A 57,671-nucleotide genomic window follows, 5' to 3' on the forward strand; every position below is an offset into this window, starting at 1 on the left:
AAATCCGGTTTCGGCGGCGGCTTTGCCGCCGCCGAAGCCTTTTACTCTATGAAAAAGCTTGTCCTGTTAATTTCCGTTTTTTTTCTCTGCTATATAAAAGCACAGATAGATCCTGTGAAATATCCTACATTTACCAGTATTGATGAAGCGCTGAACAGTGAAAAAACTGTTTATAGTATGAGTTTCAGGGAAAAGGGACTTTTTAACCTGCCTCCTCACATCTCAAAGCTGCAATCCTTATTTTTCCTTAATATCATGGGAAATAAGCTTGAAAAAATGGATAAGGAGATCTTTGCATTAACGAAGCTGGAGATCTTAAATGTGAATGAAAACAGCATCAAATATATTCCTGATGAAATTGGAAACCTGAAAAAGCTGAATTCATTCTCGATGAATCTCAACGGCCTGACAAGCATTAACCCCAATGTTGCAAAGCTTCAGAATTTAAAAGCAGTACATTTTGATGCCAATAACCTCAATGTTTTTCCCGAAGCACTGATGGAAATACCTGCCCTGGAAGAAATTAACCTTCAGGGAAACCAGATCAGCATCATTGCGGACCGTTTATACAGAATTAAGAATTTAAAATTTCTGAACTTATCTGAGAACCAGATCAATGACCTTGGAAATCTTTCCTTCCCTAAATATTTAAAATATCTGGAATTGCAGCAGAATGCTATTGTAAAGCTTCCGGAAAACCTGTTTAAAGCCCAAAACCTTGAATTTCTGAATGCAAGCAGTAACCATATCACAGAGCTATCTCCTAAAATAAAAGGACTGAAAAATATAGTCAGTATGAATCTGGCTAATAATAACCTGAAAGATATTCCTGTTGAAATAGGACAGCTGAAAAAGCTGAAAACCCTTATTCTCACAGGAAACCCTATAGAAAAAAATAAGATTGAACGATTGAAAAACCTGATGCCGGAAACCCAGATTTATTTCTAAATCTATCCGCCGACTCTTTTGGTTTTATATCCCATTTCTTTAAGGATATTCATTATTTTATCACGATTATCGCCCTGAATAATGATCGTTCCGTCTTTCTCTGAACCGCCTATTCCCAAGGTGGTTTTTATTTTCTTTGAGATTTTCTTTAAATCTTCCTCACTTCCTTCCCAGCCTTCAACAATCGTTACAGGCTTACCGTTTCTTCCTTTTTTCTCAAATTTGCACACCAAAGGTTCCTGTTGCTTAAATTCTTCCTTAGGCATTTCGAAATCCTGCTCCTCATGTTCAGGAAAAAGGTTCTTTAACTGATCTCTTAAATCCATGAAGCAAAATTAAAAAGATTTGGCAATTAATGAATGAAAATAATAAACCAAATTTCAATTTTTGAAAGTTGATTGAAATTAAATAGAAAATGTATGAAAATTTTCTTTCAACATAAGCTTTATATTTTTGACCACCTGATAGAATATCTAAAATTAATATGGCAAACCACACATTTGCATTCCTTCTTTTAGCATTTAGAATTACCAAAGCTCAGACAGATTATTACATACAGTTTTTTAAACTAAAGATACGGAACGCTGGAAATCTCTAAACAAAATCCTTTACAGAAGTATATCAGAGAATATGCAAAGAACAATAACATGAAATTTGAAGATTTTTTAGATAAACCTTTAACGGTTATAAATTACTATCTAAACAAGATATTTTTTCTTCCACTTTGTAAGACTATTACGGCTCATTTTAAAATGTAAGGCAATTTGAGTATTATTAAGATTATATTTCTTTTGATAGTCAAGAATTTCTATTATTGTTTTCTCACAGTAAGAACGATGCCTTTGGTTAAAGGTCATAGATTCCCTGTCCTGCTCACCAAATATTATTTTATTTAATGCAATAATATCCAGAGTAGAAAGCTTTTTTTTATTTAATATTCTTTGGCATATAGATATTTTTTGAGGATACTTTTGATCTAAGATATCAATATAAATCTTTTTATAATTAGGAGTATTAATCATGCTTCTATAATTTTTTTCATTTTTGATATTTGGCTATCCATTTGTAAAGGGTAGTTTTAGGAATTCCATATTCCTGTATTATTTGTGTCTTGGATTTTTGTCGTGTCTCTAAAAGATCCAGCATGAACTCAACAATTTCCTTCGTATAAATATTTTTCCTAAAAGAGGGCAATTGTGTTTTATTACATTTATATTTCATCGATGCCTGTGGAGAATATAGAATAAGATGTTGAGAATATACCCGGAAAAAATCGTATTCAAGTAACTTACTTAATTTTAAAAGTACATCTGCTTCTACAGATTTTTTTTCATATATTTTTTCGACTTCTTCTTCACTGCATTGAAGAAACTTACTTATCCTGGTTACAGAAATGTCACATTCTGAAACTCTTTGTTTGATTAGTTGTCCGAGATAAATTTCTTTGAGATCTGGTATCATCTTGTGTTTTCAATAAAAGCTTTATTTAAAATTTGATTGGCGGAAATAATAATGATTTAAGGATCACTTATTTTTATCAAAAATTTTCACAATGTTACATCTTTGTGGTTAGTAGCGCAAATAAATGGACTATACCTATGTATTACATTTGCCATTTTTTTATTGTATTCCTATTAATAGTATTGATTATTATGTGCTTGATTTCTTTTTACCAGAAAATGCAGATTTTCTTGAGATGAGTACATATCATAAAAAATAGTAAATGTAATACCTGCGTAATACCTATGTAATAGTTTAAAAGGTGCAATATTCATCTGTGAATTTTTAACATTGTCAAAAATAAAGTTGCTATTACTTATTAATTCTAGAAAAAAACACCAATACCTATATAAAATGCATATATGTTGTGAGTAAAGTAAATTATTTTTCAATTTATTATTAAATTTATAAACGTAATATTATTATATAAATAATTTGTTTGTTTTTCTTGATTAGGAATTTGCAATTGAATAAAACCTTTAAAGCATGATGAAATTACTTATTTTCTTTTTTCCTTTGTTTTTGCTTGCTCAGCAAAAGATTAGTACAAAAGCTATTGATAACAGACTGGAAAAGTCTAATGCTCTTCTTTTTGAAGGACAAACAGATGATATGATCAAATTAAATCTTTCAATACTGGAAGACTCAAAGCATATCAACTATCCAAAAGGAAAAGTATATGCGTGCTATAATTTAGCTCTTGCTTTTTCTATGCAATACAGATATAATAAAAGTAATTACTATTTGAAATTAATGGAATCAGAGTTTAAAAATTTAGACGACGAGGATGAAGAGATTTCTATGAATTTATTATACAGCATGAATTATAAAGGAATTAAAATGTATGATGAAGCATTGAAAAAGCTCAGAAAGAATCTAGTACTGGCAAATAATATAAAAATAGATTCTACCAGATATTCCTCAAATGCAATGACCCTGGTTGAAATGGCTAAAAATCATATTGAGAAAAAGAGTTATGATTCTACTACTTATTATTGCAAGAGAGTTATTGAAGAAGTGAAAAAACCTAAAAACCTGAATTCAGGTTTGAATACAAGTTTAAAAGTCGCCTTGTTAATTCTAGCTGAAGCAAAGCTTAAAGAAAATAAAATTGATTCTGCAGAATTTTATATAAAATCAGCTCAATCTGTACCGATTGTTCTGGGTAATAATGAATTTAGAACATTTAAACTTTTAGGGGAAATTAATGGGGCGAAAAAAGAGTATGATTCAGCCATTGCGAATTATAAAAAAGCAATAGAGCTCGCTGCAAAAGTAAAGAATATGAAAAAGCTTTTGGAATTATATGGTTTAATATCCGAGATATACGAGAAAACAGGTGAAGCAGATAATGAAAAAAAATATACGCTTAAATATAATATTCTTAGCGATAGTTTAAAGACAATTGAGAATGAGAATCTGAAAGATACCGTCGACCTTCTGGTAGAAGAAAAACAAAAGCCAATAGAAGATAGAAATAACTTTTTACTTTATATTATATGTATAGTAGGTACAGGTTCCATTATTATGATCTTCCTGGTAAATAATAGAATACACAAAAAGAATAAAATTCTCAATGTAAAAGAAGAGGAAACCAAAATATTGACTCAAAAGTTAAATGTTGCTTTTGAAGAAGTGATTCAATTGGCTAAAAATAATGACCCGGAGTTTATGACCAGATTTCAGGAGGTTTACCCTGATTTTTTTCCAAAATTGCTACACATTGAACCTCAATTGCAAAACAGCGAATTAAAATTCTGTGCTTTATTATTTCTCAACTTTTCTTCCAAAGACATTGCTGCCTATACATTCGTACAACCTCAGTCTATACAGATCAGAAAGAATAGACTGAGAAAAAGGCTGAATATTTCTTCAGGAGAAGATCTGTATATCTGGATGAAAAACATCAATAGTAACTGATTGTATTCAATAGAATTATATATAACTTTTTTGCCGTAGTTTTTATAAAATTAAGCCTATGAATGGTGAAGATTTTCATTTTTTCTATAGGTGCTAAAGAAAAGAGTAAAATAAATCAAAATAATACGATTCATACATTGTTGCTATTTTGCATTGATTATCAGTGGTTTATTTTGGTGTTATATCCGTGTAATATCCGTTTTTTTTGAATAATCAGATGAATAATTCAAATTTGTATCAAGATTTTTAAGCGATACACAAATGAGAAAAATACAGTTGGAAAATTAATTAAGTAGTAACGCTATTTTTGGTTGTAATAATAAGAATTATCAGATAACCGCCGCATGCAAAAGATTACTTTTTAATATGAATCCAATGAAAAAACACAAAACAAAAAAATAATAAACAGATTGCTTTTAAACTTGGCAATCAGATACACCAAAAACTTATAGACACATTGAAATGGTTGGAAAAACTTTTCAATAAATAAAAAAATGTTTGGAAAGACATTTTATAGGATCCTTTGTTTCAAATTTTAATTAAGAATAGTCCCCATTAGATATTAACAATCCGAAACGGAGTCATGATTCTATTCTGAATAAAGATCGATTGTAAAGAAATTGCAAAACATTTTAAAATAAATATTAACAACAAAAAGAAAAACACAATGAAAAAAAGCACAACGAAAACAAAACTTTTATTGTTATTTGCCATGGTCGCATCTTCTGTAAGTTTATTCTCACAGGTAGGGATAAATACCACAACACCTGATCCCTCTTCAATTTTAGATATAGTCTCCACTAATAAGGGATTATTAATCCCTAGAGTATCATTAACGGGAAATACTGATGTTACCACTATTCCTAATCCCGCTAATGGATTGTTAGTCTATAATCTGGTAGATGCAGGAGGAGCTAATCCCGTTAAAAAAGACAATTTTTATAAGTTCAACACCACTGCCAATAAATGGCAATTAATGCTTGATGAAGGTAATCTGCCTTCGACAGTAATGGCGCCTGCAGTATTTAGGTTAGATAATAATATGACCAATTTTTTAAATGGAGTAAATGCAGGAAGTACTGTAATCATCCCAATGTCTATGGTTACTAATAAAATTCCAGGACTGACCTATAATACTACTAATTATACTATTACTTTTCCTGCCGGGATTTACAAATTGGAATTTGTTTATGAAGGCGATCATAATGCTGCTGGATGCTCTATCAGTTCCTATATGGTTGACTTCCCAGAAGGAACAGGTACTAATAGGATACATAGTACAGCTTCTCATAATATAGGAGGTGCTAGTAATCATGGTGGTGTAATAGCTTATACAGCAGATATTCCGGCTGGAAAAACATGGCAAATAACATTAGGTAGAGGGGCGTCCGGAAACTGTAGTGGCCCAAATGGTACATTATCTGCTAAACGTACAGAATTATTAATTTTTAAAATGAATTAATTCGGGTTAATAATATATTGTTTTACTCCTCAACCTAGCAATTCAACACGTAGTTTAGATTCTAAGTTCACAAATGATATTCCCTCAAAATCTGGTTAGGGGTAAAACTTATTAGATAATTTTTGAAAAATTCTGAACATTCCGGATATAAATGTTTTTATGGATCTTGTAAAACTGCCGTATTTTTGCGGCAGTTTTATTACTATAGTAAAAATAGATCTTTAATACCCACTAAATCTCAAGAAAAGATTAAAACTTTTTTGCAGCTCTTTTACTTAATTAATTTACATACGTATGAATGTTTTCAAATTAAGCCTTTCAAATTCTTCCATTCATCGGAAATTAGGTAAATTTGTGTAACAAAAAGTTATAAGAAATGTCAAAAAAAGCAATATTAGCAATCCTTGACGGATGGGGACTGGGAACAAATCCAGAGGTGTCTGCCTTAGACAAAGCAAACACTCCATTTATAGACAGCTGTTACCAAAAATTTCCACATACAACACTTGAAGCCAGTGGATTGGCTGTAGGACTTCCTGCAGGACAGATGGGGAATTCTGAAGTAGGACACATGAATTTAGGAGCAGGAAGAGTCGTGTACCAAAATCTTGTAAAATTGAATATGGCTGTTGAAAATGGAACACTGGGACAGCAGCAGGTCATTCAGGATGCTTTCGAATATGCTAAAAGAGAAAATAAAAAGCTTCATTTTATCGGATTGGTTTCCAATGGTGGGGTACATTCCCATATCAACCACTTGAAAGGTTTACTGACCGCCGCACATGAATTTGGGCTGCACGAAAATGTTTTTGTACATGCCTTTACAGACGGAAGAGACTGTGATCCGCATTCAGGGCTTGGGTTTATAGAAGAGCTTCAAAATCATATGGAGGTTACCGTAGGTAAGCTGGCAACAGTAATCGGAAGATATTATTCAATGGACCGTGATAAAAGATGGGAACGTGTAAAACTCGCATACGATGCAATGGTAGAAGGAGTAGGGCTGCAGACAACAGATGCTTTGGCTGCTATTAAATCTTCCTATGATAATAATGTAACCGACGAGTTTCTGAAACCTATTATCCTTATCAACAGCACAGAAACAGGAAATGTAGTTCCTGTAGCTAAAATCATAGACGGTGATGTAGTGATCTGTTTTAATTTCCGTACAGACAGAGGACGTGAGATCACAGAAGTTCTTTGCCAGAAAGACTTTCCGGAATATTTTATGCGTAAGCTGAACCTTCATTATATTACTTTAACAAACTATGATAAGACCTTCCAGAATGTACAGGTTGTATTTGATGAAGAAGTACTGAAGGAAACAATGGGAGAAATCCTCGAAAGAAACGGCAAAACGCAGATCAGAATTGCTGAAACAGAAAAATACCCTCACGTTACGTTTTTCTTCTCAGGAGGCAGAGAAGAAGAATTCAATGGTGAAAGAAGACTGCTTTGTCCAAGTCCGAAAGATGTTCCGACTTATGACCTTAAACCGGAAATGTCTGCTTATGACATCACCAATGCCATTTTGCCCGAATTAGAAAACGGAACAGCGGATTTTGTCTGTCTGAATTTTGCCAATACAGATATGGTAGGCCATACCGGAGTTTTTGAAGCCGCAGTAAAAGCAGCCGAAACAGTAGATAAGTGTATTGAAAAAGTGGCAACTACAGCGTATGAGCATGGCTATGCCGTATTTATCCTGGCTGACCACGGAAACTCAGATGTAATGATCAACCCGGACGGAACACCAAATACACAGCACTCCACGAATCTTGTACCGTTTATAGTAATGGATAAAGAGCATACCTGGAATTTGAAGCCGGGAAAATTGGGAGATGTAGCTCCGACCATCTTAAAAGTAATGGGAGTAGAGATTCCGGAAGTAATGACAGGAGATATCTTAGTGAGTTAAAAATTCAATAATATTGTCAGAAAAATGCCGTTATGGTATAGATGGCGGCATTTTTGTATGATTTATGTCAGTCATCGTATGAGTTGCATAGGTTATTATGCTGCAAATAATAAATAAATCATATCTTTGTAAATTAAAATCCATATAGTAAGATGTATCAAAAGCTTGTCAGAAAAGAAGTAATGGGAATATTGGAAAAGGAAGTAGGTTCTTTTCTGGATAAATTTTTAACGCCAATTGAAAAAATCTGGCAGCCTTCCGATTATCTTCCTGATCCGTCAAGTTCTGACTTTAAATATGATCTGGAAGAAATCCAGACTTTTGCCCGTGAAATGCCTTATGATTTGTTTGTAACTTTGATCGGTGACTGTATCACAGAAGAAGCTTTACCATCTTATGAATCATGGTTAATGGGAGTAGACGGAATAGATCAGGAGCAGAAAGAAGTGGGCTGGGCCAACTGGATAAGAGCATGGACTGGTGAAGAAAACAGACATGGAGATCTTTTGGGCAAATACCTTTATTTGTGCGGAAGAGTGAATATGAGAGAACTTGAAGTTACCACTCAATATTTAATTAATGACGGTTTCGATTTGGGAACAAGCATGGACCCGTACAGAAACTTTGTTTATACAAGTTTTCAGGAAACTGCTACCAATATATCGCACAGAAGAGTGGGGACATTGGCAAAACAGTCCGGAAATGGAAAATTAGCAAAAATGTGTGGTGTAATTGCTGCAGACGAAGCCAGACACGCAAAAGCTTACAAGCATTTCGTTGCTAAAATTTTAGAAATAGACCCATCAGAAATGATCCTCGCATTTGAAGATATGATGCGTAAAAAAATCGTAATGCCTGCTCACATGATGAGACAGTCCGGACAAAAAGCCGGAGAGCTTTGGGGACATTTCTCAGATGCAGCACAAAGATGCATGGTATATACAGGTCAGGATTACATCAATATCATGAAAGACTTATTGGATGAATGGAAGATAGAGCATGTGAAAGGACTTACCGAACAAGCTGAAAAAGCTCAGGAATACCTGATGAAACTGCCTGCGAGACTTCAGAAAATCACAGACAGAATTTCAACTCCGGATTTACAGTTTCAGTTTAAGTGGGTAAAAGGCTAACTTTACAAACATTAAATTATAAAACTTAAGAGTGCCAACGTTTTCGGCACTCTTTTTATTTCTTATCTTTGCAAAGCTAAAAAAAAGACAAAATGTTAAATAATAAGAAAATTGCTGTTGATTTCGACGGAACTATTGTTGATGATGCATACCCGGCAATTGGTAAAGCAAAAATCTTTGCTTTCGAAACATTAAAAAGACTTCAGGCAGAAGGATACAGATTAATTCTCTGGACATACAGACACGGAAAGACTTTGGATGAAGCTGTAGAATTTTGCAGAAATAACGGTGTAGAATTTTATGCTGTCAATTCCAGTTTTGAAGGAGAGGTTTTTGATTCTGAAAATCAGTCCAGAAAACTGGATGCAGACTGGTTCATTGATGACAGAAATTTAGGAGGATTTCCGGGTTGGGGTGAAATCTACAATATTATCCAGGAAAGAATAGAATTCCGTGTAGAAGGAAAAGAAGTTCTGGCCTATTCAAAACTTAAAAAAGAAAAGAAAAAAGGACTTTTCTGGTAGAGTGTTTAGAAGTTAGAAGCTAGAGATTAGAAATTAGTTTTCATGCTGCTTCTTTTTTTTAAATTTATCAGAAAACCATAGATGTTCAGGAGGCTATTATATTATTATCGTTAAAATATACATTAAGCTGTAGTATAATATCTGACATCTAATATCTAACATCTAAAAGAATGATTCAATTAAAAACAATAGAGGAACTCCGCCTGATGAAGGAGAGCGCGCACCTGGTTTCAAAAACACTGGGAATGCTTGCAAAGGAAATAAAACCGGGAATCAATACTTTACACCTTGATAAGCTCGCCCATGATTTCATTAAAGATCATGGCGCAGAACCTGCTTTTTTAGGATATGGTGGTTTTCCTAATTCTTTATGTATCTCTCCAAACGATCAGGTTGTTCACGGTTTTCCCAATAGTGATATTATTAAAGAAGGAGATGTTCTTTCTGTAGACTGTGGAGTTATTCTCAACGGTTTTGTAGGAGATCATGCCTATACATTTGAGATCGGGGAAGTGAAGCCTGAAGTTAAAAAACTATTGCAGGTAACCAAAGAGTCCCTTTACAAAGGGATCGAGCAATGTGTAAGAGGAAAAAGAATAGGGGATATATCCCATGCGATCCAGGCACATTGTGAAAAAGAAGGATATGGGGTGGTGAAAGAACTTGTAGGCCATGGCCTTGGAAGGAAAATGCACGAAGATCCTCAGGTTCCGAATTATGGAAGACAGGGAAGCGGAAAAGTCATCAAAGACGGTCTTGCTATTGCTATCGAGCCGATGGTAAATCTGGGTACGGAAAAGGTAAAATTCCATAATGACGGCTGGACGGTTACTACTTTGGATAACCTGCCTTCTGCCCATTTTGAGCATGATGTAGCGGTGATCAACGGGAAACCGGTGCTGCTCTCCACATTCAAGTATGTTTATGAGGCTTTAGGTATCGTAAGTGATGAAGAAAAGCCATTCCAATTGGATTTTTAATTATCTTTACATAACACTATTTAAAAATATAAAATGAAAATAGCTATCCAAAATGTAGGAATAATTTTAGATGCAACGGTAGAAATTAATGGGATATCTTTAATTGCAGGCCCTAATGATTCGGGAAAAAGTACTATAGGTAAAGTTTTTTATTCATTGATAAGAGGTCTTAATCCTGACGAAGACATTTTTATTTCTGAAAAGAATGATACAATAAGAAGCTATTATCAAAATATATTAAAAATACTTAAAGATAATAAATCCATTGATCTACCACTTTTTCAAACAAATAGAATTAATGCAGACTGGGTTGATACAGTACGTAATACATTTGATTATTTTGAGGGGTTACAATATAAGCAGTTAAAAAGATATGCTGAAGCTATTGAATATGAAATGGCATTGGAGTTTAACGGAATTATAAATAAACAAAGGGAGATATTTAATTATCTACAGGCTGAATTTAATGATGAAATTGGTTCTGTATTTGAAGAGGATAGAATTACAAGAATTTATATTGAAGATCTAGAAGGCTCTGCAACGCTAACTTACAATTTATTTACTGATTTAAATAATAATATCAATACCTTTTTTGATAATGCATTTTTTATTGAGAGTCCATCAATTATTGATAAAACTTTACAGGATTCTATAAGCTATGAAATTCGATTTTCCAGAGATAGAAGAAGTCATTTAAAATTTGCGTTAGCAAATGAATCAAGTTTTATCAGAGATGATGAAAAATGTAAGGGTGAGCAAGATAAAATAATAAATATAATTTCTAAAATAATAAATGGTAAATTTATTGTGGATGATTTCCAAGGTGTTATATATGAAAAAAACGGAATTGATATTAATATTGAAAATGTAGCTCAAGGTATAAAAGGTTTTGGGCTTATTGAACTGCTATTAAAAAATAATCAATTAAATTCAAGGACATTGTTAATTATTGATGAACCTGAGATTCATTTACACCCAAATTGGCAAGTTTTATATGCAGAGATTTTAGTTATTCTGAGTAAAAAATTAGAAATTCCAATACTTCTTACTTCGCATAGTCCATATTTTATTGAAGCATTAAAAGCATATTCGGAAAAATATGATTTTGTTTCTAAGACAAATTTCTATTTTTCTGAAAAATCAAAAGATGGTTTAAACTCAACTATTATAGATGTTTCAAAAAATATTAGTCCAATATTAAGTTCAATTTCAGAAGCTCATTTTAAAATATCGGATATAGAATGAGTAGAATAAAAAATATTAAAACAGTAGTTGAGAATAATATTGATAAGAAAAGCTATAAAGAATTATGTTATGAGGAGAATACAAAATCTTCGATGATAAATTCTCTGAAAGAAAGCTATAATTATGATAAAGTTTGTTCTGATATAAAAACAAGTGATACATTAATAATCAATGACGAAAAAATTGTTTTCGTAGAGTTCAAAGATGTAAACTTGAGTAAGAAAAATGATGATAGAAAATTTTTGAGAGAACTAAGGCTAAAGGTTATTGAAAGTTATGTTACTTTTTATAATTTTCTTAACGAAAATTCTCTCAGTATATCCAAAGATGAACTATCGGAACTTTCCTTAAATTATGAGTTTGTCTTTAATAAAGAAGCATTTGCTGATAAGCCAACTTTACTTAACGCATTCTCTGCTAAGCAACTAAAATGGACTAATCATTATAAAAGGTTTTATAACAAAATATCTTTTATTGATCATGAAACCTTTATTAATAAATACAAAATTGATTAAACTTTTACTCAATAAAATACCTCGCCCAATGCTTATTAAAATGAGTATCTGGGCGAGGCCTCTTATTTATCAGTTTTTTAAAGGAGAAGAATTCTATGATCCTATCGATGGAAGATCTTACCGGAAATTCCTTCCTTACGGCTATGGAAAACAAAGGGAAAATGCACTTTCTCCGGGAACGTTGAGCCTGGAAAGACACCGCCAGATGTGGCTTTACCTTCAGAACGAGACCGATTTTTTTATTAAAAACGCCAAAGTTCTGCATATTGCTCCCGAACAGGAATTCCTCAGAAAATTCAAAATGATGAAAAATCTGAATTATATTTCTGCAGACCTTTTTTCTCCTATTGTAGATGTGAAAGCAGATATTCTGGATCTACCTTTTCCTGATGAAAGTTTTGATATCGTTTTCTGCAACCATGTCCTGGAACATATTGAGGACGATGCAAAGGCGATCAGTGAATTATACAGAGTAATGAAGCCCGGAGGCTGGGGAATTTTTCAGGTACCCATGAGAAATTCTATGGAAAAAACCTATGAAGATTTTTCAATAAAAGATCCGAAAGAACGCCAGAAACATTTCGGGCAGTATGACCATGTGCGTTGGTACGGAATGGATTATTTCGACCGCCTGCGGAAGGCCGGCTTTAAAACAGAACCCAATTTCTATTCCCGGAATTTTTCAGAAGAAGAAATTAAAAAATACGGGTTGAGACAAAATGAGATCTTACCTGTAGTGTTCAAAAAATAAAATAATAAACCCGTCCTCATGTAGAAGACGGGTTTATTTAATATAGATAGAAATTGTTTTTAATTTTAGTGCGAAACCGATTTCAGTCCCACTACAGAACCGATTAAGGTTACAATAAAAAATATTCTCCAGAAGCTTACAGGATCCTTAAAAAAGAAAATCCCCATAAGCGCTGTTCCTACGGCTCCTATCCCTGTCCATACCGCATACGCTGTCCCAATTGGAAGCGTTTGTGTAGCTTTGATCAACAGTACCATGCTGATTGTCATGGTCACCAGAAAGCCAGCATACCAATAGTACATCTCAGATCCGGAAGTTTCTTTGGCTTTTCCCAGACAGGAGGCAAAGGCAACCTCAAACAGTCCGGCGATGATTAAAATAATCCAATTCATTTTTTTAAATTTTCTCTCCTGCAAATTTCAGGATTTGGAAAGAAACAAAACTTTACATTTGTTAAAAAATGACTTTATAGAATTAGAAAGTTTGAAGCTCGAAGCTCGAAGAGGGAAGTTTCTGATACACAATGCATAGCTAGGGTGAAAGCTTTATTAAATTTTTAAAAATAACATTTCAAATTAAGATAATTGTTGAAAATGAGTGTCCAATAGTAACTCCCAGCTTCCTCCTTCCATCTTCCAGTCTTTTTATTTTATCTCCGCCCGGATCCTGCTCAGGCTTACTTGTGTTATTCCAAGATAGGAGGCAATATGGCCAAGCTGAACTCTTTTTAAGAGATCAGGTTTGTTAACTATCAGGTCTTTATAACGCTCCAAAGAAGTTTTAAACTGTCTTGAAATAATCAGTTCTTCCGTTCTCACAAGTTCCTTTTCTGCAAACTTTCTTCCCCAGTTGGCTATGTGAATGTCTTCATTAAAAAGCTTTTTCAGGCTTTCCGTTTTCAGAATGTACAGATCACAGTCTTCCAGAAGCTCAATGCTTTCATAGCCGGGCATGTCTTCCACGTAACTTTTCATGGAAACGATGGTTTCGCCTTCACTTCCGAACCAGAATGTAATATCATTCTCAGCAGTAGAAGCATAAGCGCGCACAATCCCTTTCCTTATAAAATAGATATGCGGGATAATCTTATCCGCTTCCATAAGGCAGAAATATTTGGGATGTGATACTTCCTGAATCTGCTCTTTCAAAGCATTTTTAGAAGTTTCCGGCAAAACATAAATACGGTCGAGAATCTGGTCTATATCCATGAAGTTCTTAATTATTTTTTGAAGCTGGTTTCTCCTGTTAATGAGGACTCAGCAAAATCTTTTTATTTGTTTTGATGTTCAACCGCTGTCGGGTCTTCAGGATCTGCTTCAGCTATAGATGAATTTTCCCATAAATATATTACTTTTTCAAAGGCTGTACGTACTTTTCACGGAAACAAAACCCAATTAAATTTTGTTTTCACTAACTTTGCAGCCCGGTTCAATCTTGAGCCTAAAAAATATTATATGCACAAAGCAGGATTCGTAAATATAGTCGGAAAGCCCAATGCGGGAAAATCTACCTTATTAAACCAGTTAATGGGGGAGAAATTGGCTATCGTAACACAAAAGGCACAGACAACACGCCACAGGATTTTTGGAATTTATAATGAAGAGGATTTACAGATCGTATTTTCAGACACCCCCGGAGTTTTAGACGCCAAATATGGTCTTCAGGAAAAAATGATGGACTTTGTAAAGGATTCTTTACAGGATGCCGATGTATTTTTGTTCATTGTAGATGTTACAGATAAGTCCGAACCTTCAGAATTTCTAATTGATAAACTTAATAAGATTCCGGTTCCGGTACTGCTTCTCCTGAATAAAGTAGACCAGACTACCCAGGAAGGCCTTGAAAAACTGGTAGAGGAATGGCACAACAGGATTCCTAAGGCTGAGATTCTTCCTATCTCTGCCCTTAATGCCTTTAATACAGATATCATTCTTCCGAAATTAAGATCTTTGTTGCCGGAAAACCCTCCGTATTATGACAAAGAGCAGTACACTGATAAGCCTGAAAGATTTTTCGTCAACGAGGCGATCCGTGAAAAAATCCTTTTAAACTATGAGAAAGAAATTCCTTATTCTGTAGAAGTAGTAACCGAGCAGTTTAAAGAAAAGGAAGGGATTATTTTCATCGATTCTATTATTTACGTAGAAAGAGATACCCAGAAAGGAATTATCATCGGACATAAGGGAGAAGCTATTAAAAAAGTAGGAACTGAAGCCAGACTGGATCTGGAAAAATTCTTTTCAAAGAAAATTCATTTGAATCTTTTTGTAAAAGTGAAAAAAGACTGGCGTAAAAACGACAGGGATTTGAAAAATTTCGGGTACAGATAAACTAAAAATGCCCGCAATTCCGTTCTATTAAAAGTTTTTTATTAACTTTAATCTAAATTTTTAGTAAATGAACTATTTTAACTCAAATTCCAGCTCAGTACCTAAAGATATTATTTTATTGGCAGTGAGAGTATTTGTAGGTTTTGCCATGCTTTCTCACGGATTCCCGAAACTTCAGATGCTGCTTGAAGGCGGTAAAATTGAATTTTTCGATTTTATAGGATTAGGCCCTACACTAACCCTTGTTCTTACGGTTATTGCTGAATTTGTTTGTTCAATACTTCTTATATTAGGTCTTTTTACAAGGATTTCTTTAGGATTCCTGATCTTTACAATGGCTATTGCAGCTTTTGTAGTTCACAGTGCAGATCCTTTTGAGAAAAAGGAAATGAGTCTGATCTATTTGTCCGTTTATCTGCTTCTCATGGCATTTGGTGCAGGAAAAGTATCGGTAGATCATATGATAGAAAAAAGAAAAAGAGCTTCGGATTGGTAATCCGGTTCAGATAAAAATAGAAAGAGCATTAGAAATAGTGCTCTTTTTTATTTTTTGTAATTTCAGTTTATTGATGGAATGTTATAGAATTGTTTAGCTATTTCTCATAATATGTTTCCCATAATGCCATTTTAGTTTATATCTTAAAAATCACTAAATTCGTGGAAAAACGAATTTATATGAAGATAAAACTGACCATTTGCCTTCTGGCATTTCTTAATTTCTATAATGCACAGGAAAATATTACTTATCAAAAACCATCTGCTGAAATTCTAAAACTTGCAGATTATGAAAGACCGCCAAGCGTTCTGATGAACAGCAAAAAAGATTGGGTGGTTTTCACTTATCGTCCTACCTATAAAACACTTGAAGACCTTAACCAGCAGGAAATGAAACTTGCAGGTTTAAGAATCAACCCGGTTACTAATATTTCAAGCAGCGTTACATATTCCGATAATTTAAAAATCAGAAAGATTAATGATAAAAGTGAGGTTCAGGTGAAAAACCTGCCTGCCAATGCTAAAATCACTTATATTTCATTCTCGCCGGACGAAAAAACACTCGTATTTACCAATACAACCAGTAAAGGAGTTGAGCTTTGGGCTGTAGATCTGGAAACTGCCACTGCTAAGAAAATTAGCGGGGATAACCTGAATGCTAACTTAGGAACTCCGTACACATGGTACAATGATTCCAAGAATCTTCTGATCAGGACGCTTCCCCAGAACAGACCTGCCCTGATAGATGCCAGCAAAGATCTCCCAACAGGACCCATCGTTTCTACGGCTGATGGTAAGGTTTCCCAAAACAGAACGTATCAGGATCTTCTGAAAAATCCTCAGGATGAAAAGAACTTTGAGGTTCTTACCGCTTCCGAAATTTATAATGTAGACCTGAACGGAAACCTTAAAAAAGTAAAAGACCAGGACATGTACTCCGGTTTAAGCTTTTCTCCGGACGGAAATTATTTAATGGCTACGGTGATCAAAAAACCATTCTCATATATTGTTCCGTTAAACAGATTTCCGATGACAACCACGGTATACGATATGAAAGGGAATGCGGTAAAAATAGTAAACGATGTTCCCTTGAACGAAATAATGCCAAAAGGATTTTCATCCGTAAGAACAGGGAAAAGAAACATGGGATGGCGAAGTGACGAACCGGCCACTCTAATATTTGCGGAAGCATTGGATGGAGGTGATCAGTCTAAATCTGCAGAGTACAGGGATGAGATCTTTACATGGCAGGCACCGTTTACGGCTGCCCCAAAATCATTCTTTAAAACAAAACAGAGATATGAAGACGTAAGCTGGACCAATGATCATTATGCCATAGTTTCTGAAGGCTGGTATGATACAAGAAACACCAAGTCTTTCCTCGTGGATCTTAATAATGGTGAATCAAAAGTGATTGATGACAGGAATTATCAGGATGTTTACAGTGATCCCGGGAATTTTAATACTACGAAAAATCAATACGGAAGATATGTTATTGATATGAAAGGAGGGAAAACCTACCTTATAGGAGACGGATTTACTAAAGACGGACAGCACCCTTTCATTGATGAAATGGATGTAAAGTCACTTAAAAAGAAAAGACTGTATACATCTAACGTCAAGAATGGCAAGGAAGAGATCATAGATATCCTTAATCCTTCAAAAGGTGAAATTCTGACAACCCAGCAGTCCCCAAGCATGTATCCGAACTATTTTAAAAAGAATATTAAATCCAATAAATCAGAAGCAATAACTCAGTTTGCGAATCCTTTTGAAAGCATTAAAGATGTTTATAAAGAGGTAATTACGTACAAAAGAAATGATGGCGTTACCTTAACAGGAACTCTGTATCTGCCTGCCAATTACGACAGAAAAGCAAAAAAAGAAAAGCTTCCCTTACTGATCTGGGCATATCCCACAGAATATAAGGATAAAAACACAGCAGGGCAGAATACCCAGAACCCTAACGACTTTACGTTCCCGTACTACGGATCTTTCGTATACTGGACCACAAAAGGATATGCTGTGCTGGACGATGCTGCATTCCCGATCATCGGAGAAGGAAAAACAGAACCTAATGACACTTTCATTCCGCAGTTAGTAGCGAATGCAGAAGCTGCAATTAATGCTGTTGATCAGCTGGGGTACATCGACAAAAAGAAAGTGGCTGTAGGTGGACATTCTTACGGTGCTTTCATGACAGCCAATCTTTTAACGCATTCTAAGCTTTTTGCATGTGGTATTGCAAGAAGTGGTGCTTATAACAGAACGCTGACTCCGTTTGGATTCCAGAGCGAGCAGAGAAATTACTGGGATGTTCCGGAAATTTATAACACGATGTCGCCGTTCATGAATGCAGACAAAATGAAAACACCAATGCTTTTGGTTCATGGTGATGCTGATAACAATCCCGGAACTTTTACTTTGCAGACCGAAAGATATTTCCAGGCTCTGAAAAATCTGGGGGCTCCTGTGAAAATGGTTCTTCTTCCGAAAGAAGCACATGGTTATGTGGCTAAAGAGAATATTCTGCACCTTTTATGGGAACAGGATCAGTTCCTTGAGAAATGTCTGAAGAAATAAAATATTAAACACAAAGCCCGTTCATTTTTTGAACGGGCTTTTTTATTCTTTTTTCCACTTACTCTGCTTAAAAAGCTTTAAAATAATTCATGCCCAGATATCATGATAAGATCCTTTTCCAAAGGCGATAGGATATTCACGCAGAGTGAAGAACCTTCTAAAGTAATGCTGATCAGAGAGGGAATTACCAAATGTTTTTTCGTTGAAGATAATGGCAAAGAATATATTGTTGAGTTTCTGGGAAAAGGTGAGATCATTGGGGAAATAGAACTGATACGGAACATTTCCTGCCTTTGCAGCATTGAAGCAGTAACCGACGTAACCGTTTATGCTGTCGCTATATCGTATTTCAAATCTTTAATTAAAACTGATCTCTCGCTGAATAATCTGCTGCTGGACGTATTTGCTGAACGCATTGTCAATACTTCAAAAAGAGCCTCTTATCAGCAGTTGTATGCGGCCGAACATACCTTGCCCCAGCTTCTTGAACTGCAGGCGCAACAAGGGATAAAGATTTCAAAAGAAGATATGGGTGCCTACCTGGGAATTACAGTAAGAAGTCTGAGCCGGACTTTGAAGCATTTAGGGAAGTAAACAAGTTAAGGATAGTGGATGGGAGAGGGAAGTTAAGATAACCTTGTCAAGGTTCAAAACCTTGACAAGGCTATCCGGAAGACGAATAGTAACCATCTTTCATCTCTCACATTAATTACAATTATTGACTGAATTTTGCGGATAAAAACTTTATCCTTCCGTATTTTTGCACAAAATAAAATCCAACCTATAAAATGGAAGAGTTACAATTCAGAAATGCTGATCTGAAAGATTTAGAAAAAATAGTTGAGATCTATAATTCTACCATCCCTTCAAGAATGGTGACTGCCGATACAGAAAATGTCTCCGTAGAAAGCAGGAGACAATGGTTTGAGGAACATAATCCTGAAACAAGGCCGCTTTGGATCATTGAAAATAATGATCATGAAACGGTGGGCTGGGTCAGTTTTTCTTCATTTTATGGAAGACCCGCATACAATGGAACCGTTGAAATGAGTATTTACCTTGATGAATCCTGCAGAGGAAAAGGGTATGGAAAAAAAGTAATGGAATACTGTATTGATAAGGCACCCTGTTTGGGAATAAAAACACTGCTTGGATTTATCTTTTCTCATAATGAAGCCAGCCTAAGACTTTTCAAAAATTTTGGATTTGAAGAATGGGGATTGTTTCCTGATGTCGCGGTTCTGGACGGAATTGAAAGGAGTCTTACGATTTTAGGGAAAAGGGTGAGTTGAATCTCTTTAAGTACATATATTCTTATCTGCAAGGAAAGTGTAGCCATTATCCATCCATATCTTTTCTTAACTCAGCGTATGAATGGATAAAGTTGGGTCAGGGTAATGGCTACATGAGATGTAATCTTTTGAATTATATTCCTCTGGTTAAGATTTACATTTTGTAAAATATTATCTATATCAGTCCTAGAAATATTTAATTTCTACTCTGTCCATGGTCTCACCTTTTCCATTGGGTGGCACAGCAAATCCACCAGGTTCATATCGTTCTGTTCCGCTTTTATAATACCAATTATTTAATCCACTGATCATTTGTTTTATGTAATAAATAAATTCCTCTGTCTCTTTTTGGTATGGACTGAAATCCGGCAGATGGTTGGATAATGTTACAAATTCGTTTACAAGCTCATCATGAATCCTCATTCCTTCTTTGCAGGCTTCATCAAAAGAAATTTTATTATGATGCTGTAATAATTTGATGATATTGAAAATCTCTGATTCTATTGCGAGCTCTTTGCCAATAGTTGCAAAATCGTTCTGGAGAGCAACAATGATTGACTGTAGCATAATAATACGCTGTATAACGGTGTGGTTATAAATGTAATCAGGTAAAGCAAAACCAGTTGAAGGGCAAATCAAATCAACAAATGGAATCATTCCTATGGAATTTGCGCGGATTAAATGAAAGAGAGGAATAGGAGGGATGTCTTTACTGATTTTATATGGTGATTCTTCCATAATTCCATCAGTAACGAAACGGTATTTATAATTCTTAGCAATCCGCTTAAGCCAGAAGTCTGGCATCCCGAGTGCAATCCATTCCTTTCTGTTTGTTTGCATTTGACGGAACATTCCTATTTCTCCCGGTTTTGGGTCATCTCCCATCATTATCTCAAAAATACGGTCCCTGAAAGCTGCAATTTCTTTTATGGGCAAAAGTTCAACATAATCATCAGTTACCGTCATATAAATGGCAAAACGCGTTGCATGGAGGATTCTGTCCTTTTCGGTAGCTGCAGGTACCATAAAGGGCCCTACATCAACTAACCGCATTTTTCTGTACCTGGTCATTGCCTCTTTTGATAAGAATTGATAATCCTGGTCATACCAAATGGTTTCTTCTTCATAGAAGGTTCCAGCGAAGGGGCTTGAGAGGGTTTCCCAAGGGTATACGGGCTTGGGCACATTAAATTGTTTCATAATACATGGTTTTAGTTTAAAATGATAAAAAAAATGGTATTTATACTTAATAGGTGATTATATTCTAAGTTGTTATACTCCACAAATTCTTTCAGGTGTTCATTGCAGGCACCAATCTTCAGAACAGGCTTCTTTCAGAGATATTGGATGTTGATGCTGGATTACCTTAAGATAATGCATACGGTCTGATTACTGATTGTACTTCATTGAAAAAAGTAACCAGGTTGGGGATTTTTAATGTTGAGAAAGGCTATTTAAACTGTTTGTAAAGCAGCTCAGGTGTGTTGAAATTTTCATTGTTCATATTGTGAAGTTTTTTGGTTTAGTTTTAAATACTAAAATAAGAATTTATTATTCGTAATTAAATTTTATTTTAAATTATTTAAAATCAATAATATATAATTTAGGATATGATGTAATTTTAGGTTAACCGATATAGATAATTTTTTCGATGTTCCCTTATTCTTGGATAAAAAAAGCTGCGCGAAGTCGAAGACTTCGCGCAGCTTTTTTTATCCAATTTTCTTATGTATTTAAGAATTCTGCTTGATTCTTTTCGCAGACATATTTAAAAACCGCTTCACCAGGAAAACTGCAGAAACTGTAAGTCCCAGACCCAGAGCAATCCACATTCCGAAAGCGCCCATTTTTAAAGTGACACATAAAAAGTATCCTAAAGGAATGGTAATTACCCAATAGGCGATAAAAGTATAGATTGATGGGATCTTTACATCCTGAAGTCCTCTGAGCATCCCCAAAGCTGTTACCTGGATTCCGTCCGAAAGCTGAAATAAAGCAGCAATGATCATTAATTTAGAAGCAAGGGTAATCACTTCAACTTCCTCTTTTTTAGTAAAGAAAGTAGGTAATATATTTCTTCCCAGAATAAAGACCAATCCGCAGATGCACATAAATATAAAGGCTATTTTAAGATTGTTGATCCCGACTTTTCTTAATTCAACAAAATTCTGCTCACCCAATTTTCTTCCGATCATGACCGTTGAAGCCACACTGAATCCTACGCAAAGGTTGAAGGTAAATGAAGCCATACTTAGGGCGATCTGGTGAGAGGCAATATCATGAGCTGAAATCAATCCGCAGATAAATGCAGCACCTGCAAAAGCTGTCACTTCAAAAAACATCTGTAATGCAGTAGGCAGTCCCAGTTTCACCATTCTGTCAAACATATTTCTGGAGAAAACCTGAATTTTTAAAGAAAAATCTTTAATATATCTTCTTGTTTTTTTCTCTTTAACCAGTACGACATACAGGAAAACCACCATAAATATTCTCGAGATCAGTGTTGCCAACGCTGATCCTTTTACACCCATTTCAGGAAAGATCCAGAGTCCTTTAATAAAAACATAGTTCAGGACAATATTAATAACATTCGCAATAATCGTTGCCTTTGTAACACCGATGGTATATGAAAGACCTTCAGAAACTTCACGAAGCGTCTGAAAAGCCATGAACGGGATCATGCTGATGGCCATAATACCGAGGAAGTCTACCGTATTCGGAATGATCTTCTCCGGCTGCCCGGAATGATAAAGTAGTGGCATGCCTAAAAGCAAAACAGCCATTAAAATAATTCCTACTGACATATTGATCACAAATCCGTGGCTGAATACAGAATTAATAGTTCCGTGATCCTGCTTGGAATGTGCCTCAGAAACCAGAGGAGGTATGGCAAATGAAAATCCCAGTGCCAGTACAAACACCGAGAAAAATACGGCATTTCCCAATGAAACGGAAGCCAGTGCATCCGCCCCTAAAAGTTTTCCGACAATAATATTGTCGAAGAGATTCACCGAGACCTGCCCAACCTGCGTAAGCATGACAGGAAGAGCCAGAGTCAGGCATTCTTTCGTATAGTTTTTGTTTAAAAAGTTCATAGTATTTTATGATTCGTATAGAGTTTATTACTTAAAAATAGTCCAAAAAAAAATTTGCAGTAAGGCTACTGCAAATTGTTATCATATATTTAATGTTCAATTAAATTATTTCCTTACAAAACTTGCAACATCCTCTTCGGAAACAGTATTTCCGCCAAGAATAATTAATCTTTCCACAACGTTTCTCAGTTCTCTGATATTTCCTGTCCATGAAAGAACTTTAAGCGCGTCAATCGCCTTATCATCAAATTTTTTCACGGCAGTACCATGCTCATCGGCAATTAATCCGGAAAAATGATCTACCAATAATTTGATATCCTCTTTTCTTTCATCCAATGGCGGAACATAGATTTCAATCACAGAAAGCCTGTGGTAAAGATCCTCCCTGAATTTTCCTTCCTCAATTTCCTTCTGCATGTTCTTATTGGTTGCTGCAATTACCCTTACATCAACTTTTATTTCCTTATCGCTTCCTACAGGAGAAACTTTGCTTTCCTGCAATGCTCTCAAAACCTTGGCCTGAGCAATAAGGCTCATATCGCCGATCTCATCCAAAAAGATAGTACCTCCGTTGGCCTGCTCAAATTTTCCCTGCTTGTCTTTAATAGCCCCCGTAAAAGAACCTTTTACGTGTCCGAAAAGTTCAGATTCAATAAGCTCAGAAGGGATAGCAGCACAGTTTACTTCGATCATCGGACCTCTCGCACGTTCGCTTTGGTTGTGGATCGCATGGGCTACCAGTTCTTTTCCTGCACCGTTAGGCCCTGTAATTAAAACACGGGCATCAGAAGCAGCTACCTTTTCGATCATATCCTGAATTTTCTTCAAAGCAGGAGAATCACCGATCATCTGGTATTTTTTGTTAACCTTTTTCTTTAAGGTCTTATTTTCAGTTTGGAGATTTTTATTTTCCTTTTTCAGACTTTCTTTGGCCAAAGCATTTTTTACACTTGTAATCAGCCTGTTGATATCGATAGGTTTGGAAATAAAGTCGTATGCTCCTTCTTTTAAGCAGGAAACAGCAGAATCAATGTCTGCGTGGCCTGAGATCATAATGAATGTGCTTTCAGGCTTTAAGATAAGGCTTTGCTTCAAAAGTTCTGTTCCTGAAAGTTTAGGCATCTTGATATCAGAGATCACCAATGCGAAATCTTCTTTTTCTATCTGTTTGTAGCCTTCAAGGCCATCTTCAGCGATAACAAATTCGTAATCGGTAAGTTCATCAGAAAGGATACTGTGTAATACTCCCGAGATTGCTTTTTCGTCTTCTACAATAAGGATTTTTTGCATAGTTGCAAATTTAGATTTTTTGATTCAATTATTAGCAAAAACTATACCTAAATATACTATTTTGAGTAATCTCTTCTCCCGAAAATGGCCGATCCAACCCTTACGGAATTGGCGCCACATTCAATGGCAGCCGGGAAATCATCACTCATTCCCATAGATAAAGTTACAAGTGATTTCAACTGATTCAATTCATCAAAAAGCCCTTTTAAAATCAGGAATTCTCTTTTCACCTGTTCTATATCCTCTGTAAATGTGGCCATTCCCATAAGGCCGGTTATTTCGACATTGGGGAATTTTCCGTCAATATACTCTTGGAATAGTGTTTTTGCTTCTGCAATCTCAAGTCCGAATTTGGTTTCCTCTGCAGCAATCTTTACCTGAAGGAGCACTTTGATGGTTCTGCTATTCTTTCCGGCTTCTTTACTGATTTCTGCAAGAAGCTTTTCAGAATCCACACTTTGGATGGTATCGATAAAAGGGGCAATATATTTTACCTTATTCGTCTGCAGGTGCCCGATCAGGTGCCATTGGATATCTTTGGGAAGGAGAGGGTATTTCTCCATAAGTTCCTGAACCTTATTCTCCCCAAAGACTTTTTGTCCCAGATCATAGACTTCCTGAATGGCTTCGGCCGGATGCATTTTCGAAACTGCGACAAGCTGAACTCCCGAAGGAAGCTGATTTTTTATTGCTGTATAATTTTCTTTAATATCCATACATGCAAATTTCTGAATTTAAAAACAAAAAACTAATGAATTACGTAAAATAGTTGTTGGCTGCTTGCTGGTTGTCAGTTTTATCTCTAATGTAGTTTATTCTATACATCATTAAATTGTTACACTGATACATTATTACATTAATTCAGAATATCATTGATCTTCGGATACTGAGAAATTTTTCTGAATACAAACTTGTTGCTTTTCTGAAGCTTCTCAATAAACATATCCAGTTCGTTGATGGAATCTGCATCTCTGAGATATTGGTCATGCGTAAGAAAAACCAAATGTCTGGATGTCTTTTCGAGGTCATTAAGGAAGATGCTGTCTACCTTTTTAATCATGGCTTCATGGCTTCCCTTTAAAGTCATTTTTTCAGAAGGTCGCCATTCAAGATCCCAGCCGATTACTTTATAACCTGCTTTTTTAAGGCCGTTTGCGGCATCGGTGGAGCTTTTAATGTCAGTAACGTTAATATTATTCAGCCTCCAGATATTTCTTCCCGGAGTTCTTGCGATCTTATCATAAAGCTTAAGGCTGTCTTTCGCAATATCAAAGTCATGGACAACAGCCTCAGGATTCTTGTAAAAATCGGTGTATTTGTTATGGGCATGGCTAAAGCTGTGATTGGCCAGCTCAATCAGCGGATTGCTTCTTAAAAGCTCCATATCATCTTTTTGTCTTTTGCTTCCATAAGCATGTTTTCCTACCAGAAAGGCAGTAGCACACACATTCCTTTTGTTCAGTATTTTAAGGAGGTTTTCCGTTCCCTGGTTAGGGCCATCGTCAAAAGTAAGATAAATGATTCTTTTATCGGATTCTACGTTCTCATCATCTATTTTGGGGACCGTTCTTACGGTGGGATGTTCCAGTGAGACTGTTTTTTCAAAGTCTTTCACATTAGTTTTGCTGTTACAGCTGTTGAATACAATTGAGGCTGCACTCACCAATGCAGTCATCCCCAGAAAAGCCCTGTTTTTTGACTTTTCCCCAAAAATTTTTTTCATAAAGATAATGGAGGTTAGATCGTTAAAAAATGTTAAAATAATTATTCAAATGTTAACAAATTATATGCCACTACCTGTTAAATTATGGTATTTTAATTTTATTTTAAGAACTCTATTTTAAACGGTATTTTATTAAAATGAAAGTCTTTCACGATTCTGTTTTCTTATTCTTTTAATTTAACATTTATAAATGCTAAATCTATAGACTTTCTCTATTTGTGTTGAATTTTCTCTTTCTTCCTATGCTGGGGAATTATTTGGCTACGCCACTCAATAAACAGACGTTGTATCCATACGCTTCAGCGAATCATATTAATTGATTTTCCTTTTGCGAAAGAAAAGATAACAGCATTAATAATGCTTGCGGACATCACATTAAACTAAGAATATTGACAAACAATCTTATTGCGAACTCCTGGTAATGTAATAAAGTATTACTCTAAAATTTTCTTGAGATACAGTGCATTGTTAATTGCAGCAGTACCCCAGGTATTATTGAAAAATATAAATACTTTTCTTTCTGAATGATTGATTTTTTCAGCCAGGCCATCAAGAAAATCTGTACTGTATTCAGATTTATAGAGCACAGGTTTGCCATGAAGTCTGTAATACAGAACTTCAGGATGATTGATGATGACATCTTCCGGAAGGTTACCGGGAAAGCTGACTCCTGAAAAAATGATGTTGTTTTCTTTTAGCATCGTGAAAACTTCATCGGCCCACCAGGATTCGTGACGGAATTCTATAACATTCACATAATTAAAATCAAGACTGGCGAGGATCAGATCAATATTTTCCTGTGATTTTTTAAAAGAAGGCGGAAACTGATACAGAAACCCGGAAAGTTTTTCTTGTAAATGAGTTTCAATATGAGTACAGAATTCTGAAATGTCTTCTTTAGAATCTTTCAGACGCTTTTCATGGGAGATGGCTTTTGGAATTTTGATGAAAAATTTAAACTCTTCGGGAGTTTCATCATGCCATTTTAAAAGTGTTTTAGCCGTTGGTTTTCGGTAAAAGGTAGAATTGATTTCCACCGTATTGAAAGCCTGGGAATATAAGGTAAGAAAGTCTTTACTTTGGGCATTTTCAGGGTATAACGACCCTTTCCAGTCGTTGTTATAAAATCCCGAACATCCAATGTAAAGACTTTCTTTTTTCATAAGTTTTATTTTATATCAGCATCCAGATCTACAGAGTTCAGCCGCAATGAGTTCAGAATAACAGAGAGTGAACTTACACTCATTGCCGCCGCGGCGATCATAGGTGACAATAATATACCAAAGAAAGGATACAATAATCCTGCCGCTACCGGAATACCCAGCACATTATAGATAAAGGCAAAAAACAAATTTTCTTTAATATTCTTAAGAAGTTTTTCGCTCAGTAACTTAGCTTTTGCAACGCCTAAAATATCGCCTTTCAGTAATGTGATTTCTGCACTTTCCATAGCTACATCGGTTCCGGTCCCCATGGCAATCCCTACATCAGACTGGGCAAGAGCAGGGGAGTCGTTGATTCCGTCACCTGTCATCGCTACAATTTTACCCTGTTGTTGCAGTTTTTTTACCTCATTCAGTTTGTCTTCCGGAAGGCAGCCTGCTTTATAATGTTTGATTCCTAATTCGTCAGCAACTGCTTTAGCCGTATGTTCATTATCTCCGGTCATCATGATCACGTCAATTCCCTCATTCATCAAGCGCTGAACAGCTTTTTTAGAAGTTTCTTTAATTTTATCTGTGAAGCTGATGAAGCCCAATACTGTTTTATCCTGTGCAATATAAGAGATGGTATGTGCCTTTGACTGTACTTCTACAGCTTTTTGCTTTAATTCCTGGGGAATAGACAGGTTGCCGGAGGTCAGAAGATTTTCATTTCCTAAATAAACCGTTTTTCCATTGATCATTCCCTGAACTCCTTTTCCCGAGATATTTTCAAACCGGTCTACTTTTTCAGCGGTCAGGTTTTCTTCTTTTGCTCTTTTGATCACTGCATTGGATAATGGATGTTCTGAGTTTTGGTTAAGGGAAAGCGCCAGTTTTAAAATTTCGTTTCTGTCTCCGTTCCCTGAAGTTTCAATATGTTCCACAGACGGTTTCCCTTCTGTTAAAGTTCCTGTTTTGTCGGTAATCAGAACATTGACTTTATGCATCTGTTCCAGTGCCTCTGCGTTTTTGATGAGTATTCCGCTTTTAGCTCCTTTCCCGATTCCTACCATCAGGGACATTGGGGTTGCTAAACCAAGTGCACACGGACAGGCTACAATGAGAACTGCAACCGCATTTACGAAAGCAAATAAACTTCTTTTGCCTTCCGGTCCGAAAAACTGCCACAAAACAAAGGTAAGAACAGCGATAAGAATGACAACCGGGACAAAAACTTTGGAAACCTTATCAGTCAGTTTCTGTATCGGGGCTCTGCTCCGGCTGGCTTCATTCACCATTTTAATGATCTGCGAAAGAAGAGTTTCATCCCCAACTTTTTCAGCTTTCATGATAAATACCTTATTTCCGTTGATGGTTCCTGAAGAAACTTTATCATCGATATTTTTTTCAACCGGTACAGGTTCCCCGGTGATCATACTTTCATCAACTAAAGAACTTCCTTCTGTGATCTTTCCGTCGACAGGAATTTTTTCACCCGGCTTTACTTTTAAAAGGTCCCCGATTTTTACATGGGAAAGTAATACTCTTTTTTCTTCTCCGTTGACAATAAGATTGGCTTCGTCAGGGGAAAGATTCATCAGTTCTTTAATGGCATTTCCTGTTTTTTTATGAGCGGCGGCTTCCATCAGCTGTCCTAAAATCACTAAGGTCAGGATCACACAGACCGCCTCGAAATACAGCGGAATTTCGTGATTGTGACCTCTGATTTCATGAGGAATAATATCAGGAAAGACCAATGCAGCAATACTGAAGATAAATGCCGCGGCAACACCTAAAGCAATCAGGCTGAACATATTTAAATTCCATGTCTTAAACGAAACCCAGCCTCTTTTCAGCAGAAACCATCCGGAATAAAACATTACCGGAAGGGTTAAGGCCAGCTCAATAAATCCCTGGATCTTATGGGAAAAAGGAAAATTGATGAACATTCCACCCATCGAAAGAATAAAAACAGGAATGGTGAAGGCAAGGGAAATCATAAATTTCCTTTTCAGAATATTGTAGGTTTCATCTTCTTCATCCTCACCACTGTCGGGTATTCTTACCAGGTCCATTCCGCAGATCGGGCAGTCTCCGGGCTCATCACGAATGATTTCCGGGTGCATAGGGCAGGTATATTTTGCCGTTTTCTTTTCGGGATACTTTACCAGATCCATTCCGCACACGGGACATCCTACATTGGAATCATAAGTTTTATCTCCTTCGCAATACATTGGACAGTAATATTTCCCGGCCATATCATCTGTAATTTTTGGAGCTACATGATGATGGCTGTGATCGTGATGATGGGAATGGTTATGCTGATGACTATGTGAAGCTGCATTTTTTGCAAGATCTTCAGTGATTTCTTCCAGATGCATATGGCAAACCGGGCAATCACCTTTTTCATCATAGACTTTATCCCCTTCACAAAACATAGGACAGTAACATTTTCCCATACTGTCTTTGAAGTTTTCAGGTAAATTTGAAGAGGAGTAGGTTGGTTTATGATTGGGGTCTTTGGCCTGTTTTTCCTCGATTGGAACCAGATACATATTACAAACCGGACATCTTTCACCTTGCTTAAAATAGACCTTTTCTCCTTCACATTCCATTGGGCAATAATAGACTGAAGACGGAGAAACCCTGTCCTGAGGCTTTACAAATGCTGTTTCAGGCTTTTTTGGGTCTTCAAGCCTGTATTTTCCTATTTCCTCTAAAGCTTTATTTAAAACTGACAGCTCAATTTCTTTGTCGGAAGTAATGGTTGCTGTATTATTTTCCAGATTTATATCGGCTGTAACTCCCTCAACAGAGTTGAGCTTTTCAGAAATTTTTTTCTGACAGCCGGAGCACGTCATTCCGAGTATATTATATTGTCTGTTCATGATCCTTGAATTTATAATACAAATGTCCAAAATGAATTGGTAAGGCTGTTATAAATTTAAGGATAATAGTTATAGAATTTTGCCTGCGTTGTGGGTGAGCGAGCCGGAGAGTTTGAGTGTCTTAGAGTGGGGGAGCTTTAATATCCTAATTATTGAGTATTTTAAAAACACCTTTACTCTAAAACTCTCCCACACTCAAACTCAGAAACTATCCAGTGTTTTCCTTTGATGATCCTTCAGTTTCTTAAATTCGGTAGGCGTAAATCCGGTGATATTCCTGAACTGGGAAGAAAGGTGCTGAACACTTTTGTAGCCAAGCTTACCTGCAATTTCGGTAAGCGTGAATTCATTATAAAGAAGAAGTTCTTTTACCTTTTCAATTTTATGAAGGATAAAGAACTGTTCAAGGGTGATATTTTCGTTCTGAGAAAAGGTTTTGGAAAGTGAGCTGTAGTCTTTGGGGATTTTTGAGCTTAAAAACTCAGAAAGAAGAAAATTTTCATCAATATCCAGCTCACTGATCTTGATGATGATGATATTTTTGATTTTATCAACAAGCTGATGGGCAGAATCCCTAATTCTTTCAAAACCCGTATCCAGCAGACTTTTTTCTATAGCCTTCATTTTCTCAGCTGAAATGTCGGATCCGGTTTCAACTTCTCCTAATGTAACAGAGCTTACCGCTATATCAGCATCGCTGAATATTTTTTCCACTGCAGAAATACAGCGGTTGCAGACCATATTCTTTACAAAAATTTTCATGACTTGCTCAGTCTGTCTTTTACAAATTCAATCTGTGTTTTTCCATGAGGAGCAGGATTTCCTTCATTATCGAGGTTGACCATTACGATTTTGTCTACTGTGATAATGGTCTGGTGAGTCATTTTGTTCCTTACATCACATTTTAAGGTAACGGATGAAGATCCGAAGTGTATGGCTTCAATCCCGATTTCTATAATGTCTCCCTGTTTTGCGGAACTTACAAAATTGATCTCTGAAATGAATTTTGTAACCACTTTTGTATTTTCCAACTGAATGATGGCGTAAAGTGCTGCCTCTTCATCGATCCACTGTAAAAGTCTTCCTCCGAAAAGTGAATGATTGGGATTCAGGTCCTCGGGTTTTACCCATTTTCTGGTATGATAGTTCATGTTTTAAAGATTTGCTTCACAAATTTAGTGTTAAAAACTGGGTTTATCAAGGAAACAGTATTTACAGATGTGAAGTAAATGATTCATTTTCTCAATTACATTTTCTTGGAGCGCATGGCTTTTACCTTTTTTACAGTATCGTCATTTAAAAAATTTTGATATTCTTTACTTTCAACAGGGAAAATAGCCACTTTTCCCTCTTCGTTATGATGAGTCCCGAATCCATAGCGTTTAGATAACGGGGAGGACCTGAGGCAGGGTTGTCCTTTGGAGAAGAACTGTATTCTTGCCTGTTGTTTTTCACTTTCCGGAATGTCATTTTTCAGAGCGTAGCATTCGAATATGATATCATCAGAAGTATACCGGTAAGGATTTTTTATCATCTGCTGATATTGAAGTTCTGCCAATGTTTTTATTTTCTTTTCCGGTGGTATCTCCGCGTGAGAAACAGGGCAGTCTTCGGCGACTTCAATAAAGGTGTTGATATAATTTGTAGTATGTTTCATGAGTGTCTTGTGTCAATAAGATTAAATATACTCAAAATTAGTTTTGATCTTTTTCATTCAGATGGTTCCTGAATTCTAAAATATCACCGGGCTGGCAGTCCAGTGCTTTGCATATAGCATCAAGCGTGCTGAAACGGATGGCTTTGGCTTTTCCTGTTTTCAGGTTGGAAAGATTGGATAAGGTCAGATTTATTTTTTCTGAGAGTTCGTTCAGTGACATTTTTCTTTTAGCCATCATCACATCAAGGTTTATTATAATAGGCATAGGATTGTATTTGTCTTTAAAAAAGGTTGTATTTCGTACCTTTACAGAATAGTTTTTTATTATGTTAACTAACTTTAACTTTTGGTAAATTTCAACAAAATTATAGTATAAAACAATATTTATTTATTATTAATCAATAAAAAAAAGCTTTGAATTCCTGGAAATGTGACAAATACTTTAAAAAAAACTTTGATTTAAAATTTTTAATTGTATCTTGCATACGTTTATATTTGGAATCAATATTTGTTCATTAATTTATGTTGTTTTTCTTTTATATACCAAATTTTTATTAATTTTTAATTTTTATTTAAAATGAACATTTTTGTTTCAAACATCAATTACGCAACTAAAGAATATGAGTTGCATGATCTATTCGCAGAATTTGGTGATGTATCATCAGCTAAAATCGTTACAGACAGAGAAACTGGCCGTTCAAGAGGTTTCGGTTTTGTAGAAATGGGTGATGAAGAAGGAAAGCAGGCTATCGAAGCTCTTAATCAGAAAGAATTTAACGGAAAAGAATTAAACGTATCTGAAGCTAAGCCAAGAGAGGAAAAGCCAAGAAGAAGCTTTGACAACAACAGAGGCGGAGGTTACGGAGGTAACAATCGTGGAAATGGTGGCGGTGGCTACGGCGGTGGTAACAACCGTGGTGGTAACGGCGGCGGAAATCGTTGGTAAAAATATAAGGCGGCTTTTTAGCCGCTTTTTTTATGCACTATTTATCCCTTCCTGATCATGATTGGCTTTTGCTGGTTTATTTCAGGAAGGGATAATTATTTATACTAGCAGACAGGTAATTTCGTATGAAATCAGTTGATAATACTCAATAAAGCAGCAGTTAAGCCGCCTTATTGGTTCTGTTTTTCTTTGATCAGCAGTGCTGCATTATTATAGAATATGCTCTTTTGTTTACTGTAAGGAGAGCTGTCTCTTGAAAGATTTGGAAAAACTATTTTGATATGGTATTTTCCCAAATCGCTTTCCATAGAAATCTCTTTTATTGTTATGGTTCCCGAATGGCTGGCATTGTTTGCGAACAGCTTATTTATTGCCGGGCTAAAATCTACCGTCTCTTCTGAATTAAGAATTACCTTTACTGTTTTCCCATTATTGTCTCCTGTCTGACTGTCTATGACGAATGTATCTCCATTAATGTCTTTAGATTGCTGAGTATAGCTGTCAAAATTGATTAAATACTGATAACCTTGAATGTTGATTACTTTTGATTCGGAGTCTAAAACAAGTCTCTCATATTCCGATCCATCAGAAGTCTTATTGATATGGGTAAAAGCATTTCTAAGCGTACTGCTGATCAGCGAAGAATGAACATTTTCAAAGTCTCCTGCTAAAAGATCATGCGTTTTGCCTGCAGTCAGATTCAGTAAAAAGTCTTTTTGTTTTCTTTCAGCCAGAAATTCAAATTTATTGGCAATTTCATTAACGAGGGTGTCAGATACTTTCTTTTGAAAATCTATTTTGTTATTAACCAGAAGTTTATTTTTATCCAGAAGGGTCATCAATTGATTTTTCTGGCTTCTTTTGGCTACACTGAATGCATTTAAATAAGGAAAGATCAATGAGAAAGCACCAAACACAAATAAGCTGATCGGAATGAATTTTATGCTGGCTTTTTTATTGAGTACAAAATAAGAAACTACACTCAACAGCCATAACGCCAGCAGCAATACGAAGTATCTGGGTTCTGTGTAACCGTATTCCAGGATCCTTGTAAATATGGCCGTAAATAATAAAACAAGTAAAGGAATGATGGTGTAGTAAAACAGCTTTGAAAATACTTTGACCCACGATTTTGCTTTTTCCTCTTTAAGCGGATAGACAAGCAATAAGGCAAGGATACCGATAATGCTGTAAGCCAGGACCAGATAAGAAACCCATCCTCTAGGAAGTTCCCAGTTGATAACTATCTTAAATGAATAAACATACAGGATGACCAGATAAATGAAAAGCAGCGGAATCAGGACAAACTGTGTGAAAAACTTTAAGATTACCGGATAGGTACTGTCTTTTTCAAGGTAGCTCAGCCCGGTTTCATTGAATAGAAGAAAGATAAAACAGCTTCCGAAAATAGCCAGGACATAAAACGTATCGGCATATAGATTATCACTGAAATTAAAATCAAATAATTTGTCAACTGCCAGGATGGCCAGTTCTACACCTCCTGTAAGTACTCCTGTAAAAATAGCTGTCAGGAAAATATTAACAAAGAGATTTTTATTGTACTGCCAGAAATTAAGCTCCCTGTTCTTTTCCAGAAAGGCACAAAAGGAAACCAGTAAATGAGAAAGAAGAAGAGTAACAGCTATGATGAAGCCATGAACTTCAGTAAAATCCCTCTCTTTTGCAGGCAAAATGAAAAAGAATCCTATCAGGAAAGCTGTTCCCAATATTTCCAGTAAAAGTCTTTTTCCGATCCTTTGGGAAAGAATTTTCAAAGCAAACATGAGGGAAATACCGAGACAGCAGCAAATAGTAAATTTGGAATGGATGAATAACGATTCACGGTCATATTTGCTGTCCAACATACGGATGGCTCCCACGGAAGAGAGCAGTCCCATTAATAAAACCATCGGATAGCGTGACAGAACATCCTGTGCCTTTCCTGTTATTTCCCGGATTTTCGTTTTCATGATTCGTGTGTTTTGTGTTTAGTCTTTTTTCTTTTTTTTCTTCTTGTCTTTATCCTTATCTTTTGTTTTACTCTTTTTAACTTTTTTAGGATTTAAGATCTCATCTGCATATTCAAATTTCGGTTCCTCAATTTTTGTAGGAATAATCTCAATTTTCAGATCAAAATAATTCTTCAGATCATCCTGTGATATTAATTTTTCATTGAATAAAAACTCCAGCATTTCCTTTCCGGAATCATTGAAAAAATTATGGGCAAGCTCTTTCAGCAAGAATTTACGGTATTCTTCCATAGGGACCACTACGGTGTATTTAAAGATTCTTCCTTCCTTCTGAGTGGTGATATAACCTTTTTCCACCAATATTTTAAGGTAAGTAGAAACAGTGTTCTGGTGCGGCTTTGGTTCAGGATGCTGCTCCATGATGTCTTTAAGATAAAAAGATTCAAGCTTCCAAAACAGCTTCATAAAATTCTCCTCAGCACCGGTAAGATGATTTATTTTCATAGAAAGTTCTTAATGTTGAAATTGTATATTGCAATAAAGATAAATAAAAGATACCACAAATGCTATTCCGGCACCCATAAATACTTCCTTTACCGTATGTCTTTTTAAAATGATTCTTGTAATTCCCACTAAAGCAGCAATTCCCAGCCACAACAGTCCTGCTTTCCAGTCCAATGTAAAAAACAAAGCCGCAACAAATACATTGAATGCTGTATGCATCGAGCTTTTAATAAAGAAGTTACTGATTTGCATAGTGAAAACCAGGATCAGGATAAACAGCATGACAAGGTCAATATACCCGTTTCTTACATAGTTGAAAATAAGATAGGTGACCACACAGACAGCAATAAAAATATAGAGTGTTTTCCTTTGAATACGGTTCGAAACGTCCATATTGGTATATCTTCCGGTTTTTACATTCCAGACCAGCCAGATCACGACCGGTACAATAATCATTAATAATATAGGAAGAAAATAAAGAAAAGAATCTTTAAGTGAATATTTTCTTATACTCATATAAATGAAAAAAATAAATAAAGAAACTAGCGGATTAAAAAAATCCGAGATGATTTTTGAAATTTTATGTACTGTTGAAGGCAGTTTTTCTTCCATGTTCAAGTTTAAAATTCAAATATAGCCACTATATGCAAAAAAACAATTAGTATGTATACGATAAAAACAAAGTTTTTTTTATAATTTTGCTCAAATATTCATCATAAAAAAGCAAGAGCTAGCACATGAAAGAATTTTCTAAAGAGGTATACCTGAAGTGGTATGAAGATATGACTATGTGGAGAAGGTTTGAAGACAAATGCCGTTCTCTTTATCTAAAACAAAAGATCAGAGGTTTTTTACATTTGTATAACGGTCAGGAGGCTATCCCTGCCGGCTTCACGCATGCAATGGATTTAACTAAAGACAGTATGATTACTGCTTACAGATGCCATATCCATCCAATGGCGATGGGAGTAGATCCTAAGAGAATCATGGCTGAACTTTGCGGTAAAGCTACCGGAACGTCCGGAGGTATGGGCGGTTCTATGCACATTTTCAGCAAAGAGCACCGTTTTTATGGCGGACACGGTATCGTGGGCGGACAGATTCCTTTGGGAGCCGGAATTGCTTTTGCAGATAAATATTTTGACAGAAAAGCTGTAAACATCTGCTTCTTCGGAGACGGAGCTGCAAGACAGGGATCGCTTCACGAAACATTCAATATGGCGATGAACTGGAAACTTCCTGTAGTATTTGTAGTGGAAAACAACCAATACGCAATGGGAACTTCCGTAAAAAGAACAGCTAACCATGAAGATATCTACAAATTAGGTTTAGGATATGAAATGCCTTGCCTTGCCGTAGATGCAATGGATCCTGAAAAAGTGGCTGAAGCAGCTTATGAAGCCATTGAAAGAGCAAGAAGAGGAGACGGGCCTACTTTCATAGAAGCAAGAACTTACCGTTACAGAGGACACTCTATGTCTGATGCCGAGCCTTACAGAAGCAAGGAAGAAGTAGCGATTCATAAGAATGATGATCCTATGGAACTGGTAAAACACAGAATTTTGCAAAACGGCTGGGCTACTGAAGAAGAATTGGAAACGATAGACAATAAATCAAGAGATTTTGTAGACGAATGTATCGAATTCATGGAAAATTCTCCATATCCTGATCCGGATAAAGTGTATGAATATGTTTATGCTCAGGAAGATTATCCGTTCTTAGATAAATTAGAAAACTAAAAGATAATGAATCAATTTGAAAGTTTGAAAATTTGAAAATGATTTATTATCACATCTTTTTTAATTTTCAAATTAGCAAATTACCAAATTTTCAAATTAAAAAAAATTATGGCAGAAGTAATTACGATGCCCCGCCTTTCGGATACTATGACGGAAGGTAAAGTGGCGAAATGGCATAAAAAAGTAGGAGATAAAGTAAAAGAAGGAGATATTTTAGCCGAAATTGAAACGGATAAAGCTGTTCAGGATTTCGAATCTGAAATAGAAGGAACTCTTTTATATGTTGGTGTGGAAGAAGGCGCTGCTGCTGCTGTAGATTCTGTTTTAGCGATTATTGGGAATGAAGGTGAAGATATTTCAGGGCTGACTGGCGGAGCTGCTGCTCCCGCTGCAGGTGCTTCTGAAGAGAAGAAGTCTGAAGAAGAATCAAAAACAGAAAATAAGGCTACAAGTGTTGAGCAGGCTACTGCGGAAGTTCCTGCAGGTGTAGAAATTATTACAATGCCAAGACTTTCCGATACAATGACGGAAGGTAAAGTAGCGAAATGGCATAAAAATGTAGGCGATACCGTAAAAGAAGGAGATCTTCTTGCTGAGATCGAGACAGATAAAGCAGTTCAGGATTTTGAATCTGAATTCAACGGAGTATTATTGAAGCAGGGTGTAGAAGAAGGTGGTGCCGCTCCGGTAGATTCGGTTTTAGCGATCATCGGTCCTGAAGGAACAGATGTTTCTGCAGTAGGTGCTCCAAAATCATCGGCTCAGGCCTCTGAAAAACCGGCTGAACAGAAAACTGAGGCAAAGGCGGAAGAAAAAGCGGCTCCGGCAGCAAGTTCTTCATCTTCAGACAGGGTGGCAATTTCCCCGTTGGCTAAGAAAATGGCTCAGGAGAAAGGTGTTGACATCAATAGTGTTAACGGTTCAGGAGAAAACGGAAGAATTGTTAAAAAAGATATTGAAAACTATCAGCCTTCCCAGGCACAGGCACAACCGGCGGCTTCTGCTCCGGCGGCAGCTCAGGTTGCATTGAGCTTTGTTCAGGGTGAAGATACGGAGACTCCAAACTCTCAGGTAAGAAATATTATTGCAAAACGTCTTGCTGAAAGTAAATTCTCTGCTCCACATTATTATCTGATGGTGGAGATCAATATGGATAAAGCGATTGAGGCCAGAAAGGAAATCAATTCTTTACCGGATACCAAGATCTCTTTCAATGATATGATCATTAAGGCAACTGCTGTAGCTCTTAGAAAGCATCCTCAGGTGAATTCAAGCTGGGCAGGAGACAAGATCATCCACAGAGGAAATATCAATGTGGGGGTTGCAGTGGCTATTCCTGACGGATTAGTGGTTCCTGTACTGAAAAATACAGATCAGATGAACTACACGCAGATCTCTGCAGCGGTAAAAGATATGGCTTCCAGAGCTAAGAGCAAAGGGCTTAAGGCCAATGAAATGGAAGGTTCTACATTCTCCATCTCCAACCTGGGTATGTTCGGAATAGAGACCTTTACAAGTATCATTAACCAGCCGAACTCTGCGATCCTTTCAGTAGGAGCGATCATCGAAAAGCCGATTGTAAAAGACGGGCAGATTGTGGTAGGAAATATCATGAAGCTTTCACTGGCATGTGACCACAGAGTGGTAGACGGTGCTACGGGAGCTCAGTTCTTACAGACTTTAAAAACATATCTGGAAAGTCCATTGACCCTGTTACTGTAACAGTCCGGATTGTAAATGTTAAAACCTCTCAACTTGAGAGGTTTTTTTGTTATGATCTGCCGGTTTTGAAAACTTTATTTTCTCTAAACCTCACAGGTTTTGAAAACCTGTGAGGTTTGTCCATATAACAGCAGAACAGGAAAAAAACGTTACTGCCCTTCTGCCTTATTTTTCCAGTATTCAACCTGTTCTTTTAGCTCTTTGATGCGCTCTTCATACTGCCCGAAAAGTTTTTCGGGAGTATTATAATTAATTGTCTGGCTTTGGATTATACCGCTTGCATTATCATTTGAAGAATTTGAAGAATCAGTATTGTTATTAACCTGTACATAACCTTCTTCCGGTTTCAGAATATCTTCCATGTTTACATCCAGCGAAGTGCAGATATTTTCGAGATGGTTTACCCACGAATTGGTTTCCCCATTTTCTATCCTCTGGTAGGTGGAGCGGGAAATATGCAGCTTTTCTGCCAGCTCTTCCTGGGAGATTCCTTTGTCTTCTCTGTACTTTCTTATTCTCTTCCCGATGGTTGCATTCATTGCTAAATAATTTGATGAACAAATATAATTTTTTTTCGAACATAATGATGCATCAGAAATAGGGCATTGCCATTTTATTTTTTTCTCACATCTTTGGGAGTATAAATTTTTATTATATTTAACAACTTAAAAACACAAACAATCTATGAGAAAAAATTTATTTCTCCGGCTATTTCTATTGATAGCCCTCAGCATTTCGCTGTATTCTTGCCGGACAGAAGAGGAGCTGAACCCCAAAAACGGTGAAGCCGGAAATTTGCGGTATGGCATATCCAAAGAAGCCTTTATGGGAAGTTTATTTGTCACAGGTCTGAAAAGAAACAGCTCCAAAAATGTAGCCTCTGCTCTCACAGCAGAAGAGCTGGTAGAAAGACTGGACTTGGAAAAAGCCCACTTGAATTCCAATAATGGGAAAGAAGTTTTTCATGTGCCTGTAAGAACATTTGGAAGCTACAAAAGGTCGCTCCTGTCTATATCTGGAAACGGAAACTCCATGGCTGTTCTATTGACCTATCCCAATCCGGAAGATCAAAGGCTTTTTTATATAACGGACCTCAACGGAAATCTTCTGAAGGAAGTGAAGATAGGAGACGATGGGAAAGAACTTCCAGCTTCTCTCACTTCAAAAAAATTCAGCATAGCGGGCAAAAGTGATGATTTATGTGAGGAAGTAGTGTATGAAACCTGTAGTTCAGGGCAACACAGCTTTGAAACAGGAAATGCATATCAATGCGAGTTTTGGCATAACCTACAGGGAGGTACGCCTCCAAAATTATTTAAAATAAACGGCATATGTGGCGGAACAGGAAGTGGTGGCGGTGGAACACCGATAGGTGGGGATGGATCTTCAGGCGGACATCCGGCAGGCGGAAGCAGTACTTCCCCTGTAGGTGGCGGAGGCCCTCCCAAATATGATTTTACCTCAGCCGATTGTGTACAAAATCTGGACTGTGAAAACTGTAATATACCGGGTGATACTAACAATGACTGTAAGCTGAGTTATGATGAAGCAATAGCCTTTAATAATAATCCATGTGAGAAAACAAAAAGTATCATCAATAATCCAAAAACCAAACCTGCAGTGGATGATATGAAAAACCAATCAGTATTGCCTCCTTCAGATCCTAATTACGGAGAAATTGGATATAAATTTCAGGCAGACGGAACTCCATCTTCAAAAATTATAGGAGGTGCCCACAGTGTGAATTTTGGAGATAAGACAGGATATGCCGGAGGTTATCATAATCATACTCTTAAAGGAATACCTATGTTTTCCGTTCCGGATATAGATCAGCTATTGGGATTTGCGAGAGCACAAGGGAATTATGGAAATCTAAGTAATGCGTTTATGGGGGTGGTTGCACCCAATGGCATGCATTATGTTATTTTGTTTAACGGAACTTATCTGGATGCGTTGACAAATTTTTCACAGGAAGATATAAATATATATATAAAAGACTATCAAAAAATGGAAAGTAATTTAACTGACTCTGAGATAAATGGAAACATATATATTAATAGCGATGGAAAAATAAATAATGTTGGTGCGGAAAAACTACTTCTTGAAACTCTAAAAAATATGGGGTTAGATGGGAAAGTCAATCTGCAAAGAATCGAAGGCGAAAACATAATAAAAAATATAACTTTAAACAGTGATGGCAAAGCAACAACTGCAGTCCCATGTTTATAATCAAAATGAAAAAAATGGATACAAAATATTTTAAAATAATATTAACATTAGGAATGATGATATGCTCAATTTCTTGTACAGCACAAAACCTCCCTTTAAATACCTTTTTAAACGATATTCCAGCAGGGGCTCATTTAAAAGATTTAAATAACGAACTTAATCCCTATATAGGTATTTATAAAGCAAATTTTCAAGATAAAGAGATTACGTTATTTATATCAAAAGAAGTTGACAAACTTGAGAAAAGTGCAAAAAAAGACTATTTTTTAGATGCTTTAGTAATAAAATATATCGTAAAAAATTCTTTAGGAATTATTCTTCAAGATACACAAAGTATTAGCATCCCAAAAATAGAATTGTACAGTATAGGAACAAGACCTTCCCAAAACTCTGTTATTTTTTTATATAGTGGAACAAATTGTAGTGTGGGTAATGGAAAAATTATTCTAAAGAAAATAAACTCTACACAAATTTCATGGGAATATCGTCCAAACGATATTGTGCTTGACGACAGCAGATGTCCTCCAGGAACAGATATTAATATTTATCTTCCGGAAACAAAAGATTTAATTTTTACTAAACAATAGTGAAAGATTTAATTATATCTTTAGGAATGTTTGTTGTGTTTTCTTGCAAAGCACAACAAACTTATCCTCTAAAGACAGATTATACAGAAACGTCTAATTATTCATATTTAAAAGATTTAAATAATGAACTTATTCCTTATGAAGGAACATGGAAGGGAACATGGGATAATAAAACTTTTTTTCTTAGCCTAAATAAGGTGAAAAAAAACATGGATCATAAAGACAATAACCCTTATTATAAGGATATATTAGCTGGTAGATTTAAGGTTTTAGATTCTTCAGGAAATATTTTATATGATAATACTAGTTTACCAGATCAAGATACTAAAATTGAGGGGGTTGGGATTTATAAAAAAATACTACTAAATATATTTTGTTTTACGTAGATTCAGATATTTGTAATATTTCAGGTCGTATTTATTTAACTTTTACTAATTCAATGTTAGATTGGAAATTTATGGATACAACAGATATTATAGACTCTTCCTGTCAATATTACAATTCTAATCCGTTCCCACAGCCTTTGCCTAAAAGTATTATTTTAACAAAGCAATAGATAAACTTTGAAAACTAAATTTTTATTAAGATGCAACATTACTTATAGTTGACATTGACTAAATTTATCATTGATGAAATATAAGCCATTAATTATATTAACATTCCTTATAAGTTTCTTGTCTTTTTCTCAAGAAATTAATAAAATAGAGTTTCATTATTCTAATTCAGTAATTATTGGAAATGAAACTAATATAATTTTTGAATCTGTTAAAAAGAACAGGAGAAATAGAGTTAAGATTATAACTGAGCGAGAAAATGAATTTTTCACTCAAAAAATCACTCAAAAAAAGTTTTTAAAATTGTGTAAAGCAATTTCAAAAATTAATACTGTTACATATAATTTAATTAAGGGAAAAGATTCAATAAAGTATAACTGTATTGATGGTTCTGATATAATTATCACAACTTTTCAAAATAATATAAAAAAGCAATATTTCATAGAATGTTTAGCATCAGTGGATAAAGACTCTCATGACAGAAAAGACTTTTGGTACGCTGTTCAACTTATTGCAGAAAGTGTAGGGATAAGAATTGAAGATTTATATTAATAAACTGAAATTCAAAAAAATGATAAAACAATTTTGTAAGTCTCTCTTGGAACTGGACAGAAATAATTAAAAATATTAATGGAAAGGACTTGTATAAATGGATAAGAGAAATACAATATTATTAAATGCAAAATAAAATATAAACCGCCTCAAAAGCGGTTTTTTATTTGCAGGTAAATCACTATTTTTGAATCATGATTAAAGCAAGCAATGTCCATAAATTTTATGGAAATTTAGAAGTACTGAAAGGAGTTGATATTCACATTAAAACAGGTGAAGTGGTTTCTATCGTAGGGGAATCCGGAGCAGGAAAGTCTACGTTGCTTCAGATCTTGGGAACGCTGGACCATCCCAGCAATTCCAATAAATACAATACTGAAATTAGTATTGCAGGCGAGTCTTTCATTAATATGAATGATAAGCAGCTTTCTAAATTCAGAAACCAGAACATTGGTTTTGTATTTCAGTTTCACCAGCTTCTTCCGGAATTTACTGCTTTAGAAAATGTTCTGCTTCCGACAAAAATTGGAGGAGCCAATGAAAAGGAAGCTTTAGAAAAAGCCTATGCCTTATTTGAAGACCTTAAAATAGAACAGAGACTGCATCATAAGCCCAACCAGCTATCCGGAGGAGAGGCACAAAGGGTAGCCGTAGCAAGAGCCCTGATCAATTCTCCTAAAATTATTTTTGCGGATGAGCCTACGGGAAACTTAGACTCAAAAAATGCAGATGACCTTCACAGATTATTTTTTGACCTTAGGGATAAATACAACCAGACTTTTGTTATTGTAACCCACAACCCAAATCTTGCCGAGATCACAGACCGTAAGCTGGTTATGAAAGATGGAATGATTATCGAATAAAAATCACCTTACCTCAATGAAAAGATTTATTTTCCTGTTCCTTTTTATGATTTCCTGCTCTAAAAGCAGGTCTCAGGAAAATAATGCTTCCGGTGTTCTTCCACAGGTAAAGGTTCTGGAAATTAAAAATTTTGTGAAAGGAAAGCATTACAATCAGGATATTGCTGTTTTTATTAATTTTAAGATTCATTCCGGAAAATACCGTTACTTTGTTTATGATCTGAAAAACGATAAAATACTGCAGAAAGCAGTTGTTTCTCATGGTTCAGGTTCTGTTATTAAGAATTCAGATGTTTTGAAATTCAGCAATACAGAAGGATCCTACCAGTCTTCACTGGGAAAGTATGAGATCCTGAACAGCTATAACGGAAAATTTGGAAAAGCTTACAGGCTGAACGGTCTGGATAATGATAACAACAATGCAATGCAAAGGGCAATAGTCCTGCATTCTTTCGGATGTATTCCGGACCAGGAATCTCCGGCTCCGGCTTGCCTGAGCTTGGGATGTCCGATGCTTTCTGCCCATGCATTGGCCACGACCTCAAAATATCTTGACCAGTCAAAAAATCCGGTCATCATGTATGCGTTTTATTAAATTCAGAATTCCCTTATTGATAACTTTTATAACACACAAATGACCATAAAATTCCTTGCCGAAGACGACAGGCCCAGAGAAAAATTCTTGCTGAAAGGAAAAAGCTCACTTTCCGATTCTGAGCTTCTGGCAATCATTATGGGGAGCGGAAGCAAGGACGAGAGTGCCCTGGAATTAGCAAGAAAAATTCTCGCATCAGTAAATAACAGCTGGCACCAGTTGAGCCTTCTTTCCAATAAAGAGCTTATGAAATTCAAAGGAATCGGGGAAGTTAAAGCTGTTTCTATCATTGCGGCATTGGAAATAGGAAAAAGAAGAGCCGTTCAGGAAATTCCTGAAAAAGCTGTGATATCCAATAGTGATGACGCATATTTTATTCTTAAAAACCAGTTATCAGATTTAAGGACTGAAGAATTCTGGGCTATATTCCTGAACCAGAGCAATAAGGTAATTCATATCTCACAGCTGACACAAGGCGGTATAAACCAGTCAATCGTAGATGTAAGAATTTTGTTTAAAACAGCCCTGGATCATTTTTCAACAGGAATTATTATTGCGCACAACCATCCGTCGGGAAGTCTGAAGCCCAGTAATGAAGATATCAGCATTACTAAAAAAATAAATGAAGCCGGGAAAACATTAAGCATACAGCTTTTAGATCATATCATTGTTACGCAGGATGCCTACTTTAGTTTCTCAGATGAAGGATTATTATGATTAAAAAACTGAAATATAACGAGATTGATTTTAAAAAATATGAAGGCTGTCTGGAAAAGTCAGAACAGAGGAAGTATTCAGCATCAAAAAGCTTTTTAGATATAACAACAGGCAAACAATGGGATGTTTTGGTCTATAATGATTATGAGGCTGTAATGCCTGTTCCTTTTATTCTTAAAAAAGGTATTAAAATTGTTCATAATCCGTTGATATGCCAGCAACTTGGTGTCTTTTCAGATAAAGATGATAAGAAGATCAATGAAAAGTTCCTGCATTTCCTCCAGAAGAATTACCTCGTGAGGGCTTATCATTTTAATGAAACCAACAGCTTTGATTCAAAATTAAAAACAAAAAAGAACTTTCTTTTATATCCTGATGAGTATGCCAAAGTATTTGCCAGATATTCACCCAAAAGAAAAAGAAAACTGAGACTGGATGATGAAGTAACCGAAAATTCTGAACTTAAGGAAATACATTACAAAGAAGCAGAGATTTTCATAAAAAACAACGTAATAGGACTGGATAAAGAAGATGATACAGATACTTTACTGAAAACGCTTGAGGCATTTCATTCATCGAAACATTTAAAATTTCTGGCCTTTTACTACCATCAGGAAATTACTAATATGATTGCTATTTATTCGGATTACGATACCATTGCGCTTTTAGGTACCTTTAATGATAAAAAGTACATTAAAATGTCGGGGGCATCTACTCTTATTGATCACGTCATCAAAGAAAATATAGAAAATTGTATTTTTGATTTTGAAGGCGGTAATCTTCCAAGCATTGAAGAGTTTTTCAGAGGCTTCAGACCAGAATTAAAACATTATGCAGTGATAGAGAATTCTAAAAAGACATTGATCAGGGATTTTGCCCGATTTCTGATGAGAGGCAAACTTTCTTAAGATGAATATCATGCCTATTTCGTTATTTAGAATGATTTTAATTAAATATTATTCCGTATCTTTATAAAGTATTTATCCTAATAATCCAGCCATGCTAAAGCAGATCCGTTATTATAAACTGCCCTATATTATTTATAATTTTTTTAATAAGAAGAAGTTAGAGCATAATATCCCGTTGTATAAAAAGTATGGACTCAAAAAAAACTATTTTTCCAGCATTTCCAGTGCCGATTTTGCCCATCTTCCGGCTTCCGAAAGAGGAATAGACCAGAAGAAACTTGTTGACACTGCATTTTTTAAAGAACTCAATGCTGAAAATAAACAAAGTGCCCTGCAGTATGATGAAAACGGATATATGATTGTAAGAAATTTCATCAGCCCGGATGATGCTGACAGGATCAATAATGAAATTGAAAAACTGATGGAAAATGGCACCCTGAAATTTATTTACGGAGGAAAGCTGATGTTTGCCATTCATCATTCTGAGATCATTAAGAATATTGGAAATGATAAAAACCTGATGGATTTTCTGTCCGTCCTTTTAGATGGTAAGGCCAAGCTTTTCCAGAGCATCAACTTTATTAATGGCAGCCAACAGAAAACGCATTCAGACAGTATTCATATGACGACTTATCCTCTCGGAGGGCTTCTGGGTGTTTGGATTGCATTAGAAGATGTGGACGAGACCAATGGCGCATTGCACTATATTCCAAAAAGCCATAAACTTCCTTATTTCCTTAATTCTGACTATGAAAATGAAGGTAGTGCATTTAAAATAGGTAAGAAAAGCTACCGGGCTTATGAAGAGTTCCTGGAATCCAAAGTCAGAGAATTAGGTCTTAAAAAGGAAATATTTAAAGCAAAAAAAGGAGATATGCTAATATGGCATGCCAATATTCTCCACGGCGGAGAACCTCATACAGACAAGAATAAGACGCGGAAAAGCCTGGTGTATCACTTCTTTGATGAAAACAGTGTATGTTATCATGAAGTAACACAGAGACCGGCATTGTTTGAACTCTGATTTGCTATAAAAACAGCTGAATAATAGCAGCTGAAAGAATAGTTTTTTTACTTTTGCATTCTTAACAGTATCAACTCAAATGCAAATGAAGAAAACCGGAAATATTTTTGTTTTTATTTTTTCAATCTATTTATGCCTGATGTCCTATTATTTATATACTCATCAGTATTATAATGCAGATCTGGAAGCCTATATGGGGCTTATTTACAAAACTGAATATTCCGATCTTAAAATAGAAGATGTTCATAAAAAGGTATATGGAGAATTAAAAAAAATAAATCCTAAAATTTCTGAAATTTCCAAGGCTGAAGAAATTGCAATAGGAGGGAACAGCTATTATTATACACTGTCAAAAAATCCCAAAGCTTATGAAGAAGAACTTCAGCTGTTCTCGGTGAAACCATTTTATAATTTTATGAACCTGATGTTCTATAAATTAGGCTTTAATGTTTTAACTTCAATATCTTTAACCTCTATATTTTCTTATGTTTTTATCCTTACTTTAATATTTTGCTTTCTGATCAGAGTTTTAAAGAATTATCCTTTATCCTTTATCATAACGGTTATCATTTCGTTATTCAAACCGCTTTTGGAGGCAAGCCGGTATGCTTCGGCAGACAGTTTAGCCTGTTTAATGCTTCTGTTAAGTTTCTATACTTTTATAATCAAGAAAAATCATCTTACGGCAACGGTTTTTGCAATGCTCTGTGTTTTAACTAGACCGGAATATTTTATATTATATTCATTTCTTTATGTTTTGATTTATTTTTATAGAAACACCCTTCATATTAAAACAACGCAAGTATTATTATCTTACGGCTATATTTTTCTTTCCTTTTTTCTGATTCAGTATTTTAACCAGATTTCATGGTCTGTTTTATTTATGAACCAGTTTACAAAAGTTCAGATCTATCCGATATCAGCCCCGGATCCGTTCTATTTTCCGGATTATCTGAATTTTATAAAAAAAACAATTATGCTGGACTTTAACGGATCATATTTCCCACTGCTTTTATTGTTTATTGTCATTATTCTGGCAAATAAATTTTCTTTGAACAGTAAAAAAAGCTGGGCCCAGTGCTTGTTTTTTGGAGCTGTTTATGCTGCTGTTTTTGTAAGATACCTGGTTTTTCCAAGCCTGGCCAACAGAATGATGATAGGTTTTTATCTGATCATTGTTCTGTCTCTTATCTATATTCAGAATTCTAAGACTGATATATTTAAAAACTCTTTAGAAGCCGGAAAATAATTAGTAATTTTGCGGTCTAAAATTATGGCTAGTTTTTCAGGATATTTACCGTATGCTTTTGCATTAATTATCGCAATTCCTTTTTTGGTTTTGCTGAGACAATTTGTACATTCGTACATTACCCTTAAAAATCAGGAGATCAGGCTCCTTTCCGTAAAATCAAATTCTGAAAACAAAGCCCATTCCTATGAGAGAATGACTCTCTTTTTAGAAAGAATAAAACCGTCGAACATTATACAGAAATTCGATAAAGGTCTGGCAGTACATGAGTTTATTTTTCTTACGGAAAAGACCATCAATGAAGAATTTGATTACAATTCTTCCCAACAGTTGTATATTACGAAAAACTCATGGAAGAATATCGTAGACTCAAAAAATGCCTTGATCGATTTACTCCATAAAACATATGATGGTCTGAATGAAAATGCGGATCTTGAAGAGTTCAAAACTATTTTCATTATGAACTATATGGAAGGGGATGACTATATTGCTGCTACCATAGAAGACCTTAGAAGAGAAATTTTAATTTTAACTTAAAAATAACAGATAAATAATGATTCCAAATTTTAAAGCACATCCATGGCATGGGGTTTCTGCAGGAGAAGATGCGCCAAATGTTGTAAACGTATTCGTGGAAATCGTTCCTTCAGATACTATTAAATATGAAGTAGATAAAGAAACAGGATTTTTAAAGGTAGACAGACCTCAGAAATTTTCTAATATTATTCCCGCTTTATACGGATTTGTTCCAAGAACATACTGCCATAATGAAGTAATGAAGCTTGCTGTAGAGGCTGGTGCTGATGATGTGACAGAAGGTGATCATGATCCGCTTGATATCTGTGTGTTAAGCTCTCATAATATCCATTCAGGAGGATTATTAATGGAAGCTATTCCGATCGGTGGATTCAAAATGATCGACGGAGGGGAAGCAGATGACAAAATTGTTGCTGTAATGATTGGTGACCATGCTTTTGGACATTTCAGAGATATTTCTGAACTTCCTGAAGCGGAAGTGAAAAGATTAATGCACTACTTCTTAACGTATAAGAACTTACCGGATGAGCCTGCAAAATGTAGAATTCATGAGGTATACGGAGCTGAGCACGCTAAAAAAGTGATCAAAGCTTCTCAAAAAGATTACGCAGAAAAATTCGGAGGCTAAAAAACAGCATTCCAAAATTATAATAAAGGCAGATGAATTTTCATCTGCCTTTTTATTTGTAATAATTTCATCAATATGCCGGAAGCTGAAAGGGATTTACAGTTACTATTGGACCGCTAGTTTCTTAAAATGAATTAATAATCTTAAGGCAATTATAAAAAACGAGATATAGGTATATTTTATAACCTCAATAACTTCCCTCTTGCAACTTCAGGCTTTCTTATCTAATTAATGCTTTCCCTGCAATATTACCTTATTATACCATTTTAAATTTTCAGAAAATATAATATAGAACCAGAATTAATAAAACCATAGAATTTTTGTTATATTTATAAAACTAATTACTATTTATTAATATTAAAATAATAAACTATGGATTTGTTCTATTTAATTCCGGTTTTCGGCGTTGTCGCCTTATTGTATACTTTCCTGCAGAGTAACTGGGTAAGTAAGCAGAATGCCGGAAATGAGAAAATGAAAATAATCAGCGGACATATTGCTGATGGTGCAATGGCTTTTCTAAAGGCCGAGTACAAGATTTTAACTTATTTTGTAGTGGTGGTTGCGATATTACTTGCTGTAATGGGATCCAGTAATTCCAATTCCCATTGGAGCATTGGAGTTGCTTTTGCCGTTGGAGCAGTATTTTCTGCACTGGCAGGATTTATCGGAATGAAAATCGCAACAAAAGCCAATGTAAGAACAGCAGAAGCAGCAAGAACCTCACTTTCCAAAGCCCTCAAAGTTTCCTTTACAGGAGGCTCTGTTATGGGAATGGGAGTGGCCGGACTGGCAGTTTTGGGCCTTGGTTCTCTTTTTCTGATCATTAAACAGATCTTCGCTCCTGATGCAACAGTAGATTCCCATGAAATGGAAAGGACAATTGAAATTCTTACAGGATTTTCTCTGGGTGCAGAATCCATTGCCCTTTTTGCAAGAGTAGGCGGAGGTATTTATACGAAAGCAGCAGACGTAGGTGCTGACCTTGTAGGAAAAGTGGAAGCAGGAATTCCTGAAGACGATCCCAGAAATCCAGCCACTATTGCGGATAATGTAGGTGATAATGTAGGAGATGTGGCAGGAATGGGAGCCGACCTTTTCGGATCTTATGTTGCAACCGTACTGGCAACAATGGTTTTAGGCAGAGAAACAATGTCTGATGATTCATTCGGAGGCTTTGCACCGATCCTTCTTCCAATGCTTATTGCCGGTACAGGGATCATTTTCTCTATGATAGGGACTTTGTTTGTAAGAATCAATGACAATGAAGGTTCCTCCACTTCCAGTGTCCAGAATGCCCTGAATCTGGGAAACTGGGGAAGTATCGTCATTACCGCCATATCCTCTTATTTTTTAGTTACCTACCTTCTTCCTGAAAAAATGACCCTCAGAGGACATGAATTTACCAAAATGGGTGTTTTCGGTGCTATAATGGTAGGACTTGTTGTGGGAACTTTAATGAGCATTATTACAGAATATTATACCGCGATGGGTAAAAGACCGGTTTCCAGCATAGTAAGACAATCTTCTACAGGCCATGCAACCAATATTATCGGAGGGCTGGCAGTAGGAATGGAATCTACACTGCTCCCGATCCTTGTACTGGCAGGAGGAATTTACGGTTCTTATTTATGTGCAGGACTTTACGGAGTAGCGATCGCAGCGGCCGGAATGATGGCAACTACCGCCATGCAGCTTGCTATTGACGCTTTCGGACCGATTGCCGACAATGCCGGAGGAATTGCTGAAATGAGTGAACTTCCAAAAGAAGTCCGTGAAAGAACAGACATCCTGGACGCTGTAGGAAACACTACGGCAGCTACTGGAAAAGGATTTGCCATTGCTTCCGCAGCATTAACAGCGCTTGCCTTATTTGCTGCCTTCGTGGGAATTGCCGGAATCGATGGAATTGATATCTACAGAGCAGATGTTCTGGCAGGCTTATTCGTAGGAGGGATGATACCGTTTATATTTTCTTCACTTGCCATCACTGCAGTAGGACAGGCTGCAATGGCCATGGTAGAGGAGGTAAGAAGACAGTTTCGTGAAATTCCGGGGATCCTGGAAGGAAAAGCACAACCCGAATACGAAAAATGTGTGGCCATATCCACAGATGCATCCATCAGAAAAATGATGCTTCCGGGAGCCATTGCTATTATTTCACCTTTGCTGATAGGGTTTATTTTCGGACCTGAAGTTTTGGGAGGGTTTTTAGCCGGAGCTACCGTGAGTGGCGTTCTGATGGGAATGTTCCAGAATAATGCCGGTGGTGCCTGGGATAATGCAAAAAAATCATTTGAAAAAGGTGTTGATATCAATGGCCAGACTTATTACAAGGGTTCAGAACCTCATAAGGCTTCCGTAACCGGGGACACTGTGGGAGATCCGTTCAAAGATACTTCAGGACCATCAATGAATATTCTGATCAAGCTGATGTCCATCGTTTCATTAGTAATTGCACCGACATTGGCAGTACTGCATAAAGACAAAATTGAAGCCAACAGAAAAGCGAAACTGGAAAGCTTAACAAGAGCTTATAATGCAACTTCAACTGCCGCACCTGCAGATCTTCAAACGGTTTCTTCTTCTCCAAAAGAAATCAAAGGGCATCTTAATGAAAACGGCGATTTTGTTTATGAAACAGGAAACATTCAGGAAATAAAATTAAAAGGCGGAAAAACAATCGCTTTAGGAGAAGGAAGCAGACTGTTTCAGCTGTATAATTCAATACATCAAAAAGATCAGACTGTCATAGATCCTAACAACTGGTATACGCTGGAAAATCTGTATTTCGAAACCGGTTCCAGTGACCTGAAAGCAGGTTCTGATGCGCAACTGAATAACCTTGCTGAAATCTTAAATGCCTATCCTGATGTAAAAATCAAATTGGGAGGTTACACAGATAATACCGGCAATGAAGAAAGCAATCAGAAACTATCAAATCTCAGGGCTCAGACTGCTAAGCTTAAGCTTTTGGAACTGGGAATTTCATCAGACAGAGTAGAGGCAGAAGGCTATGGCTCTCAGCATCCGGTTTGTGAAGCTAATGACACGGATGAGTGTAAAGCAAAAAACAGAAGAATTGATGTAAGAGTTCTCGCTCTTTAAATCAAAGAATCAAATATTGAAAGCACCGTTTTTAAGCGGTGCTTTTTTATTGATGAAAAGAGTTTTCCATTTAAAATAATCTGTGTCAAATCTGTGGAATACAAAAAATACAGACTTTATACATAGCCTATGAAGATTTTGATCTATACTTACTAAAGGTTTTTCTGCAGATGTTCCAAAGCCTGGATGATCAATTCATCTTTTTTAGCAAAACTGAACCGTACATAATCAGAGTTCTGTCTTGAATTATAGAATGCCGAAAGGGGAAGACATGATGTTCCTTTCTCTACCGTTAACCATTTTGAAAATTCCACATCAGTCATTGTTTTAGAAACATTTCTGAAATTAACGACCTGGAAGACACTTCCTTCAGCCTTTTTGATTACTTCTAAAGGTGTAAATGCAATCATTTCATTGAAAATATCCCTTTTTCGCTGCATAACATGTTTATTTTCAGAAGCATCAAACACTTCAAGATATCTGGCAAGGGCATACTGCGCAGGAGCATTCGCACTGTAGGAAATGTATTGCTGATGGCATCTGAATTTTGAGGTAAGACATTCTGAAGCAAGTAAATAGCTGACTTTCCATCCTGAAGTATGAAACATTTTTCCAAAAGAAAATATACAGAAGGTCATATTTCTCAGCTCAGGGTGAAGAAAAGAACTGTAATGTTCAACTCCGTCGTAGCAGTATGTGTCATAGATCTCCTCTGAAATCAGGTAAATTTCCTGATGTTTTATGAGCTCATAAAGCTGTTTCCAGTCATTTTGTTTCCAGATGGTTCCCGTAGGATTTTGTGGTGAATTGACGATAACGGCTTTTGTTTTTTCGGAAATACATTTTTGAAAATTTTCCCAGTTTATGGTAAAATCATTATCAAGGTCATAATAAACAGGAATACCCCCATTTAAAACAACAGATGGCCCGTAAGTATAATATGAAGGCTGAATAATAATAACTTCATCTCCCTGATTTAAAACCGATTTAAGGGCTGTATGTAAAGCAAAAGTTGCACAGGGAACAATAGTTACCTCATTTTCTGTAAGCCTGATGCTGTTTTTCCGGGCTGTGTTATAAGTAATGATATTGCTAATGAGCATCGGATTTCCTGCAAGTGGCTCATACTGATGTTTATTACAATCTGCAGCCTCCTTTAAAAATGATTTTAATCGCTCATCAATATCAAAATCAGGAAGTCCTAATGACAGGTCAAAACTATTATGTTTTTGGGCAAGCTCAGACATTTCCGTGAAAAAAGAATAGTGTGTAAATCCGTAAATTTTTTCCATCTATATTGCATTTATATCAAATATAAGAAAAATAGGCATCCGTTGAAGATTAAATAAAATTTGTTATTTTTAAGCAAATTATTATCATATGAAAAAAATACTTATCCCGTTGTTGGGGCTGGCTGTAGTAGTTAGCTGCGGAACGGCGAAATCTTCTGAAGGTGCTTCAGCTCAATCCACTCAATCTGCTTCTGTAGCAAAAGGCGATAAAGCCTTTCTTTCTGCGTATAAGACCATTAAAGCTGATGAGCTAAAGAAAAACTTATATGTAATTGCTTCTGATGAAATGGGGGGAAGGGATACGGGAAGTCCGGGACAGAAAAAAGCGGGTGAGTATATGATTAATTATTATAAAAGCCTGGGAATTAATCCTCCGAAAGCGTTAGGTTCCTACTATCAAAAAGTTCCTTCAGAATTTATGAAAAAAAGAGGCGGAGGAAACCTTCCGGATTCTGAAAATATCCTTGCTTTTATTGAAGGAAGTGAGAAACCTGAAGAAATAATAGTGATTTCCGGCCACTATGATCATGTCGGGACCAAAAACGGAGTTGTTTACAACGGTGCCGATGATGACGGAAGCGGAACTGTAGCCGTTATGCAGATCGCGAAAGCATTCCAGGAAGCTAAAAAGGCTGGACACGGGCCCAAAAGATCAATTCTTTTCCTTCATGTAACAGGAGAGGAGCACGGCCTGTTTGGATCCGAATACTATACCAGCAATCCCGTATTTCCTCTTGCCAATACTGTAGTTGATCTCAATATTGACATGATCGGCCGTGATGATGCTGCAAACAGAGGAAAACAATATGTGTATGTGATAGGGTCTGAAATGCTGAGCTCCCAGCTTAAAGTCATTAATGAGGCTGCCAACAAAAAGACGAATAATCTGGAATTAAACTATAAATATGATGATCCGGCGGATCCGGAACAGCTATATTACCGTTCAGACCATTATAATTTTGCCAAAAACAATGTCCCGGTAGCTTTTTTCTTCGACGGTATTCATGAAGATTATCACAAACCAACGGATGATCCTGAAAAAATTGATTATCCATTGCTGGAAAAAAGAGCCCAGCTGGTATTTGCTACTGCCTGGGAAATTGCAAACAGGGCGGAAAGAATTGTGGTAGATAAGAAATAATGATTTGTTGATTCATCGCAAAGAGGCAATGAAATGATGTATGAATTCTTGCGTCTTTGCGTTGAACAACTTTGCACACGGCGTTAATCCTATTATATTACCAAAACAATAATTAAAATATGGTAAATCCAATGATTCGTGAGGCCAGGCCAGAAGATATTCCACAGATTCAGATCGTCAGAAATGCTGTAAAAGAAAATACCCTTTCAGATCCTGCGTTGGTAACAGATGCAGATTGTGAAGAATTTCTGTTTGAAAGAGGAAAGGGCTGGGTAGCTGAAACAGATGCCCGGATTACCGGTTTTTCTATTGTAGATCTGAAGGAAAATAATATCTGGGCACTTTTTATACATCCTGATTTTGAAAATCGGGGAATCGGGCGGAAGCTTCATGATATTATGCTTGACTGGTATTTTAAACAAACCAAAGAAGATGTTTGGCTGGGAACTGCACCCGGCACAAGAGCCGAAACATTCTACAGGAAATCCGGATGGCAGGAAGCAGGCATGCACGGAAAAGGCGAAATCAAGTTTGAAATGACTTATAATAACTGGAAAAACAGAAAATCATGGGACAAGGTGTAAAATCGATCAGGCCTTTTATTGGCGCTGAAAATTTTGAAGTAAGCCGAAATTTTTACAGAGATCTTGGGTTTGAGGAAGTGATTCTTGAGCCGAAATTATCTTTGTTTAAAAGGCAGGAAACAGGATTTTATCTTCAGGATTACTATGCCAAAGATTGGATAGACAATACCATGGTCTTTATGGAGGTGAAGAATACAGATGATTTCTGGAAGGAGCTTCAGGCTTTGCATCTTACTGATAAATATGAAAAAGTGAAACTTACCCCTGTAAGAACAATGGAGTGGGGAAAAGAATGCTTTGTACATGATCCGTCCGGGATTTTGTGGCATTTCGGTGAGTTTTTTTAATAGCAGAAAGAAATTATGATTTACGCTTTTGATACCTATTATTATGAAGACCATGCCAAGACCGTGTGTATTGCATTTGAAGACTGGACTTCAGAAAATGAGTCTGATATTTTTACAGAAAAAACAGAAGTCTCTTCCGATTATGAAAGTGGGGCTTTCTATAAAAGAGAACTGCCCTGCATTCTGAGTTTGTTAAATACAATTAAATTAAAGGAAGGAGACATTATTATAGTTGATGGGTATGTTACCCTTGATAATGATGGTAAAATGGGACTTGGAGGATACCTCTACGAAGCCTTGGGCCGGAAGTATGCAATTATTGGAATTGCTAAAAATGAGTTTGCATCACCGGACTCCCAAAGAAGGAATGTTTTAAGAGGGGAGAGTAAAACTCCATTATTCCTTACAGCAAAAGGAGCAGACGTAGATGAAATACTGCCTAAAATAGAGCAGATGCACGGATCTTACAGGATACCTGCATTGTTGAAAAAGCTCGATCAGCTTTCCAGAGCTTAATTTTATATGAAAAAAAATTATTTATATATCTTGATCGTATCACTTATATTTTTATTGATATATTCTCTGTTACAATATGATTATTTTTTCTGGTTCACACCCTTATTTTTTATTGCTTTATGTTATAATTTTTACCTTATTCTAAAATTCTCAAAAAACAAAGCTTTTTATTTTTTAGTTAATTTTATCTTACTTTTAGCAGATGTTTATCTTGCTATGATAGCTTTTTTACTGCGTGTTGACTGGTAGTTTTATTTGAGAATTGCTAAAATTATCTGGCTGATTTTTTAAATTATTCTATAAAAAGTGATAAATATCATTCGCTTATTATTTTTATTGATTCTAAATAAATGTAAATTTGTCTCAACAAAATAAAGGAATAAATGAAGAAATTATCTACTTTTTCTGCTTTGGTATTCTATATGATGATGAATGCACAATACTGTACTCCTGCATTTCAATATGGTGCAGATAGCAATATGATCACCAATGTCAGCTTTGGAAATATCAATAATACCTCAACTTCACAATCAGGGAATGCGCAGTCCTATGAGGATTTTACCTCTCTGTCTGCAGATCTTCAGGCAGGAAACAGTTATCAGATTTCTGTAAAAGGTCCATCCAGTAGTTTTCCAAGTGATGTTGTTGTTTTTATTGACTTTAACAAAAACGGGAATTTTGATGATGCAGGAGAAAGTTTTTATATCGGCAGACTGGCAGCAGCAAATCCATTTAATGCCTTTACGGTAACCGTTGCCATTACGGTTCCCGCGAATGCAGCAGCCGGTGCCACAAGAATGAGAGTCCTGAAAAACACCAATACCGCAGCTTATTCTGATCCAAATGCCGCAAATTCTATCAATACAGCTTGTGATACTGGTTTAAGAGCGGGACAGGCAGAAGATTATACGGTTAATATTGCAGGAAACAGTGTGATTTTCCCTTCGCCATATTGCGGGGCTGAAAATGTAACAGCCCTTACGGTCAGTGAAATTGCAAAGGTAGAATTTACAGGAATTTCCAAAGAAAGTAATATTGATGGAAACTCAGATGTGATCGAGAACTTTACCAGTACCGTTTTCAATGTGAGCAGAGGAAATTCTTATCCGATCACTGTTACAGGAGGAACTCAGGGACAGGCCACGGTCTCCGCATATGCTTACATCGACCTTAATCATAATAATGCATTTGATCCTGATGAAGTATTTAATTTAGGCTATCTGGATAATTCAGACCCTATTCCTGGCACACAGTCGGGAGCGACGTCCGGAACGATTGAAATTCCTGTCGATGCGATGCTGGGAGAGACCCGTTTAAGAATTGTTAAAGCTTACGAATCTAATTCATGGATGGGTACCCTGGAAAACCTGCCATGCCCTTCAGGATGGTTCATAGGACAGGCCGAAGATTATACTTTAAATGTGAAAGCCTCAAATCTGGCGACATCGGAAGTGAAAAAAAGATCTTCTTCCAGAATATACCCTAATCCTACATCAGATTCTGCACATGTAAAGACAGAAGCAGGATTGGAAAAATATGAGATTTATAATCTGGCAGGACAAAAACTTACTGACGGAACATCCGAAGTTATCAATATGGAAAGCCTTACATCCGGAACTTACCTGATTAAGATTCACACCAGAGATAAAAAAAGTATTACTGAAAAGATCATCAAAAAATAAACACTTATCTAATCATATCCATATCAATTTTTGTTTTTTTAGACCGGCAGATTCTATCTGTCGGTTTTCTTTTTGATAAAAGAAACGTAAGAAAAGTATAATAGGGAACAGCTGCTTAATCAATCAATCAATCAATCAATCGCAGATTGATTCCTGGCTTTGCATCCTTCAATCCGCATAATAATATTAAACTTTACGTTAAAAGAATAATCTGTAAAAAGAATACTATTCCAACGGCTTTTTATCTGAATTTTTAAGATTTTGAATTGAGTATTTCGAGTAA

The 57,671-nt window shown here is 36.0% G+C and carries 58 protein-coding genes (1 of these 58 running past the window's edge); 36 read left to right on the forward strand and 22 right to left on the reverse strand.

Annotated elements, in window-relative coordinates; all coding sequences use genetic code 11:
- Window positions 1–948, forward strand: a 948-nt coding sequence (locus AC4IFE_RS07265) for a leucine-rich repeat domain-containing protein (RefSeq protein ID WP_490755957.1), incomplete at its 5' end; no start/stop codon positions are given.
- 2 nt (window positions 949–950) lie between these two features.
- Here AC4IFE_RS07265 and AC4IFE_RS07270 read toward each other — a convergent pair.
- The 3 genes from AC4IFE_RS07270 to AC4IFE_RS07280 form a co-directional block, all read right to left on the reverse strand.
- Window positions 951–1,274 (reverse strand): translation initiation factor, encoded by a 324-nt coding sequence (locus AC4IFE_RS07270; RefSeq protein ID WP_040999102.1) that lies wholly within the window; start codon window positions 1,272–1,274, stop codon window positions 951–953.
- A 372-nt stretch (window positions 1,275–1,646) separates the two neighbouring features.
- Window positions 1,647–1,970, reverse strand: coding sequence for a helix-turn-helix domain-containing protein (locus tag AC4IFE_RS07275; protein WP_223559670.1), 324 nt, complete (start codon window positions 1,968–1,970; stop codon window positions 1,647–1,649).
- Window positions 1,971–1,986: 16 nt separating this feature from the next.
- Window positions 1,987–2,409: a transposase gene (locus AC4IFE_RS07280; RefSeq protein WP_490755960.1), complete on the reverse strand. Its 423-nt coding sequence runs from the start codon at window positions 2,407–2,409 to the stop codon at window positions 1,987–1,989.
- Window positions 2,410–2,934: 525 nt separating this feature from the next.
- On the opposite strand from AC4IFE_RS07280, the gene AC4IFE_RS07285 reads away from it, so the two are divergent.
- From AC4IFE_RS07285 to AC4IFE_RS07325, 9 genes are all read left to right on the forward strand, one after another.
- On the forward strand, window positions 2,935–4,368 hold the full coding sequence (locus tag AC4IFE_RS07285; RefSeq protein WP_490755962.1) for a tetratricopeptide repeat protein: 1,434 nt from the start codon (window positions 2,935–2,937) through the stop codon (window positions 4,366–4,368).
- Between the two features lie 667 nt (window positions 4,369–5,035).
- Complete coding sequence (locus AC4IFE_RS07290; protein ID WP_490755964.1) at window positions 5,036–5,830, forward strand: phage tail-like protein; 795 nt, start codon at window positions 5,036–5,038, stop codon at window positions 5,828–5,830.
- Window positions 5,831–6,206: 376 nt separating this feature from the next.
- Complete coding sequence (gene gpmI, locus AC4IFE_RS07295) at window positions 6,207–7,748, forward strand: 2,3-bisphosphoglycerate-independent phosphoglycerate mutase (protein WP_490755966.1); 1,542 nt, start codon at window positions 6,207–6,209, stop codon at window positions 7,746–7,748.
- Window positions 7,749–7,900: 152 nt separating this feature from the next.
- Window positions 7,901–8,881, forward strand: coding sequence for an acyl-ACP desaturase (locus AC4IFE_RS07300; protein WP_116011830.1), 981 nt, complete (start codon window positions 7,901–7,903; stop codon window positions 8,879–8,881).
- Window positions 8,882–8,973: 92 nt separating this feature from the next.
- Window positions 8,974–9,405 (forward strand): BT0820 family HAD-type phosphatase, encoded by a 432-nt coding sequence (locus AC4IFE_RS07305; protein ID WP_490755969.1) that lies wholly within the window; start codon window positions 8,974–8,976, stop codon window positions 9,403–9,405.
- 170 nt (window positions 9,406–9,575) lie between these two features.
- Window positions 9,576–10,385: a type I methionyl aminopeptidase gene (gene map / locus AC4IFE_RS07310; protein ID WP_490755970.1), complete on the forward strand. Its 810-nt coding sequence runs from the start codon at window positions 9,576–9,578 to the stop codon at window positions 10,383–10,385.
- Between the two features lie 33 nt (window positions 10,386–10,418).
- Window positions 10,419–11,630 (forward strand): AAA family ATPase, encoded by a 1,212-nt coding sequence (locus AC4IFE_RS07315; RefSeq protein WP_490755972.1) that lies wholly within the window; start codon window positions 10,419–10,421, stop codon window positions 11,628–11,630.
- Window positions 11,627–12,145, forward strand: coding sequence for a hypothetical protein (locus AC4IFE_RS07320; protein ID WP_490755974.1), 519 nt, complete (start codon window positions 11,627–11,629; stop codon window positions 12,143–12,145). Before AC4IFE_RS07315 ends, AC4IFE_RS07320 begins: the two co-directional genes overlap by 4 nt.
- 28 nt (window positions 12,146–12,173) lie before the next feature.
- On the forward strand, window positions 12,174–12,896 hold the full coding sequence (locus tag AC4IFE_RS07325; RefSeq protein ID WP_490755975.1) for a class I SAM-dependent methyltransferase: 723 nt from the start codon (window positions 12,174–12,176) through the stop codon (window positions 12,894–12,896).
- Between the two features lie 65 nt (window positions 12,897–12,961).
- On the opposite strand, the gene AC4IFE_RS07330 is transcribed toward AC4IFE_RS07325, so the two are convergent.
- Window positions 12,962–13,288 carry a DMT family transporter gene (locus AC4IFE_RS07330; protein ID WP_429933845.1) on the reverse strand — a complete coding sequence of 109 codons (327 nt, stop codon included), beginning with the start codon at window positions 13,286–13,288 and terminating at the stop codon, window positions 12,962–12,964.
- Between the two features lie 252 nt (window positions 13,289–13,540).
- Entirely contained in the window at window positions 13,541–14,104 is a 564-nt protein-coding gene (locus AC4IFE_RS07335) for a Crp/Fnr family transcriptional regulator (protein WP_490755977.1), read from the reverse strand.
- Window positions 14,105–14,350: 246 nt separating this feature from the next.
- On the opposite strand from AC4IFE_RS07335, the gene era reads away from it, so the two are divergent.
- The 5 genes from era (at window position 14,351) to AC4IFE_RS07360 (ending at window position 19,596) form a co-directional block, all read left to right on the forward strand.
- Window positions 14,351–15,226, forward strand: a complete 876-nt coding sequence (gene era, locus AC4IFE_RS07340; protein WP_490755979.1) for a GTPase Era — start codon at window positions 14,351–14,353, stop codon at window positions 15,224–15,226.
- Between the two features lie 67 nt (window positions 15,227–15,293).
- Window positions 15,294–15,722, forward strand: coding sequence for a DoxX family protein (locus AC4IFE_RS07345; RefSeq protein ID WP_490755981.1), 429 nt, complete (start codon window positions 15,294–15,296; stop codon window positions 15,720–15,722).
- A gap of 179 nt (window positions 15,723–15,901) precedes the next feature.
- The gene (locus AC4IFE_RS07350; RefSeq protein WP_490755982.1) at window positions 15,902–18,304 is read left to right on the forward strand and encodes an alpha/beta hydrolase family protein; all 2,403 of its coding nucleotides are present in this window, start codon (window positions 15,902–15,904) and stop codon (window positions 18,302–18,304) included.
- 102 nt (window positions 18,305–18,406) lie between these two features.
- Complete coding sequence (locus tag AC4IFE_RS07355; protein ID WP_490755983.1) at window positions 18,407–18,898, forward strand: Crp/Fnr family transcriptional regulator; 492 nt, start codon at window positions 18,407–18,409, stop codon at window positions 18,896–18,898.
- A 194-nt stretch (window positions 18,899–19,092) separates the two neighbouring features.
- Window positions 19,093–19,596 carry a GNAT family N-acetyltransferase gene (locus AC4IFE_RS07360; protein ID WP_490755984.1) on the forward strand — a complete coding sequence of 168 codons (504 nt, stop codon included), beginning with the start codon at window positions 19,093–19,095 and terminating at the stop codon, window positions 19,594–19,596.
- Window positions 19,597–19,782: 186 nt separating this feature from the next.
- On the opposite strand, the gene AC4IFE_RS07365 is transcribed toward AC4IFE_RS07360, so the two are convergent.
- From AC4IFE_RS07365 to AC4IFE_RS07415, 11 genes are all read right to left on the reverse strand, one after another.
- A complete protein-coding gene (locus AC4IFE_RS07365) occupies window positions 19,783–20,796 on the reverse strand; it encodes a terpene synthase family protein (RefSeq protein WP_490755986.1) in 1,014 nt (337 codons plus the stop codon).
- A gap of 533 nt (window positions 20,797–21,329) precedes the next feature.
- Window positions 21,330–22,691 carry an MATE family efflux transporter gene (locus AC4IFE_RS07370; RefSeq protein ID WP_490755987.1) on the reverse strand — a complete coding sequence of 454 codons (1,362 nt, stop codon included), beginning with the start codon at window positions 22,689–22,691 and terminating at the stop codon, window positions 21,330–21,332.
- A 105-nt stretch (window positions 22,692–22,796) separates the two neighbouring features.
- The gene (locus AC4IFE_RS07375; protein ID WP_490755989.1) at window positions 22,797–23,981 is read right to left on the reverse strand and encodes a sigma-54-dependent transcriptional regulator; all 1,185 of its coding nucleotides are present in this window, start codon (window positions 23,979–23,981) and stop codon (window positions 22,797–22,799) included.
- 56 nt (window positions 23,982–24,037) lie between these two features.
- Window positions 24,038–24,697, reverse strand: a complete 660-nt coding sequence (locus AC4IFE_RS07380; protein WP_490755991.1) for a YggS family pyridoxal phosphate-dependent enzyme — start codon at window positions 24,695–24,697, stop codon at window positions 24,038–24,040.
- A 140-nt stretch (window positions 24,698–24,837) separates the two neighbouring features.
- A complete protein-coding gene (locus tag AC4IFE_RS07385; protein WP_490755993.1) occupies window positions 24,838–25,704 on the reverse strand; it encodes a polysaccharide deacetylase family protein in 867 nt (288 codons plus the stop codon).
- Between the two features lie 434 nt (window positions 25,705–26,138).
- Window positions 26,139–26,867 (reverse strand): DUF72 domain-containing protein, encoded by a 729-nt coding sequence (locus AC4IFE_RS07390; RefSeq protein WP_490755995.1) that lies wholly within the window; start codon window positions 26,865–26,867, stop codon window positions 26,139–26,141.
- A gap of 5 nt (window positions 26,868–26,872) precedes the next feature.
- The gene (locus tag AC4IFE_RS07395; RefSeq protein ID WP_490755996.1) at window positions 26,873–29,737 is read right to left on the reverse strand and encodes a heavy metal translocating P-type ATPase; all 2,865 of its coding nucleotides are present in this window, start codon (window positions 29,735–29,737) and stop codon (window positions 26,873–26,875) included.
- A 201-nt stretch (window positions 29,738–29,938) separates the two neighbouring features.
- Window positions 29,939–30,499 carry a helix-turn-helix domain-containing protein gene (locus AC4IFE_RS07400; RefSeq protein ID WP_490755998.1) on the reverse strand — a complete coding sequence of 187 codons (561 nt, stop codon included), beginning with the start codon at window positions 30,497–30,499 and terminating at the stop codon, window positions 29,939–29,941.
- On the reverse strand, window positions 30,496–30,888 hold the full coding sequence (locus tag AC4IFE_RS07405; protein ID WP_490756000.1) for an acyl-CoA thioesterase: 393 nt from the start codon (window positions 30,886–30,888) through the stop codon (window positions 30,496–30,498). Before AC4IFE_RS07405 ends, AC4IFE_RS07400 begins: the two co-directional genes overlap by 4 nt.
- 95 nt (window positions 30,889–30,983) lie before the next feature.
- A complete protein-coding gene (locus AC4IFE_RS07410; RefSeq protein WP_490756002.1) occupies window positions 30,984–31,394 on the reverse strand; it encodes a DUF6157 family protein in 411 nt (136 codons plus the stop codon).
- 37 nt (window positions 31,395–31,431) lie between these two features.
- The gene (locus AC4IFE_RS07415) at window positions 31,432–31,659 is read right to left on the reverse strand and encodes a helix-turn-helix domain-containing protein (RefSeq protein ID WP_490756003.1); all 228 of its coding nucleotides are present in this window, start codon (window positions 31,657–31,659) and stop codon (window positions 31,432–31,434) included.
- Between the two features lie 312 nt (window positions 31,660–31,971).
- On the opposite strand from AC4IFE_RS07415, the gene rbp reads away from it, so the two are divergent.
- Window positions 31,972–32,340, forward strand: coding sequence for an RNA-binding regulator (rbp, locus tag AC4IFE_RS07420; RefSeq protein WP_116011808.1), 369 nt, complete (start codon window positions 31,972–31,974; stop codon window positions 32,338–32,340).
- Window positions 32,341–32,510: 170 nt separating this feature from the next.
- Here rbp and AC4IFE_RS07425 read toward each other — a convergent pair whose 3' ends face one another.
- Genes AC4IFE_RS07425 through AC4IFE_RS07435 form a run of 3 tightly spaced genes read right to left on the reverse strand, consistent with a single transcriptional unit; the run spans window position 32,511 to window position 35,330 of the window.
- Entirely contained in the window at window positions 32,511–34,310 is a 1,800-nt protein-coding gene (locus AC4IFE_RS07425; RefSeq protein ID WP_490756005.1) for a DUF4153 domain-containing protein, read from the reverse strand.
- Window positions 34,311–34,328: 18 nt separating this feature from the next.
- Complete coding sequence (locus AC4IFE_RS07430) at window positions 34,329–34,814, reverse strand: BlaI/MecI/CopY family transcriptional regulator (RefSeq protein ID WP_111953101.1); 486 nt, start codon at window positions 34,812–34,814, stop codon at window positions 34,329–34,331.
- A gap of 9 nt (window positions 34,815–34,823) precedes the next feature.
- On the reverse strand, window positions 34,824–35,330 hold the full coding sequence (locus tag AC4IFE_RS07435) for a phosphatase PAP2 family protein (protein ID WP_490756007.1): 507 nt from the start codon (window positions 35,328–35,330) through the stop codon (window positions 34,824–34,826).
- 221 nt (window positions 35,331–35,551) lie between these two features.
- Between AC4IFE_RS07435 and pdhA the strand changes: the two genes are divergently transcribed.
- Together pdhA and AC4IFE_RS07445 are read left to right on the forward strand one after the other, a co-directional pair.
- Window positions 35,552–36,553: a pyruvate dehydrogenase (acetyl-transferring) E1 component subunit alpha gene (gene pdhA, locus AC4IFE_RS07440; RefSeq protein ID WP_306842304.1), complete on the forward strand. Its 1,002-nt coding sequence runs from the start codon at window positions 35,552–35,554 to the stop codon at window positions 36,551–36,553.
- A gap of 108 nt (window positions 36,554–36,661) precedes the next feature.
- Window positions 36,662–38,275, forward strand: a complete 1,614-nt coding sequence (locus AC4IFE_RS07445; protein ID WP_490756009.1) for a dihydrolipoyl dehydrogenase family protein — start codon at window positions 36,662–36,664, stop codon at window positions 38,273–38,275.
- 149 nt (window positions 38,276–38,424) lie between these two features.
- Here AC4IFE_RS07445 and AC4IFE_RS07450 read toward each other — a convergent pair whose 3' ends face one another.
- Window positions 38,425–38,814 carry a helix-turn-helix domain-containing protein gene (locus AC4IFE_RS07450; protein WP_490756011.1) on the reverse strand — a complete coding sequence of 130 codons (390 nt, stop codon included), beginning with the start codon at window positions 38,812–38,814 and terminating at the stop codon, window positions 38,425–38,427.
- 145 nt (window positions 38,815–38,959) lie between these two features.
- On the opposite strand from AC4IFE_RS07450, the gene AC4IFE_RS07455 reads away from it, so the two are divergent.
- From AC4IFE_RS07455 to AC4IFE_RS07515, 13 genes are all read left to right on the forward strand, one after another.
- On the forward strand, window positions 38,960–40,504 hold the full coding sequence (locus tag AC4IFE_RS07455) for a hypothetical protein (RefSeq protein WP_490756013.1): 1,545 nt from the start codon (window positions 38,960–38,962) through the stop codon (window positions 40,502–40,504).
- A 14-nt stretch (window positions 40,505–40,518) separates the two neighbouring features.
- Window positions 40,519–41,091, forward strand: a complete 573-nt coding sequence (locus AC4IFE_RS07460) for a DUF6705 family protein (RefSeq protein WP_490756014.1) — start codon at window positions 40,519–40,521, stop codon at window positions 41,089–41,091.
- Window positions 41,091–41,477, forward strand: a complete 387-nt coding sequence (locus tag AC4IFE_RS07465) for a DUF6705 family protein (protein ID WP_490756015.1) — start codon at window positions 41,091–41,093, stop codon at window positions 41,475–41,477. Before AC4IFE_RS07460 ends, AC4IFE_RS07465 begins: the two co-directional genes overlap by 1 nt.
- Window positions 41,478–41,720: 243 nt before the next feature.
- Complete coding sequence (locus AC4IFE_RS07470) at window positions 41,721–42,197, forward strand: hypothetical protein (RefSeq protein ID WP_490756016.1); 477 nt, start codon at window positions 41,721–41,723, stop codon at window positions 42,195–42,197.
- Window positions 42,198–42,391: 194 nt separating this feature from the next.
- Complete coding sequence (locus AC4IFE_RS07475) at window positions 42,392–43,060, forward strand: ABC transporter ATP-binding protein (RefSeq protein ID WP_490756017.1); 669 nt, start codon at window positions 42,392–42,394, stop codon at window positions 43,058–43,060.
- Window positions 43,061–43,076: 16 nt separating this feature from the next.
- Window positions 43,077–43,655, forward strand: coding sequence for a murein L,D-transpeptidase catalytic domain-containing protein (locus AC4IFE_RS07480; RefSeq protein WP_490756018.1), 579 nt, complete (start codon window positions 43,077–43,079; stop codon window positions 43,653–43,655).
- A 39-nt stretch (window positions 43,656–43,694) separates the two neighbouring features.
- The gene (gene radC, locus AC4IFE_RS07485; protein WP_490756019.1) at window positions 43,695–44,372 is read left to right on the forward strand and encodes a RadC family protein; all 678 of its coding nucleotides are present in this window, start codon (window positions 43,695–43,697) and stop codon (window positions 44,370–44,372) included.
- Window positions 44,369–45,280, forward strand: coding sequence for a hypothetical protein (locus AC4IFE_RS07490; RefSeq protein WP_490756020.1), 912 nt, complete (start codon window positions 44,369–44,371; stop codon window positions 45,278–45,280). The genes radC and AC4IFE_RS07490 overlap by 4 nt, the downstream gene beginning before the upstream one ends.
- Window positions 45,281–45,371: 91 nt before the next feature.
- A complete protein-coding gene (locus tag AC4IFE_RS07495; RefSeq protein WP_490756022.1) occupies window positions 45,372–46,304 on the forward strand; it encodes a phytanoyl-CoA dioxygenase family protein in 933 nt (310 codons plus the stop codon).
- 85 nt (window positions 46,305–46,389) lie between these two features.
- On the forward strand, window positions 46,390–47,553 hold the full coding sequence (locus AC4IFE_RS07500) for a hypothetical protein (RefSeq protein ID WP_490756023.1): 1,164 nt from the start codon (window positions 46,390–46,392) through the stop codon (window positions 47,551–47,553).
- Between the two features lie 24 nt (window positions 47,554–47,577).
- Window positions 47,578–48,090 (forward strand): DUF7935 family protein, encoded by a 513-nt coding sequence (locus tag AC4IFE_RS07505; protein ID WP_490756024.1) that lies wholly within the window; start codon window positions 47,578–47,580, stop codon window positions 48,088–48,090.
- A gap of 16 nt (window positions 48,091–48,106) precedes the next feature.
- On the forward strand, window positions 48,107–48,718 hold the full coding sequence (locus AC4IFE_RS07510; RefSeq protein WP_111953138.1) for an inorganic pyrophosphatase: 612 nt from the start codon (window positions 48,107–48,109) through the stop codon (window positions 48,716–48,718).
- 372 nt (window positions 48,719–49,090) lie between these two features.
- Window positions 49,091–51,826, forward strand: coding sequence for a sodium-translocating pyrophosphatase (locus tag AC4IFE_RS07515; protein ID WP_490756025.1), 2,736 nt, complete (start codon window positions 49,091–49,093; stop codon window positions 51,824–51,826).
- 152 nt (window positions 51,827–51,978) lie between these two features.
- Here AC4IFE_RS07515 and AC4IFE_RS07520 read toward each other — a convergent pair whose 3' ends face one another.
- Window positions 51,979–53,118 carry an aminotransferase class I/II-fold pyridoxal phosphate-dependent enzyme gene (locus AC4IFE_RS07520; RefSeq protein ID WP_490756026.1) on the reverse strand — a complete coding sequence of 380 codons (1,140 nt, stop codon included), beginning with the start codon at window positions 53,116–53,118 and terminating at the stop codon, window positions 51,979–51,981.
- An 88-nt stretch (window positions 53,119–53,206) separates the two neighbouring features.
- Here AC4IFE_RS07520 and AC4IFE_RS07525 point away from each other — a divergent pair, with 88 nt between their 5' ends.
- The 5 genes from AC4IFE_RS07525 to AC4IFE_RS07545 all read left to right on the forward strand — a co-directional run bounded on the left by AC4IFE_RS07525 (window position 53,207) and on the right by AC4IFE_RS07545 (window position 57,388).
- Entirely contained in the window at window positions 53,207–54,259 is a 1,053-nt protein-coding gene (locus AC4IFE_RS07525) for a M28 family metallopeptidase (RefSeq protein ID WP_490756028.1), read from the forward strand.
- Between the two features lie 119 nt (window positions 54,260–54,378).
- Window positions 54,379–54,843 (forward strand): GNAT family N-acetyltransferase, encoded by a 465-nt coding sequence (locus tag AC4IFE_RS07530; protein WP_490756030.1) that lies wholly within the window; start codon window positions 54,379–54,381, stop codon window positions 54,841–54,843.
- Window positions 54,828–55,190: a VOC family protein gene (locus tag AC4IFE_RS07535; RefSeq protein WP_490756031.1), complete on the forward strand. Its 363-nt coding sequence runs from the start codon at window positions 54,828–54,830 to the stop codon at window positions 55,188–55,190. The genes AC4IFE_RS07530 and AC4IFE_RS07535 overlap by 16 nt, the downstream gene beginning before the upstream one ends.
- Before the next feature lie 15 nt (window positions 55,191–55,205).
- A complete protein-coding gene (locus AC4IFE_RS07540; RefSeq protein WP_490756032.1) occupies window positions 55,206–55,706 on the forward strand; it encodes an endonuclease V in 501 nt (166 codons plus the stop codon).
- Window positions 55,707–56,089: 383 nt separating this feature from the next.
- Window positions 56,090–57,388 carry a T9SS type A sorting domain-containing protein gene (locus AC4IFE_RS07545; protein WP_490756033.1) on the forward strand — a complete coding sequence of 433 codons (1,299 nt, stop codon included), beginning with the start codon at window positions 56,090–56,092 and terminating at the stop codon, window positions 57,386–57,388.
- 253 nt (window positions 57,389–57,641) lie between these two features.
- Here AC4IFE_RS07545 and AC4IFE_RS07550 read toward each other — a convergent pair whose 3' ends face one another.
- A protein-coding gene (locus tag AC4IFE_RS07550) for a DEAD/DEAH box helicase (protein WP_490756035.1) crosses the window boundary here: on the reverse strand, window positions 57,642–57,671 show its 3' portion. The gene runs 3,312 nt beyond the window's last position; 30 of the gene's 3,342 nt are visible here — the last part of the coding sequence; the start codon falls outside the window, past its right edge; it ends in the stop codon at window positions 57,642–57,644.

It is taken from the genome of Chryseobacterium sp. UF-81 (assembly GCF_058245105.1).

Coding starts and splice junctions, on each gene's coding strand:
- AC4IFE_RS07400 (WP_490755998.1), bottom strand. CDS start 30,499: ATGAAAATTTTTGTAAAGAATATGGTCTGCAACCGCTGTATTTCTGCA.
- pdhA (WP_306842304.1), top strand. CDS start 35,552: ATGAAAGAATTTTCTAAAGAGGTATACCTGAAGTGGTATGAAGATATG.
- AC4IFE_RS07480 (WP_490756018.1), top strand. CDS start 43,077: ATGAAAAGATTTATTTTCCTGTTCCTTTTTATGATTTCCTGCTCTAAA.
- AC4IFE_RS07350 (WP_490755982.1), top strand. CDS start 15,902: ATGAAGATAAAACTGACCATTTGCCTTCTGGCATTTCTTAATTTCTAT.
- AC4IFE_RS07410 (WP_490756002.1), bottom strand. CDS start 31,394: ATGAAACATACTACAAATTATATCAACACCTTTATTGAAGTCGCCGAA.
- AC4IFE_RS07450 (WP_490756011.1), bottom strand. CDS start 38,814: ATGAATGCAACCATCGGGAAGAGAATAAGAAAGTACAGAGAAGACAAA.
- AC4IFE_RS07325 (WP_490755975.1), top strand. CDS start 12,174: ATGCTTATTAAAATGAGTATCTGGGCGAGGCCTCTTATTTATCAGTTT.
- AC4IFE_RS07335 (WP_490755977.1), bottom strand. CDS start 14,104: ATGGATATAGACCAGATTCTCGACCGTATTTATGTTTTGCCGGAAACT.
- era (WP_490755979.1), top strand. CDS start 14,351: ATGCACAAAGCAGGATTCGTAAATATAGTCGGAAAGCCCAATGCGGGA.
- AC4IFE_RS07525 (WP_490756028.1), top strand. CDS start 53,207: ATGAAAAAAATACTTATCCCGTTGTTGGGGCTGGCTGTAGTAGTTAGC.
- AC4IFE_RS07270 (WP_040999102.1), bottom strand. CDS start 1,274: ATGGATTTAAGAGATCAGTTAAAGAACCTTTTTCCTGAACATGAGGAG.
- AC4IFE_RS07290 (WP_490755964.1), top strand. CDS start 5,036: ATGAAAAAAAGCACAACGAAAACAAAACTTTTATTGTTATTTGCCATG.
- AC4IFE_RS07510 (WP_111953138.1), top strand. CDS start 48,107: ATGATTCCAAATTTTAAAGCACATCCATGGCATGGGGTTTCTGCAGGA.
- AC4IFE_RS07545 (WP_490756033.1), top strand. CDS start 56,090: ATGAAGAAATTATCTACTTTTTCTGCTTTGGTATTCTATATGATGATG.
- AC4IFE_RS07515 (WP_490756025.1), top strand. CDS start 49,091: ATGGATTTGTTCTATTTAATTCCGGTTTTCGGCGTTGTCGCCTTATTG.
- AC4IFE_RS07275 (WP_223559670.1), bottom strand. CDS start 1,970: ATGATTAATACTCCTAATTATAAAAAGATTTATATTGATATCTTAGAT.
- AC4IFE_RS07320 (WP_490755974.1), top strand. CDS start 11,627: ATGAGTAGAATAAAAAATATTAAAACAGTAGTTGAGAATAATATTGAT.
- AC4IFE_RS07425 (WP_490756005.1), bottom strand. CDS start 34,310: ATGAAAACGAAAATCCGGGAAATAACAGGAAAGGCACAGGATGTTCTG.
- AC4IFE_RS07305 (WP_490755969.1), top strand. CDS start 8,974: ATGTTAAATAATAAGAAAATTGCTGTTGATTTCGACGGAACTATTGTT.
- AC4IFE_RS07495 (WP_490756022.1), top strand. CDS start 45,372: ATGCTAAAGCAGATCCGTTATTATAAACTGCCCTATATTATTTATAAT.
- AC4IFE_RS07365 (WP_490755986.1), bottom strand. CDS start 20,796: ATGAAACAATTTAATGTGCCCAAGCCCGTATACCCTTGGGAAACCCTC.
- AC4IFE_RS07415 (WP_490756003.1), bottom strand. CDS start 31,659: ATGCCTATTATAATAAACCTTGATGTGATGATGGCTAAAAGAAAAATG.
- AC4IFE_RS07380 (WP_490755991.1), bottom strand. CDS start 24,697: ATGGATATTAAAGAAAATTATACAGCAATAAAAAATCAGCTTCCTTCG.
- rbp (WP_116011808.1), top strand. CDS start 31,972: ATGAACATTTTTGTTTCAAACATCAATTACGCAACTAAAGAATATGAG.
- AC4IFE_RS07500 (WP_490756023.1), top strand. CDS start 46,390: ATGAAGAAAACCGGAAATATTTTTGTTTTTATTTTTTCAATCTATTTA.
- AC4IFE_RS07280 (WP_490755960.1), bottom strand. CDS start 2,409: ATGATACCAGATCTCAAAGAAATTTATCTCGGACAACTAATCAAACAA.
- AC4IFE_RS07475 (WP_490756017.1), top strand. CDS start 42,392: ATGATTAAAGCAAGCAATGTCCATAAATTTTATGGAAATTTAGAAGTA.
- AC4IFE_RS07530 (WP_490756030.1), top strand. CDS start 54,379: ATGGTAAATCCAATGATTCGTGAGGCCAGGCCAGAAGATATTCCACAG.
- AC4IFE_RS07540 (WP_490756032.1), top strand. CDS start 55,206: ATGATTTACGCTTTTGATACCTATTATTATGAAGACCATGCCAAGACC.
- AC4IFE_RS07455 (WP_490756013.1), top strand. CDS start 38,960: ATGAGAAAAAATTTATTTCTCCGGCTATTTCTATTGATAGCCCTCAGC.
- AC4IFE_RS07435 (WP_490756007.1), bottom strand. CDS start 35,330: ATGAGTATAAGAAAATATTCACTTAAAGATTCTTTTCTTTATTTTCTT.
- AC4IFE_RS07385 (WP_490755993.1), bottom strand. CDS start 25,704: ATGAAAAAAATTTTTGGGGAAAAGTCAAAAAACAGGGCTTTTCTGGGG.
- radC (WP_490756019.1), top strand. CDS start 43,695: ATGACCATAAAATTCCTTGCCGAAGACGACAGGCCCAGAGAAAAATTC.
- AC4IFE_RS07520 (WP_490756026.1), bottom strand. CDS start 53,118: ATGGAAAAAATTTACGGATTTACACACTATTCTTTTTTCACGGAAATG.
- AC4IFE_RS07490 (WP_490756020.1), top strand. CDS start 44,369: ATGATTAAAAAACTGAAATATAACGAGATTGATTTTAAAAAATATGAA.
- AC4IFE_RS07395 (WP_490755996.1), bottom strand. CDS start 29,737: ATGAACAGACAATATAATATACTCGGAATGACGTGCTCCGGCTGTCAG.
- AC4IFE_RS07405 (WP_490756000.1), bottom strand. CDS start 30,888: ATGAACTATCATACCAGAAAATGGGTAAAACCCGAGGACCTGAATCCC.
- AC4IFE_RS07505 (WP_490756024.1), top strand. CDS start 47,578: ATGGCTAGTTTTTCAGGATATTTACCGTATGCTTTTGCATTAATTATC.
- AC4IFE_RS07430 (WP_111953101.1), bottom strand. CDS start 34,814: ATGAAAATAAATCATCTTACCGGTGCTGAGGAGAATTTTATGAAGCTG.
- AC4IFE_RS07285 (WP_490755962.1), top strand. CDS start 2,935: ATGATGAAATTACTTATTTTCTTTTTTCCTTTGTTTTTGCTTGCTCAG.
- AC4IFE_RS07535 (WP_490756031.1), top strand. CDS start 54,828: ATGGGACAAGGTGTAAAATCGATCAGGCCTTTTATTGGCGCTGAAAAT.
- AC4IFE_RS07330 (WP_429933845.1), bottom strand. CDS start 13,288: ATGAATTGGATTATTTTAATCATCGCCGGACTGTTTGAGGTTGCCTTT.
- AC4IFE_RS07390 (WP_490755995.1), bottom strand. CDS start 26,867: ATGAAAAAAGAAAGTCTTTACATTGGATGTTCGGGATTTTATAACAAC.
- map (WP_490755970.1), top strand. CDS start 9,576: ATGATTCAATTAAAAACAATAGAGGAACTCCGCCTGATGAAGGAGAGC.
- AC4IFE_RS07345 (WP_490755981.1), top strand. CDS start 15,294: ATGAACTATTTTAACTCAAATTCCAGCTCAGTACCTAAAGATATTATT.
- AC4IFE_RS07460 (WP_490756014.1), top strand. CDS start 40,519: ATGGATACAAAATATTTTAAAATAATATTAACATTAGGAATGATGATA.
- AC4IFE_RS07315 (WP_490755972.1), top strand. CDS start 10,419: ATGAAAATAGCTATCCAAAATGTAGGAATAATTTTAGATGCAACGGTA.
- AC4IFE_RS07375 (WP_490755989.1), bottom strand. CDS start 23,981: ATGCAAAAAATCCTTATTGTAGAAGACGAAAAAGCAATCTCGGGAGTA.
- AC4IFE_RS07360 (WP_490755984.1), top strand. CDS start 19,093: ATGGAAGAGTTACAATTCAGAAATGCTGATCTGAAAGATTTAGAAAAA.
- AC4IFE_RS07370 (WP_490755987.1), bottom strand. CDS start 22,691: ATGAACTTTTTAAACAAAAACTATACGAAAGAATGCCTGACTCTGGCT.
- AC4IFE_RS07355 (WP_490755983.1), top strand. CDS start 18,407: ATGATAAGATCCTTTTCCAAAGGCGATAGGATATTCACGCAGAGTGAA.
- gpmI (WP_490755966.1), top strand. CDS start 6,207: ATGTCAAAAAAAGCAATATTAGCAATCCTTGACGGATGGGGACTGGGA.
- AC4IFE_RS07470 (WP_490756016.1), top strand. CDS start 41,721: ATGAAATATAAGCCATTAATTATATTAACATTCCTTATAAGTTTCTTG.
- AC4IFE_RS07445 (WP_490756009.1), top strand. CDS start 36,662: ATGGCAGAAGTAATTACGATGCCCCGCCTTTCGGATACTATGACGGAA.
- AC4IFE_RS07300 (WP_116011830.1), top strand. CDS start 7,901: ATGTATCAAAAGCTTGTCAGAAAAGAAGTAATGGGAATATTGGAAAAG.